This window comes from Clostridium sp. AM29-11AC, from assembly GCF_003480545.1.
In the GTDB taxonomy this organism is placed as follows: Bacteria; Bacillota; Clostridia; order Lachnospirales; family Lachnospiraceae; genus Otoolea; species Otoolea saccharolyticum_A.
On record NZ_QUJI01000020.1, the window covers coordinates 1 to 57671 of the forward strand.

Sequence of the window (57671 nt, forward strand, 5' to 3'; positions counted from 1 at the left end):
TATCGAATTCTTATCTGGAAGGTTTCATTCCCATAGACACAGAATATTTTACAGCCTCAGCTAAAGTATCCGTAATCAAAATTATTAGTAAGATTTTCTTTTACAACTCCATCTACATACGCTTTCGTGTTAAGTTGTACTCGGTAGCTGTATCCCTCATGGATGTAATATGTTTTTTCCATCATAACTGAACCAGGATCAACTTCATCTGAGGTTTCCGTCCAAGATTTAACGGTTTTCCAAGTAGAGCCCTCTAAACGTTGTAAGCGACATTCTACTTTAATCTCATCTACTTTGGTAGGATCTGCCACCACATCAGCGATCACTGTTGCTTTTCCGCTGCTTGTAACATCCATATCACCCATGATACTTATAAAGTAAGACCATTTGGGTTGAATGGTTTTCTGGGCAAATGAAGTAAATGTACATGCCATTACTGCAACAATTGCCATTACTACTAACATAATTCTTTTGCTCTTTTTCATAGTAGCCTCCTTTTTATTCTCTTTACTATATACACGAAATAATTTCTCTGTTTATTTCACACTTTCCAAAATTTTTATCATTTCATCCAATTCTAAATTCCCAATAACGGAATACTGATGAGAATCTCTATACAATATCACCTGTTTATAATTTCCCTTCTCGTAAACCATTACATCTCCTACTTTTGTTTCAATTTTTTTCATTGTTAATTTCTCTGTATCAATATACGTTGAATGTGGCATTACATAACATGCGAAATAGTACCAGTTATCAGACGAATTTACATAATATATCCTAAAGTCATTTTCTTCCTCTACCACTCTGGAGACATTAAACCCCTTAGGCACATACCTCGGCTCATACTCCTGGAAGTTTTTTGTCACATACGTTTTTGTTCCCTTGTCCACAACCAGCTCACTGTACTTCTCCTTTACATCTGTGAAAAAATTCATCACTGGAATGCGGAAGGCTGATGACGAGAATACCATGCAGGTGCTGACGCAGATGCAGGCCGCAAGGCCTGCGGCGGCCCTCTTAACGATGCGGCGGCGTTTTCTCCGCTTTTCGGCCCTGGCTGCAATTTTAAAAATCTCTTTCATTCTCTGGTTATGGCGTTCAGAAAAGACATGCGGCTTTGCTCCCTGGCCTGCTGTGCCGCTTTGTCCTGTTGTCTCATCCGCACAGGCATCAAATGCTTTCAGATCCTCGTCATTTTCCATCTGTTCCAGAAGGGCCAGGGTAAGAATCATTTCATCTTTTTTATCCCTAGTTTTCATGCCCCTTCCTCCTTCAGCATCTTAAAAAGCTTTTCTCTGGCTCTCTTTAACCGGGTGTTGACTGTCAGATGGTTAATATTCAAAATTTTCCCAATCTCTTTTGACGGCAGCTCATGAACATAGTAAAGTCTCAACACATCCTGATATATTCCGTCCAGACGGCCAATCGCCTCCGCCAGATTATTTACGGAAACCTTATCAAAATAGATCTTCTCTGCGCTTGGCGCAAGTCCATCCATTTCAACCTCTTCCACAGAAATCGGCTCCTTCTTCCTTTTTCTCCAAATATCAAGAGCAGTGTTCCTTGCAATGGTCAGCAGGAAACTCTTAGTCTTTATGTCGTGTATCTCCTCCATTTCCAGTCGGTTCAAATTTTTAATAATTTTCAGCGATGATATCTGAACAGCGTCCTCGGCATCGTCTGCATTCTCCAGTATATTAAACGCTGTCGTATACATGGCGCCGCTGTACAGAGAATACAGAGTTTGAAATTTTACCAGATCTCCCGGCTCGTCAATCATCGAAGCGAGAATAATCATTCGTACCTTCCTCTATCTCTCATATTTCGTTTTCTGTTATTTATTTTAACATCGGCTGCAATTTATATATGTTATCCAAAATTCGATTATATCCCAAAAAAGCAGACGGATTTGAAGTTTCTTTCCTGTACTCCAAATCCGTTAAAAAATCATCTCTGTTTTCCCTTTTATATCCTGAATCTCCGCCTTCTCATTTCCTGCATTCTGAGAGAGATAAGGAGGCTCGGCTTTTTGTGATGCAAAAGATCCCTGCCGGATCATACGGCTCCTGTTCCGTATTTCCAGCAGGGATCTTGTTCTCTTCTTTTCTCGCATCCGCGATTTTCTTCTTTTGCCGAATGCAGTATCCGGATCGGCCGCCGGTTTCCTACAGATCTCCTGTCTCCCTGAATCTTCTGTAATGGTGGTTTCTCTTCGCCTCATCGAGCTGAGTAAGCATGGACGGAATGTCCTCATTTAAGGTTCCCGCCAGCACCACATAGTTGGATGCGTGGTTTGTACGGAATACTGTTCCCGGTGAATCCACATTTTCCAGGAAAATTTTCATTTCATCCACAATCTCGTCGGCAGTTATCCTCTCAAACCGTCCCTCCACTACATCCTCATACATGGGAGTTCCCTCATAGAGCCGCAGCGTCAGGAAAGAGGCATACTCCGGATTCATAGCCGTAATCAGCTCCGCGCAGGCAAGGGCGTGTTCCTTTACCTTCTTTCTTCCTCCCAGCCCTGAAATCAGCGTCACAGATGTCTGAATGCCGCAGCGCTTCAATTTCTGTCCGGCTTCCTTGAGCTCACGGGCCGTTACTCCTTTGTTGATTTCCCTTAAGATTTCATCATCTCCGGACTCGGCTCCCACATACACAATGCCAAGCCCCGCCTCCTTCAGCTGCCTTAACTCCTCCTCAGATTTTCTGAGGATATCTTGGGCTGTGCCGTAGGATGCCACTCTCACGCAGTTGGGGAACAGCTCTCTCACTGCATCTAAAATGGCAAGGAGATTCTCTGTCTGAAGCACCAGCGCATCGCCGTCTGCCAGAAATACCTTCTGCACATACGCTCCGTAGCCGTCATGGGCCTCTCTCAGATCCTCCATAATCTCATCCATGCTTCTGACACGGAAATCCTTTGCCTTGTACATGTTGCAGAAGGTGCACGTATTGTGGGCACATCCGATGGTCACCTGCACAATCAGGCTTCTCGCCTCGCTGGGCGGACGGTAAACAATTCCCTCGTATTTCATTTTTCTGTTCTCCTTTAATCTATTTTCCAGTTCTGTCTGACCTTGGGCTCTCAGACCTTTACTGCTTAGTCTCTCCCGCGGGACCGGAGGCGTCATCTTTCTCTGGCGCCTCAGACTGGGGTTCTGGTTCCTCAGCTGCCTGCGCACCGGATATCTCCCCCTCTTCGCCCCCAGCCAGACTGCTGTCCTTCTCTTCCCTGTACTGATACGGGAAATCTGCTCCGGCTTTCAGGCTGAGGGAATTATTGTCCCGGCCTACATCCTTTAAAATGGCCTGCATCTGATCATACCATGCGCTCGTACCCAGGTACCTCTCCCAGTAGAAATACATCTGGTTTTCCTTCACGCCTCTCCTGTTTACGGGAGTCCCCGCGCAGTAGGCGCTGTTGAGCTGGCCGTACAGCTTGGCCATATGGAACTTTCTGTCATTGGGAATCCCTGAGAGCTGGCCGTAAACCTGGCTTTGAATGGTTTCCACCAGAAAGTCCTCGCTGTACTGCTTAAAATTGAGCAGGTTCTCATCCGTAATCCCGTGATCCCTGGCCCAGCTCTCCACATCGATCCGGCAGGTTCGATAGTCAAAGCTCCCGTCCTCCTGCCATCTCAGCTCCCCGTACTGGCAGGGAGGAATAGCCATAGAATCTGACACAATCTCATAGATTCCGTAAAGCGGTTCTGTCTGAGACGGGCCGCCGTTTATATTTTTTTTAATCCTCTGAAGGTGAAGATGACCGCTTATGTAAACGGGAAGCCCATAGCTCTCCAGGAGCTCTGCCGCCTGACTGGAATTTTCCAGCGTACAGTCCTCAGGATAGAGGGTGCTTTCCTTCAGCAGATTGTGGTGGGCAATGGGAATCACCAGGACATTCTCCTCCCTGGCCTTCTCAAGCCACCCGCTCATCCAGGCCAGCGTCTCCTTCCTTATCCTGCCCCCAATCTTATTCTCCGGATCATACTGACAGGAATCCAGCATCATCAGCCAGTACCTGTCATCCACCCGGTACATGTAGCTCAGAGAGGCCTCGTCCCGATCCATGGCCTCGTCATATCCGAATTCCCGGTAGATGGAATAAAAATCATCGGCGGTTATATTGTCAGCCTTCTTTCTCTCTGCCCCCTCAAAATAAGACGCCTCAGGGTGGTTAATGTCATGGTTTCCCGGTATCACAAGCACCGGGACCCCCTGTTCCTCCACTTTTCGCAGCTTTTCTGCCAGCTCCTCATGGTTCACAAGCTCCCCGTTCTGTGTCAGATCACCGCTTAGAATCAGAGCATCCGGCTGTTTTTCTGCCGCCTCTTCGAGAAATGCATCTGTGATTGTGTCCAGATACGGAATCACCTTTCCGTCGTCCCACCTGACAAACTGGCAGAAGGCCTCCCCGACAAAGTCTGTCATCTTCGGCGACTGGTAATGAATATCAGAAGCTACAATAAAAAACGGCGGTTCATAGGGAGGCTCGCCCGGTTCCTCCTCTGTCTGGTGGGCCGGTTTCCACTGTTCTTCCCAAAAAACCTCTTCTGTCCCGGGCTCCTGTACTTCCTCCGTCTCCTTCGGAAGCTCCCTATCCGTCTCTGCCGGCTCTGTCAGCTCTGTGAGAGGCCCTGTTTCCCCTGAAGCTTCTGTCCCGCCGTCATCTCCCCCTCCCTTTTGGCCCGGCAGAAACCGGACTGCGAGCGCTACCGCAGCAATGAGAATGGCAATCTCCCCCAGATAAATGAGCGCTCTCACAAACTGCTGCCTGTCTTTTCCTTCATTCATCGTATCATTTCCTATGTTTTTCTTACTGCAGAGGGAACTGCCTGCTCAGGCTGTCAAGCTGCTCCAGCAGGCTGTTCTCCTGGTTTTCGAACAGCAGCCGTCTGTTGTACTCGTAATATCTTTCACACTCATTTTCCTGCAGGAAGCGCACGCTGCTCTTTCCCGTAGTCAGCCCTGTGACGAAAATAACCATTTCCTGGCTGTCGCCGAATGCAGCCTCCAGAAAATCAAAGGCTCTCTCCAGCATTTCCAGCGTTTCCTGGCAGAAGGACTCATAACTGTCCCGCTCCTGCGAAAACAGCTCCCGCACACGCGAAAAGCCCTCATTTCTGCCGGTTAACTCCTCCTTCTCGAGTATGGAGCCGTAGAATCTCAGCCGGTCAGAGACCGAAAGCAGCGTGTACTCCTCCCGCCTGTCCAGAAAACCTGCCTTCTTCTTCCAGCCTGTATTTCGATCCAGTTCCTCTGAGAGAAATCCAAGCAGCTCGGATGCCCTTTTCTCTCCTCCTGCAGTCTGACTGTGGTTCTCTCTGCCTTTCTGTGTTTCCTCTTTGTCCTGCTCACTCTCCGGTACCTGGCCATCCCGGAATTTCTTCAGCTCTTCCAGGAGAACAGACAGATATGTCTCCCTGTCCTCTGCCTCCCTGAATCTTCCGTTCAGATATGCCAGAATCAGATTTACCACGCTTAACCTCTCGTCAAAGGCAGCCCTTGAAAGCTTTTCGTATACGCGCTCCGGCACCTTTCCCGACAGCAGCACGTCTATCTGATAATCCGTCCTGTACTTATAATACAGCTCCAGGTAGGCCGCAAAGTCCCTGGCAATCCCGGGATTTTCAATATACTGCACCACTGCCTCTCTGTCAACCTTCCTTCCCAGCTTCTCATAAACTTCCATCAGCCGGGCCAGATCCTCCCATCCTCTGGGAGTGGCAAACTGCTTTCCGGACACAGTTGACTCAATGCGGTAAAAGTTTTCCTTCCTGGCCTCCAGATAGGAGATCACCGCCGGGTGGACTGCCATATCTGCGGCATATTCCTTCCACACCTCAAAATCTGCCTCCACCTCGATCCGTCGGATACGGTCAAGAGTGGCTATGTCAAACTCCCGCACAGATTTATTGTACTCCGGCGGATTCCCTGCAGTTACAATAATAAAGCCCTCCGGAATCCTGTGGTTTCCAAAGGTCTTGCACTGTAAGAACTGAAGCATGGTGGGCGCCAGGGTTTCTGACACGCAGTTGATCTCATCGATAAAGAGGATTCCCTCCTTAAGCCCGGTCTCCTCGATCTGGTTGTAGATCGAGGCTACAATCTCGCTCATGGTGTACTCTGTCACCGCATACTCTCTGCCTCCGTACTGCTTTTTTTCAATAAACGGAAGACCGATGGCGCTCTGCCTGGTGTGGTGGGTGATGGTGTAGGACACAAGCCCCACCTGGCACTCCCTGGCCACCTGCTCCATGATCTGGGTTTTCCCGATTCCCGGCGGCCCAATCAAAAACAGAGGTCTCTGCCGGACAGCCGGAAGCACGTATTCCCCTCTCTCATTTTTCAGAAGGTAGGCCTCAATACAGTTCTTTATCTCCTGCTTTGCGCGTTTAATATTCATCGTTTCTGTCTGCTCCTTTTGAAGGTCATGCCTGTTTTCTGCTGCTCTTTCCGTGGATTTCCTCCACCGTAAGCCGCCAAACGGCCACTGCGTCCACGGAAGCCTCTTCAAAGGAAAAGCCCTGCTCATCCGGCTCGCTGTACTGTCCCATAATGGCATTCAGGCCCAGGCGTTTTTCCTCCCTGTCCTCAACCAGCTCGATGCTTCCCACACCGCACACGCTGCTGTACTTCATAGTGGAGCGGCAGGCAGGCTCTCCCTCTCCTGCAAGCTCCAGTGTGTGGGAAGCGTACATGGAAAACGCTGCCCTCCCTGTCTTTTCGGCGAGAGATGCCTTCCTCCCCTCCCTGGCCCCGTGAAAATAGAGGACAACCTTCGTCTCCCCGTCGCTCACATAGCCGAAATTTACCGGAACCACATACGGCTCTCCATTGTCCGCAAAGGCCAGATTCACCACGTCGCAGCGATCCATCAGCCGGAGGATCTCCCTTAAATCTGTAATTTCCCTGTCATTTCTTCTCATAGGCTGTACGCTCCTTCTATATCTCCTCAGACGCTTCTATCTCCTCCGGCCCCAGGATCACCTTGATCGCCCAGGGCGGCACATCCGCGTCGCTGTAGTCCTCCCTCATAAAGACAAAGGCCGTCTCATAGGCCGGCATCTTTACAGGAAACATTCCGTATCCGTCTGTAAAATAGATAAGCCCCTTCAGATTCGTAAACTGCTTTTCCGCAATGAGCTGATCCACATATTCAAAGGCAGGCCGGAAATCTGTCCCTCCCTGGCCCCGAAGCTCCATATGCTCCATATAGTCGGAAAGCTCCTTTCTGTCTGCAATCCGCTTATCGCTCTGTACCTTTTCATCGCACTGGATAATGTGGATATTCACGCTGGTAAAGAAGCTCTCTGCCTCCGACAGCACGCTGTAGGTCTCTGTCAGAAACCTGTGCACCAGCTCCCCGGAGCAGGACATAGAGGTGTCAATGACGATGGCAAACTCCTCTATCTTCTTGATTTCCTTTGTCTCAAGGGGCTCAATCAGGGGCATGTTCCCGTAGGTTCTCAGCCCGTAATCGTAATAAATATAGTCAAAAGCATCCGTATCCACCTGCATGGTTTCCCGCATGACGGAAAATTTTCTTAAAAATTCCCGGTAGTTCACCCGGCCTCTGTTCTCGATTTTTACCTGCTCAAGCAGGTCTCCCGCCTTGTCGGAGGCCAGCTTTGAGAAGGTTTCCATCTCTGTCTCCATGCTCTGTCGGATGTCATCCCACCTGTTTTTTCTCTCCTGGGCCCTGGGTTTCCTGTTTTTCTCATCCTCCCAGAGCGCGTGGCTGTCCACGTAAAATTCCCGGGCAAGGCTCAGATACCGCCCCTCCGTCAGCCCTTCCTTCTGAAGAAATGCGTAAACCGCCTGGGCCGTTATAACGGGAATCTTTCCCTGAATGCGCTGGTACAGCTCCCGCCTGGCCGGGGAAGGAGGAACTCTCAGGGCCCTGATCAGAAGTCCGTCAATCATGGATTCCACCGCAATGTCGCAGGCCAGATCCCAGTACGGCTTTGCTCTCCTTCCTCTGGTGTCCATATGGACAAACAGGCAGTGAAAAATCATATGAAGATAGGCACGGTTTACATAAACCCTCCCTTTTCTAAAAAGCTCTGAAAGCCTGTTTGGATTGTACCTGAGCACAAACCCGTCCGTTCCGATTCCCTCAGCCTTAAAGTCCGGTGAAAACAGAAGGGAGCTTAAGGCCACGTCCAGAAATCTCATGTTCAGGTACAGCTCATTTCTGGCATTCTTCAAAATATCGGTGCAGACGCCTGTCAGCGCCTCTGCCTTCTCCTGCTCCCAGACAATCGGGGATTTTTCCATCGCCGTCTCCTCCTGTGCCGTTTTCCTGCAACGTTTCTATCTGCCGGTCTCCCAGCCTGGCGTTTTGCGGCTTCCTGCCATTTATTCCTGCCGGGAGGCTCTTCCGGCTGCACCGCAGGGCTTTTCCGGCACGGGAACGGGCTTCAGCTCTCCGTCTCCTGCCGTCACCTTCAGAAACTCTTCCATGGCCTTTGTCATATATTTGTTGCGCTTTTTATAAAAATATACATTTCTGATGGCCAGATCGTCGTCCATCTTATAATAGCACAGAGGCACATCGTAGGGCACGCTGCTGACCAGGGCATCCGGGATAAAGGTGGCCCCCACGCCCTTGCTTGCCATGTTAAAGGCTGTGATGACCTGATCCGGCTTCAGGATAATATTGGGAGTAAAGTTCTGCCGGCTGCACATTTTTACTCCTCTCTTATAAATGCTGTTTTCTTCCTTCAGGAAGATAAACGGCGTTTTTTTCAGCAGGGGAAGAGGCAGCGCGGGCATTTCCTCTGACTGGTACGCTCTCGTCTCAATGGCATCTCTCGAGATCTGATACTGCCTGAGCTCTTCGTTGATCTCAAACCCGGCCGGAACAGCCAGAATAATCCGTTCCGTGCTGTAGTAATACTTTTCATAATTTTTGTCGTCCATCTCCGAATTGTCTATGAGAAGATCGATCTCCTCTGACAGCAGCTTGTCCGTCAGCTGGGAGGTGGTTCCCTCCACCAGTTCAATTTTAATCTGAGGATATTTCCTGGAAAACTCCGCCAGAAGGCCCGGCAGAATGTAGGAAGTCAAAAAAACCGTGCCGCCGATAGTGAGCTTTCCGGCCAGAAGGCCGTTCAGATTGTTGAGTTGGTTGATGGTGTTCTGCTCCAGAGCGAACAGCTTTTCAATGGCGTCAATATAGACCTCGCCGCTGGGCGTAAGACCGATGGGAGAGGTGCTCCTGTCAAAAATAGGGCTTCCAATCTTTTTCTCCACCTTTTTGATGGCGGTGCTCAAAGCCGGCTGAGTGATGTAGAGCTTCTGCGCGGCCTTGGAAAAGCTCTTTTCCTCATAAACCGCGTATACATATTCTTTTCCGTCAAACATGCTTTCTCCTATAATCAAAAATTAATAATAATTATTTTCCTATATGAATTTGATTATATACCAAGCCTGGTATATAATCAAGCCATAGAGCAAAAGTTCATCAAGATTTCATAAACTTCTGCCCTACAGTTCAAATTTTTTGCGCTTCGGTGGGAAGGCTCTGCGGCCTGCATCCATCAGAAAGCTTACCGCTTCCGTCTGACTGCGGCGGACGGCAGTATGAATCAGCTTATCAAATCCGGTTTTATCAAGAGCCGGTTCCTTTATATTTGAATATTCCTCGTGAGCACGCCCTGCCAAACCCTCATTCCCCAACCAACCCGCAGCGGCGTGCTCAACCTTTATTATCCCAAAACATTCATTTACAAGCCATCTCCATTCAGACACATCCTGAAGGGAGCAGATATATTCGGCCGTCTCTTCCAGATGTTCCAGAAGATACGCCCTGTAGCTGCACCTGGCTTTTTCTGACAGCTCCATGGGAAAGCGAAGTCTTCCCACCGCCAGCCTGACGGCTTCTTTTACGTTTTCCTGCGCCTTCATGTAGGGAAACAGGCTGTCATACTCTGCAAACTGGAACCTGGTATTTTGAAAGCAGTATCTGTACCGGTGTCCGCAGCCATGGACATGGGTTTCTGTAATTCTGGCAGGCGTATTTTCCACCGCCTCCTCGTAGAAGGCTGGAAACAGAAGCTCCGCCCGGTTTTCTTCCCCCACAGGAGCAGAGCCGGGCCTGTCTTTATCAGGTCCCGTCAACAGATAGTGTACAGCCACCGTCTCATTCAGCTCTGACAGGATCTCCTTCAGACAGGATTTTTCCTCCCTGTTTTCCGTCACCGTCAGCTCCTCAATCTTCCTGCACCCGTTAAAAGCACCTGCCCCTATGTCGCGGATCCCTGAGGAAAACTGAAGCCTGCGAAGCCCGTCGCAGTTGTAGAACGCATACCGTCCGATCCGCAAAAGCTCAGGCGGCAGGGAAATCTCCCGAACCCTGTCCCCGCAGAAGGCCGGACCAAGCTCTGAGGCGGCCGTCTTTCTGACCGGAAGCTTTTGGCAGCCCTCCTCCCACAGATATCCGAAGGGCTCCGTCCTCATGCCTGCCGAAAAGATATAATCTCCAATCTCAGTCACCGGACAGCCGTGCACAAAAGCAGGCAGGGAAATTTCCTCTGCCTCACCGAAACATCTCAGTATTTTCGCCGTACCGTTCTTTTGCTCATAGAGCAGCTTAAATCCCATCCTGTATCCTCCCCTCCCGGGCAGCAAAAAACTCAATCGCTGCATCGAGGCTTTCGTACCTGCCTGCCAGCAGCTTTTCAATCTCCCCGTCCGGCTGTGTAATGTCCGGGATCATGACAGGGATAAATCCGCCCGCCTTGGCCGCGCGGATTCCGTTAAAGCTGTCCTCCAGCACGGCGCAGCGCTCCGGCGCGCATCCCAAAAGTCTGGCGGCCAGGAGGAAGATTCCCGGATCAGGTTTTCCCTTCTCCACCATCTCCCCACAGGCGAAGGCGTCAAAATATCCCTTCACGCCGGCGTGTTCCAGGTACATAAGGGCCCTCCCGGACTCTGTGGATGTGCCGAGGGCGATCCGATACCCGTGCTTCTTTAAATAGAGCAGAAGCTTCTCTAACCCCGGCTTAACAGGCACTCCCCGCTCTCTTACCGCCTGTTTTGCCAGCTCCGTCCTTCTCTTCCTTACTTCCCAGAAATCCGGCTGTTCTCCGAAAAAGCGTCTGAATATTTCCCCTGCCTCCTTCGCCGAACTGCCTCTGACCTTACTCAGATATTCTTCCCCGATCTCCACTCCGAATTCCCTGCCGGCCTGAATCCAGCAGTCCGCATAGAGGCGCTCTGTGTCGAACATCAGCCCGTCCATGTCAAAAATGACAGCCTCTATCCTGTCTTCTTCTCTATGCCTGTCCATATGTTCTGCCATATAGCCTGACTCCTTTTCGTCTGTATCTTCTGTCGCTGCTTCTGCTGCTTCTCCTGTTTCTTTCTGCTGTTTCTGCTGCTTCCTTCTTCTGTATTCCTCTCCCGTCTGTCCTGAGCATCCTTCCGGAGCGCCCCTGAGCTGCCTGTCAGCCCAGTCCCAGAACTCCCGCAAGGAGGAACCAGAGGGGAGGAACCAGGAGGGACGGCAGCATATTCATGGTTTTACAGTCTTTTATATTTAAGATCGAGAGGCCGGAGGTGGCAATCAGGACTCCGCCCACGATGGAGATTTCCGCCATCAGCGGCTCTGAGAGAAAGCCTGCCAGAAAGCTGGCACCCATATAAATGGCCCCCTGCCAGCAAAACAGCACAGGAGCTGCCAGAGCAATCCCGATCCCATAGGTAGATGCCAGGACAATGGAAGAGACGAAATCCAGTGTAGCATTGGTGAAGAGATAGGTGTGGTTTCCATTTACCGCGCTCTCGATAGGCCCTACGATAGACATGGTTCCGATGCAGAACAGAAGGATTGCAGTGGAAAGGCCTTCCCCCAGATTGGAGGAGCCAAAGCGAAGCACTCCTGTCAGTTTCTTAAACCTGCCGTCCAGATCCAGGATCGTCCCCAGAAGGCTTCCTGCCGCCAGACTTGCGATAAACAGCACCGGATATCTGCTCTCCGGCATATGGCTCACCGCCGAGTTGACGCCCAGCATCACGGCGGCCAGACCCATAGCGTTGAACATGGCTCCCTGGTATTCGTCCTTAATCCCCCTGTTTACCACACTTCCTATCAGGCTTCCTGCCAAAATTGTGCCTGCATTTACAAAAGTTCCTATCATCCTTTTTTCCTCTCTCCGTCAAGACTCCATTCTGCCAGATGATCTCCCTCATACCTGAGCTTCAGTGAAAAAAACGGCCGTTCCTCTGCAAGGAGTCCGAAAAAGATCCTGTCTCCCTCCCAGAGATTGAGCTTATCAAGCTCCTCTTTCTTCACCCATTCCAGTGTTCCCTCGCTGCACTCTCTTAATTCTCCCTCGAATGCGTCGGCTGTGTACAGGCACATATATTCTGTGGGCCATCCATCAGCGATAAATGTCACAATGCCTCTGAACTGCCAGGACAGCAGCGTCAGGCCTGTCTCCTCCTTCGCCTCCCTGAGCAGACATTCCTCCGGGCTTTCACCTTCCTCGAAATGGCCTCCAATGCCAATCCACTTGTCCTTGTTGACATCCTTCTCCTTCTTTACCCGGTGAAGCATCAGATACTTCCCGTCCTTCTCTATATAGCAGAGCGTGGTAAGCTGTGATTTTTCTCTCATGGCGTTTCCTCCTGTCTCATTCTTTTGTCCCGCTGTTTGCCGGTTTCAGCCTGCAGTTCACTTCTACTCCTCCAGATACAGTCTCCCGAAGTCCTTCGCGTCATCCTCCAGGATCCTCTGAAGGAAATCACTCAGATCACTGGCGTACTGGTATCTGTCCCACAGCTCCCTGGCCGGATCGTGTTCCACCTCATCCCGGATCTCATACATCCGCCCGCCGTAATAATATACGCAGAGCTTTGCGTAAAACCGGGCCATCTCCTGAATCTCGTCTTCAGAGAGATTTAAAACTCCCTGTCTGTTCTGTTTTTCCAGATCTCTTACCGCATGACTGTAGGAGATCTCCCTCAGAAAATCTTCACTGTAGTCAAAGAAGTCAGCCAGATCTCTGTTTTTGTAGGAATTCTCCCTGGCCCACTTTTCCACATTAACCGGCTGGGTATGGTAGGTAATGGAGCCGTCCTCGTACAGCTCCACCACCCCGTATCCGCACGGCGCCATGACGAGGGAGCCAGTCACCACCTCTGTCACTCCATCCTCCTCCATATAATGCTGCAGGTGGAGATGGCCGCTCAGATGGAGCCTCACCTCATTGTCAGAGAGCATCTGCAGAAGCTCCTCATTGTGTTCAATAGTGCAGTCATCGTAAAAGGCATCGCTGACTCCGCTCTGCTCCAGCAGGTTGTGGTGGGTAACCGTTATTACCTCCGTGTCATTCTCCCACGCCTCATAGAGAATTGGCTCCATCCACCGGTAGGTTCCGTTCTGGATCATTCCCCCTGTCAGATTGGCCGGATCATACTGGCAGGAGTCCAGCATCAGAAGCCACAGGCTGTCATCCACCTTATAGAGATAGCTCAGAGAGGAGGGATCTCTGCTGTCGGCAGCCACATAGCCAAAGTCTGCGTAGATATCCGCAAATTCCTCCGGGCTGACACTTTCTACCAGATAGGACTGTGTGCCCGAAAACCGGCGGGCGTTGGGATTATTAATATCATGGTTTCCAGGGACGACCAGCACAGGAATGTCCCCCCTGTCCAGCTCCCTCAGAATGGACGCCAGCTCCTCATGACTGGCTCTCTCCCCGTTCAATGTCAGATCCCCGCTCAGAACCACCAGATCCGGACTTTTTTCCTTCATATCCTCCACAAAGGCGTCCATCACCTCCCAGCCATACAGAAGAACTCGGCCATCGCTTCCGTAGGTCATCTGGACGAAGCTCTGGCAGCGTTTTCCCGCCAGCTCCTCTGCAAGATAGTGGATGTCTGTGGCAACGACTATCTCATGGAGAGGTTCATCCTCCCCCTCTCCCTCTTCACCGTTTTCTGTTTCTGCCTCCTCCGTTTCATCCCGGCTCTCCTCCTGAGCTGTCTGGCTCTCCAGCGTCTCCTCACTGCCGTCCGTGCTCTCCTCCTCAGCCGGAACAGTACTCTCACTTCCACTCTCCGCCTCAGAAGACTGAACAGCCGCCGGCTTTGTCTGGTTCTGGCATCCGGCAGCAAACAGACAGAGCCCGGCTATTGCCGCAGCCAGCGCTGTTTTTCTTTTCCTCATATGTATATCCCTCTACTCTCTGCATCATCTCTCTGCCGTCTCAGCGAGCTGCCGGCTCATCCATAATATCCATAAAGCGGAAATTCCTGCCTAAACATAGGAATGATCCACATTGATCAGCGCCGCGCAGTTCTCCATGGTCCGGCTCACACTGTCCTGAATTCTGGCCTTCAGTTCCTCCTCAGGCATCTTCATCTCAAAGGGGACTACCACGTCAAACAGAATCTTTGTCACCCCTCCTCCATGTACCAGGCGGAAGTCATGGATAGTAAGCCGGCTGTCTATCTCCTTTACCAGAGCCTCCGTGGCAGCCCTCTTCTCCTTCATCTCAGGATCCTTCAGATTCACCGGATCCATGTGGATCACCGCCTCACAGCCAAGGCACTCATGAAGCTCCATCTCCGCGCTGTCAATGGCATCGTGAAGGGCGTAAATATCGCCGCTGCCGTCCACCTCCCCGTGGAGGGAAATCATTCTGTGACCCGGACCGTAGTCGTGCACCACCAGATCGTGGATTCCGATAATCTCAGGCCTGGAAAGCACGATTTTTTCGATCTCGTCAATAAACTCCGGCTCCGGCGCCTGGCCTAAAAGCGGGTTGAGAGTCTCCTTGGCTGCCCCATATCCGGCGCGCAGGATGAAAACCGCCACCAGCACGCCGCACCAGCCGTCCACGTTAATGCCCGTCGTGCGCAGGACAATCATGGATAAAAATACCACGAAGGTAGCCAGGGCGTCGCTCAGGCTGTCCGTCGCCGTTGCCTTCATGGCTGCCGAATCAATTTTTTTCCCGATTCTCCTGTTATAATAGCTCATGTACAGCTTCACAGCCACCGAAACCACAAGGATTCCCATTGCCAGAAATCCCGTGTCCACAGCCTCCGGGTGGAGAACTTTCTCTACCGAGGATCTCAGAAGTTCCACTCCCATGACAATGATTGCCAGGGATACGGCCAGGCCGGACAGGTACTCTATCCTTCCGTGGCCGAAGGGATGCTCCTCATCTGCCTGTCTTCCGGCAAACTGAAAGCCTAAAAGCGTGATAACGGAAGAGCCGGCATCGGACAGATTGTTGAAGGCGTCCGCCATAATGGCAATGGATCCGCTGATCACTCCTGCCAGGTACTTTCCGGCAAACAGAAGGATATTCAGGGTGATTCCCAGGGCTCCGCACAATATGCCGTAGGCCCGTCTCTCCTCAGCCCCCGTTTTTTTCTTTACAAAAAGCTTTTCCAGCAGCGTTACCATCTCTTGTCAGTCCTCCTTAAGAAATACATACTCGCAGTCCGTAGAGCGCTCCTCACAGAAGGAAAAGCCCATCTCGTTAAAAGCTCTCGCCTCCTCCGGCTCCGAGGCCTGAGTCCCTGCCAGGAAGCGCACCATCTCCCCCCGCGCCATCTTTGCCTCTGTAGCCTTTACCCTGACCTTTCCGTCCTTCAGTGTCCCGAACACGCAGGTGACAAACCGGTCGCCCGTCCTCAGATAAGGTTCCACCGCCCGGCTGTACTCTTTAGACGCCAGATTTAAAATCACGGCCGGCCCATCGGCGGCCAGTTCCCGGTAAATTTTATCGCCCCAGAATCCATACAGATCCTTATGTAAATCTGTTTTCAGCTTTGCCTGCATTTCCAGGCGGTAGGGCACAATCCCGTCATCTGCCCGCAGCACTCCATAAAAGCCGCTTAAGATCCTGAGGTGCCTGCACACATATTCCCACTCCTCTCCAGTAAAAATCTGAGGAGCCATATGCTGGTACTGGATCCCCACATAGGCCAGCACCGCCGGCGTCAGCCCTGTTTTCAGATCCATCTGCGCATACCTCAGATAATTTTCATGGGTAATAGCGGCATTGGCCTTAAACAGTTCTCCCAGTTCCTCCTCAGAAAAGCTCTGAAGCAGCTTAAGCAGCTCTTCCGCCTCCCTGCAGAACACCGGAGTCTCTCTCCATGGCATATCGTCATTTTTTATCTGCATCTTTTTCGCAGGTGAAATAATTATTTTCATGCTCACCGGCTCTTTTCTCCTTTTCCTTCCCTTTTTCAGACAAAAGGGGCAGGCCTGCTGCGGCTCCTGCCCTTCCCCGCCAGACTGGTTCTTCCGGCCGAATTGGTCGGCCAGCCTTTCCTTCTGGCTTTTTGTCATTCTCTTAATCGCGGCCTCCCGTTTCATGGCCTCGCTCTTTGTGGCATGCTCCTCAAAATAGGCCAGAGCCACCGGCCTTCTGGTTTTCGTATATTTCGCCCCTTTTCCGCTGTTGTGAGCCAGAATTCTCTCCTCCAGGCGGTTTGTCCACCCGCAGTAGAGAGACCCGTCCGCACAGCGCAGAAGATATGTATAATTCACCGTCTGCCGCTCCTCCCGCCAGATTCTCGCCGCTCCTTTGTCCTGTGAAATCCGGGCTATGTAAACGGCAGCAGCACCCTGCGCAGATGTGCCGTTGCCGCCCGGAGCCTCAGAACAGACAGAGCCTAAAACCCCGTATCTATCTAAAGCATCGGCCGGATGCGGAATGCCTCCTGGCCAGCCAAAGCGACGGAATTTCCTTCCGACTCTCCGGTTTATACTCTATTATATGAATTTTCTCCTGAAATGCAACTTTCATCCAGGCATTTTTTTCCGGCTGTCAAAATACAGGAACCGGTCAATAGCGTCCAATATGTCTGCAAACTCCTCCCTGTCAGCCAGCTCAATATAGCGGTTTAACAGCTCTGTCTCCTGCTTTTTATACTTCCCGTAAAAGATGTCAAACACATTGTGTCCCCTCATATGGATCTTGAATTCCTCCATATGCCCCCTCATATCCTCCGGCGAATCGAAGTCCCTTCCCATCACCTCCACCAGTTTCTTTCCCGATGCCAGCCTGTGAAGGTATTCTCTCCATTTTTCGTACAGAATCTGATAAAACTCCTCCTCCGACTCCACGATTCCAAGCTTTTCCATGATCTTTGGATTGAGGAAGTAATTCTCAAAGGAATAATACCTGAGAACCAGCACATTTTTCTCCGTCACCGGCGGAAGGCGGTCTGCGTCTTTCTTCCCCTGCTCGCTGTAATAGCGGCAGAGCTGCCGCTTCAGCTCCTCCCTGTCCTTTCCATCCCCGTCCCGTATCATCAGAAACTGGTCCCTGAACCTTACCTGGTTCATATATTTCAGGTTGGCATACGTCTTGATATTGGTACAGCTGTTAGTGGTGATAATGGAAATCCTGGACAGGGTTCCGTCCTCCCGGTATACCTCAGAATAATAATTTCTAAGAAGCAGAGGCAGTCTGCTCTTGTCCTGCTTTCCCTCCACGATAAACACGAAATCCACGTTCATGGCATCCCCTGCCCCATATCCCAGATCGTCCAGGATCTCCCCTATATCCACGTTCTCCCTGGCAGTGGAAAAGCACTCGCTGTCCAGAACCACCTGGCGGATCTGGCGGGAGGTAAAGTTCAGAAGAAGCTGGGGAGAATGGGTGTTAAAGATCACCTGGTTCTTCTTCGAGAGACGGTACAGGATCTCGCTGGCTGTCTTCTGAAGCCTTGGGTGCAGAAACAGCTCCGGGTACTCTGCCACAATAATGCACGGAAGCTGATGCTCCCCCTCCACATACGTTTCCAGAAGGGAGAGCATATAAATACACCTCATACCTCGGCTCATTCTGGAGACAGGGCTTATAGTTCCCCTCTCACTGCTGTAGACCTCTGCCTTTACTGAAAACAGCTCGTCCAGATTTCCCTTCAGGCTGTAGCGGATCTCGTCATACCCCCCGTTCTTTTCGAAATTTTCATTGATGCGCCGGGCCATCTTCCCCAGGTTGAGCTGATAGAGCTTATACTCAAACAGCTTCTGAGCCTCCAGAGCATTCAGCTCCTCCGGCTTTTTCTGGTTAATCAGGCCGATGCACTGGAAACAATGGGAGCACTTTCTTCCTGCGTCAAACAGACAGGCTCCCTCCCTCATCTGGTTCATCAGAAGGCTTTCTCCAAGGAGAAACAGGTCGCTCTGGAACACATCGAGCTCTCTGTCTGTGTCAATGTAGAGCAGTCTGGGAAGCACCTCCTCGATATAGGGGTTGTGCTTTCTCACCCCGTCTGAAAAACGCATCCTCCCTTCCCGGTTCACCATACAGGTAAAGGAGAGGGTCCCCTTCTGAAAGGAGGGCAGCTTTTTCTGAAAATCCCTCTCCCAGACCTCATACCTCCTGTAGGCGCTGACCACTGCCAGCTCGTGAAACAGTCTCAGATCCTCTTTTTCGATCTGAAGCCTTGTCTCAATTTCAATGTTCTGTCCGCTCTCCAGAAAATCGCTCTCCTGCACCTTCCGCCCGCCCGTCATCAGCCGGACAGCATCCAGCACAGAAGTTTTTCCCGTATTGTTCTTTCCCACCAGAATCAGGGCACTGTCAATTTCTGACAGCTCCATATCCCGGATGGATTTAAAATTTCTGATGCGGATATACGTAAAACGCATGGCGCGCCTCCTCTCTATCCGTCTTTTCACAGCAGCTCAGGGTTTTTCAGACCTGTTTCAAACGTATGGATTTATTATAGACGATATGCAAAGAAAGTCAAAGTCTTCGCCGGCACGGGGTGTTATTTCCTTTCAGCCAGCTTTTCCTTTAGCGCTACAGCCCCCTCAGCTCCCCCCGAAATCTGGCCATCCAGTCCTCTCCTGAAAACTCTTCCTGCATCTGCGAAAGCTCTTCTGCGCTGCAGGGACTCCAGTCTCCCTTCTTTAAAACATATCCTCTCGCATTCCCTGAGTGCGCTCTCCCTGCTTCCTCCTGCTTCACTCCCCGGTTTTCCTTCTCTGCGCCGGCATATGCCAGCGCCATTCCCCCCGTCTCCATGGCTTCAGCCAGACGATTCTGCAGGGCAAGCTGACCGATCTGGCGCTCCTTCTCTCTGTCTTCCTGCATTTCATAAACTAGTCCCATTCCCCTGCTGCCCCTGAAAAAGATTCTGACCGTCCTGTCTTCTCCGGCCTTCTCCATATCCCTGCACAGCTCCAGAAGGCGGTTTCTGCCCTCTTCCCCCAGACGCTTCACAATGCTGCCATTCAGAAGGCAGTGGTACATCTGATCAATCTTCCTGACTGTATGCAGAAGCTCCATCTCCTCCCCCTTCTCTCCTGCGAACAGACTGGAAAATTCCCGAAATACCTCCCAGAAATCCATCAGCTCCCAGAACTGAGCCGTCGGCCTCACTTCTCCGTTTTCCTCATAAAAAAACAGCGTTCTCGCATCCCGTTCCCAGTCCATCTCTCTGTATCTGTTTAAAAATTCCCTGCTGCATATCCGAACTGCCTGACGAATTGATTCCATGGAAAAATCGCTTCCCACCTTATCCAAAAATTGCTCCGATAAATACATATTTTCACCTCTTTTGACACAATTTTGAAATTTTATGGACTTAATTTAAGTTCTTTTTTACCATTTTACCATAAATATGACTAAAATGTATTTACTTGAAACCCGTATAGCCTTTCTTTAGTGGAGAAGAATAAAAGTATGGAAAGTCAAAAACATCTGGGTCTGCGGCTTGACAAGGCAACGCACGAAAAGCTGAAGCTCCTGTCCGACTTCGAGGGACGTTCGATTAACCGAGAGGTCATCTACCTGATCCGACAGGCCATCAGGGAACATGAGTCAAAATACGGAGAGCTGAAATAGGACGCTGCTTTATCCGCCGCAGAAAAACGGGAGAAACCGGCAGCTCCGGTTTCTCCCGTTTTTCCATTATTGTCCCATAATTCTCCGTTTTCCTTGCCTTTATTATTTTAAACTCTTTCTTTTCCTGCTGCCTCTCTCATACCTTCCATGCTCTTTGGGTGTCTGTCGTCGTTTCTTTTATGCCAGGGCTGAATTCCATCTGCTTTCAGCATAGTTTACTGGGCAATCTCTTTTACAAGTACCAGACGTTCTCCAGGCTTTACATCGTTCTGGGCCAGGCCGTTAGCCTCAGCCACATGATCCACAGTTGTGTGAAATTTCTTCGCGATTTTCCACAGCGTATCCCCAGGCTGTACAATATACCCCACGATTCCCGGCATCTCCTGCAGTTTTTTCATGTCAAGAGGCTCAACCCTCACCCCTGTAATTACCTGCTCACACACTGGCTGCAGCACCAGAAGGTCTGCTGTGATAACCGCTTTCACCTCCACGCTCTCCGACCCCAGCATCACCGCCGTAAGCTGCTCCAGTCCCAGATTCAGCTGGTAAACACTCTCCTCATTCATTCCCTTGGCCTCCGCTACACAGTGGAAAGGCACCAACTCTGTCGTGTATCCCACCGGCTCCCCATCATCGTCTGTCAGGTACAGAAGCCCCACCTCCAGAACGCCTTCCATGTGAAGGCCGTCCTCCTTCGCCTCAGCCGCATCCAGCTTCACGGTACCGGCGCTGTGGCAGATCTGGAGGATCCGCTCCGGCCTGTTGAGGGAGATCTTCTCCGCAACCCTGCATTTGCAGGTATTCCTGGTGAGGAGACGGTCAAAGCAGGCATTTCCCGTGTCCAGAACCAGCTCACAGCCTGTAGAATACATATCACTTAAAAGCTCCACATTCTTTTCCTCATAGAGCTTCATGTCAAGCTCCAGAACGGCATCCACCGACAGTTCCCTCATCTCTCCGTCCCGGTCCGGCTTCATCTCTATTTCCTGGTGGAGCAGTCTTACAGACACAAAGGGGATCATCTGCTCTGACGCCTCCGGAAGTTCCACCTCGCCGGAAAAGGGAATACTCTCCTCCACCCACTGAACCGGAGTATTCTCCCCCTCCCCTCCATAAATCACAAAGATCATAAGCTCTCCGTCCAGATGCATACTCCCCTCACCGGAGCGGCAGGCCGTTCCCCTAAGCTTCATCTCCCGCCACAGAATCGTTTCCATGTTGGGCTTATTGGCAGAAAGAGACAGCTCCTCCCGTATCCGGTATGTATCTTTCCTCCTGACCGCGATGGCAGCCACATCGATATTTCTCCTGCACAGCTCCACCTGCCCGTCATCTGTCTGGACATCCACAGCGGCCTCCGCATCGTAAAGGCTTTCCACCCGCACTTCCAGCACGACTACCGCCTTGATGTTCAGCTTTCTGGAGTTAATCATCCCCGTGCTCAGATCCTCCAGGTTCCAGGAAACCTGTGTGTAATCCCTCTCCTCCAAATCCGGCACATTGACCGTCTCCTCAAACGGGATCTCCCCCTTAAGCGCCTGCAGTCCCCCCGACTCCCTCCGGTAGAGCACACAGAACATCAGCTTCCCCCTTATCAGCACCTTATCTCCCTGTATCTTTGAAGATTCTATCTGAATGTCCCCGCTTCCAAGAAGCACAGACGACACATCATCCATCGTATCAGGCACAATAAAGTCGTCATCCAGTGTAATCTGCGAAACGGCTGTCCCCTTCTGCCGGTTCATATGAATATTATTCTTAACCAATTCCATCATCTCTGCCACCACGCCTTTCCTTCACAACTGCTTTGTGAAAGTCTATGCACAGAAAATGCGGGATATGCCCTCTTTCCAGAGCATATCCCGCATCTTTCCATTCTTCCTCCGCTCTCTCCCTTTCTTCCACTACCTTCCCAAAGGGAAACCTGGAAGATTTACCGTGACTTCGCTGGAACTGTAAATCTTCCTCCACTCTCCCCAAAGGGAAACCTGGAAGATTACTACGACTTCGCTGGAACTGTAAATCTTCCTCTACTCTCCCCAAAGGGAAACCTGGAAGATTTACTGCGACTTCGCTGGAACTGTAAATCTTCCAGGTTTCCCTCCACCTCCTCCCCTTAATACTCCTCCAGAAAATGATGCCTCTCCCCGCCCTTCACATACCCGATGCAGGCGTCCAGGTTCACGTTCTCGACACTCTTAAAAATATTCGTCTCAATATGAGGATTGATGGTCCTGAACTTTGAAATCAGCTCCTTCATCTCCTGGCGCTTTGACAGGTGGGCCTCCTCCTCCCTGGAAATGGCCTCCGTAAAGCGGCAGGCGCACTGCAGGAAGCGAAGCTGATTAAAATCTCTCCACGCCTGTATGTCGGCCTCCTTCACCAGATAGAGCGGCCGTATCAGCTCCATGCCCTCAAAGTTTGTGCTGTGGAGCTTTGGCATCATGGTATTCACCTGCGCTCCGTAGAGCATGCTCATGAGGATCGTCTCAATTACATCGTCAAAATGGTGTCCCAGGGCAATCTTGTTGCACCCCAGCTTCTTAGCGTTTGCATAGAGGTAGCCTCTTCTCATGCGGGCGCACAGATAACAGGGCGACTGGTCCACATCTACCACCACATTGAAAATATCGCTTTCAAACACGGTGATGGGAATGCCCATGATCCTGGCATTCTCCTCTATCATCCTCCTGTTTTCCGGGTTGTAGCCCGGATCCATTACCAGAAAGTGAAGACCAAATTCCATTTTCCCGTGGCGCAGAATCTCCTGCATGCACTTGGCCAGCAGCATAGAATCCTTTCCGCCGGAGATGCAGACGGCAATATTGTCTCCCTCCTGAATCATGTCGTACTCATTGAGCGCCTTCACGAAGGGCCGCCAGATCTCTTTTCGGAATTTCTTGATAATGCTTCTCTCAATCTCTCTGCACCGATCCTCTGCAGCCGTCCCGCTGCAGTCTCCTGCCTGAGCAGCCGCTTCCTTATGCTCCCTCTTTTCCACACTTTCTGCCCTCAGGCCGTCCATATTCACACTTGTATTTTCCATAAATTTCCGTCCAATCCGTATTTGATGCCGCTGTACAGCGGATTTCCCATCCCCGGGATGTGTCCTGTCCTAAGCCTTTGCCTGCCCCCTTCTCGGCCATCCCCTCCGAAAGCTCCCGGCCTCATTGAAGCCTTTTTCAGGCTCTGTTTCAGCCAACCTTTTTTTCGCCTCTCTTCTCAGCTTCCTCTCTGTCCTGAAGCTCTTTCTCCATACGGCAGAGCTCCCGCTTCAGCTGACTTACCTCATCCTGCAAAGCCTCTATCTGCTCTACCAGCTTTTTATCATGCTCTCCGAGAACCACCTTCTCCTTCTTCTGAAGCTTTACCCCGTCCTTTTTCACCGGGCGGGCCGGGATTCCCACTGCCGTGATATTTTCCTCGAGAGGCTGAAGAAGAACTGCATTGGCGGCAATGGAGCAGTTGTCTCCCACCTCAAAGGAACCTAAAATTTTAGCTCCCGAGCCCACTGTCACATTGTTGCCGAGGGTAGGGTGGCGCTTGCCCTTCTTCGTTCCCACGCCCCCTAACGTCACTCCCTGGTAGATGGTGCAGTTATCTCCCACCACCGCCGTTTCCCCTATCACGACGCCTGCGCCGTGGTCAATGAGGATGCCATGTCCAAGCTCTGCGCCCGGGTGGATCTCGATCAGTGTAAAAAACCGGGCTATCTGGGAAATCAGCCTGGCAATGAAAAACATTCTCTTTTTATAAAACCAGTGAGCGATCCTGTGCCAGATCAGTGCATGGACGCCCTGATACAGAAGAAGGACCTCCAGCGAGTTCCTGGCTGCCGGGTCTCTCTCCTTCACTGCCTTTACGTCAAGCCAAATATCTTTTAAAATCATACCTCTTCTCCTTTTTCTGCTGAAAAAACTCTGTGCCTGATTGCTATACATTATATAAGTATTCTTTTTGTCCTGTCAATGCCCCAGCCAAATGCTCTGCCATACCGGATTCTGCAGACTATGTTTTGCCAGAATATTCGCAAAAATAAAAACCGCCGCATATCTCCGGCCACATTCTTCCGGGAATATGCGGCGGCTGTCCAAAGCCGCTGTCACCTCAGTTTTCCTGTTCTTTGTTCATCTTCTTAAGTATTCCTTCATATACCTGCCTGTGCTTATCCGAATACCATATGGCACAGTCTTACAAACTCCCGATATTCCGGGAACTGCTTAAGCTCCCAGAATCCTTCAATCAGAGAGGTGTAATACCAGCCCTGCCACCTTTTTTCCTTCATGTTAAACCGCTCGAACACCTGATCTCCCATCAGAAGGTAATCCCTGGCTGTACTCCGCAGATTGCTCAGCTTATCGCCCAGAGCCAGAATCCTCGCATCTGTGTCAGCCTGTTTCAGATGGTCGATGGTAGCCTGCTTTCTCTCTTTCCATGGGCGGCTTTTGTCCTCTGTCTCCCCTGCCACCAGCCAGGCCACACGGGAGCCAAATTCCCTCTCCAGTTCCTCAAAAGTGACTCCCGCATCCTCCATAGTATCGTGCAGAATCGCTGCCGCAATCAGCTCTTCATCCTCTGTAATAGATGAAACGATCAGAGCTGCGTCCAGAGGGTGTGTGATGTAGGGAATCACTCCGCCCTTTCTCACTGCCCCTGCATGAACTCTGTCCGCAAAGGCTGCAGCCTTTTGAATCAGCCTGACAGTCCCGGCTGTCCTTGTGCCGTCTGGCGTCTCTTCCGCATCCATCTCGATCCCTCCTCCATTCTTTGGCAGTTCCTCTTCCTGCATCTCTCCGTCATCCAGTGCTGAATTTCGCCCGCAGAGCTTCCTTACAGCCTGGGCTTCTGTTCCTTTTCATCCCCGTCAAACCCGGCAGCCCGCAGATGCATCTGCTCTTGTCCCGCCGTCTCCTCCCGGGGGAAGGTGCTGATGTGGATATCCATCTGTTTAAAAGGAATCTGGATACCTGCCCGGTCAAATTCCAGCTTCATCTGCTCGGTAATATCCCATCTGGTCTTCCAGTAGTCCTCCGATTTTGTCCAGCCTCTTGCGCCAAGCACCACGCTGTCCTCGGCCAGAGAGTCCACATAGACTAATATCTCCTCCTCCTTGAGAATCGACGGATGTCTCGTATAGATCTGCTTCAAAATCTCCTTTGCCTGTTTCAGATCGGAATTATATCCGATGCCCACCGTCAGGTCGAGGCGTCTCCTGTCCATAGCCGTCACATTGGTGACAACAGAGTTGGAAAGAGTTCCGTTTGGGATAGAGATCGTCTTGTTGTCAATGGTGACAAGGGTGGTGTATACGAGCCCAATCAGGGCAACCGTTCCCTCAGCCTGAGGCGACAGGATATAATCCCCCACCCGGAATGGCTTCATTATCAGGATGACAATGCCTCCGGCAAGATTTTTAAGACTCTCCTGAAGGGCCAGGCCCAGGGCCAGACCGGCAGAACCAAGAATAGCCACAATAGATGCCGAGTCAATCCCCATCTGCCCTGCTATTATGAATATGAGAAGGGCATTCAGGCAGAAGCCTATCAGGGAATTAAGAAATTTCATGACGCTGATTTCCATTCCCGCCCGCTCAAAGGAGTGTTTGGCCATCCTCAGTATCAGACCGATAATTTTGCGCCCAACCAGAAAAATAACCAGGGCTATCAGGAGTTTAATCCCAAGAGAGGTCAAATCGGGAATCCATCCCTTCACCATATCAAGAAGCACGTCCGGCTGGCTCAGCTCCTTTAATTCCTGCAGCTCTGTCCCCAGCTCTGCCAAACCTTCTGTCTCTGCTGTATATAAAATGTTCATTCTGTTTTTTCCTGTCTGTTTTTTCTCTTTCTACGATATCTCAGGAGCGGCCGGAGGAACCATTCTGCCTTATTCTTTCTTAGGCTGCTCTGCTTTTCCGTCAGGATGCTTTGGCTTTTCTCTCTTGTCCGGCTCCTGAACACTCTCTATCTTCTCTCTGGCTGCCCTCTTTACCCCATTTACAGTTGCAATCAGGGTATCTGCCGCCTCCTGGGCTTTCTTTCTGGCCGCCTTCTGAGCCTTCTGAGCCTTCTTCACTACACTCTCGGACTGCTTTTCTGATTCCGTCCGGCTGCCCTCCATCTCTTTTTTGAGCTTCTCCCTGGCCTCCTCGTCATCCTTCAAATCTGCCAGGGCGCCGTACAGGCTCTTTTCTGCCTTAAATGTAATCACCTGTCCCCTGGAAGGCTCCTTTTCGTCACCGGAATCCCCTCTGCCTTCAGAAGCGCTCTCTTCATTTACAGAGAAGGCCGTCTCTGGTGTTTTGGAACCCTTTTTCCGTCCTGCCGTTTTCTTCGAGTTCTCTGCTCCTGCCCTGCTCTTTGCAGATTTCGCCTTTCTGCCTGCCGCAGATGTCTTCGCGCTCTTTTTCTCATCCGGTGTGCACGAGAACACACTGACACCCAGAGGAGCGACGCGCACAGTGATCGAATTCTCCCTTCCGTCGTGTTCCTCCTCCTTTGAGGTCTTCACCCGCGGGTTAACCACTCCTGAACCGCCGAATTCCTGGGACTCACTGTTGAAAATCTCCTTGTACTTTCCTGCAAACGGCACGCCGATCTGGTATTTCTGATGCTCTACAGGCGCAAAGTTGCAGACAAAGAGCAGCGTTTCCTCCGGCTTTCCCGTCTTTCTGAGAAAGACTACAATATTATTTGCTGAATCCATGCAGTTAATCCACTCGAAGCCGTCCGGCGTGTAATCCTCTTTGTAAAGGGCCGGATGCTCTCTGTAGAAGTGATTGAGGGCTTTTACATAGGTCTGCATGTTTCTGTGAATCGGATACTGCAGAAGCTCCCACTCAAGGCTCTTATTTTCATTCCACTCGTCAATCTGGCCGAACTCCTGTCCCATAAACAGGAGCTTCTTGCCCGGATGACCTATCATAAAGCCGTAGGCAGCCCGAAGGTTCGCAAACTTCGCCTCAAAGGTATCTCCCGGCATCTTTCCCGCCATGGAGCCCTTGCCGTGGACCACCTCGTCGTGGGAGAATACCAGGATGAAATCCTCGCTGTAGGCATAAATCATGCTGAAGGTCAGCTCCCCGTAATGGTGGCAGCGGAAGTAGGGATCGCACTTCATGTATCCGAGGAAGTCGTTCATCCACCCCATATTCCACTTATAGTCAAAGCCAAGGCCGTCCTCCTTCACAGGACCTGTCACCTTCGGCCAGGCTGTGGATTCCTCGGCAATCAGCACAGCGCCGTCCTTCCTTCCCTTGAACACAGAGTTTAAGTGTTTTAAAAATTCCACAGCCTCCAGATTCTCATGGCCTCCGTAAATATTTGCCACCCACTCCCCCGGGTTCTTTCCATAGTCCAGATAGAGCATGGATGCCACCGCATCGAAGCGGATTCCGTCAGCGTGATACTTGTCTGCCCAGAACATGGCATTGGCAATCAGGAAATTGGATACCCCGGGACGGCCGTAATTGTAGATCAGAGTTCCCCAGTGTGGGTGAGAGCCCTGCCTCGGATCCTGGTGCTCATAGACGCAGGTGCCGTCAAACTGGGCCATTCCCCAGGCATCCCGCGGAAAATGGGCCGGAACCCAGTCCAGAATCACGCCGATCCCCTGGCTGTGCATGTAATCCATAAAATACATAAAATCATCCGGGGTGCCGTAGCGGCTGGTAGGCGCATAATAGCCAGTCACCTGGTATCCCCAGGACGCATCCAGCGGGTGCTCCATCACCGGCATCAGCTCCACATGAGTATAGCCCATGTCCTTCACATAGGCCGCCAGTTCCGGTGCAATCTCGCGGTAATTATAGAACTCAGAGCCTGGTATCTCATCGCCATGCTCGTCCAGAGAGAACTCCTTTCTCTTCCAGGAGCCCAGATGCACCTCGTAGACAGACATAGGCCTGTCCTTGCTGTCGGCGGCTGCCCTCTGCTTCATCCAGTCCCCGTCATTCCACTCATATTTTCCCAGATCCCATACAATAGACGCAGTATTCGGGCGAAGCTCTGCATAGTTTGCATATGGGTCCGCCTTCAGAGCCGGATCCCCGTTTCTGAATTTGATCTCATACTTATAAATGGTTCCCTTCTTAAGGCCCGGGATAAAGAGTTCAAAGATGCCGGAATCCCCCAGCTTTCTCATCTGGTGGCGGCGCCCATCCCAGAAGTTAAAATCCCCAACCACGCTGACGCGCATGGCACAGGGCGCCCACACGGCGAAGTAAACTCCCTCCACGCCTTTTACTGTCATCGGGTGCGCTCCCATTTTTTCATAGATGGAATAGTGGATTCCTGCTTCGAATTTCTTTAAATCATTTTCTGTGAACTGAGGCGCAAAGGAATATGGATCGCGGATCTCCCCCAGCGTCCCATTGTCATAGAACACCTGCAGCGTATAGTCGGCCAGTGTCTTTCTCGGAATCAGCACGGCGAAAAAACCAGCCTCATCTGCCATCTCCATGGGATAGGTTTTTCCCGTGGCTGAGAGCTTTACTGTAATGTCTCTGGCTGTGGGTATAAACGCCTGCACCAGCATCCCCTGCTCTGTCAGATGCGCCCCCAGCATCCGGTGAGGATCGGAAGATTCAGAGTACACCAGCTCCTCAATGCCTGCCCAGTCCATAAGATCGTATAATACTTTGTCCATAAATGCGCCCCCTTGTAATTCCTTCTGTGGTAGTTCCTATTCTATCATTTCACCCTGAATAATACAATATATTTTACATCCAGCTGATGAAAGGTCTGTTTTCAGGAAATATTCCATAATTTTACAAATTTCGCCTCAGCCGCTCCAATATTTTTCATTCTTCGGCGCTCTGACTCCCATTTTAACTGTACTTTCCGCAGAATCCCCCAGTTCATCTGTCAAAAGACGAGGTTTCCCTGATATGAAAAATCCATGTTTTTTTAGGCATAATACTTGCTAAATCAAAAAAACTCAGATAAACTAAAGGACATGTAATTCATTGTTAAAAGCAATTCGGGCAGAGGACAGCAGATTCGGCGGTGAGCTGCCGTTCTCCTCCTCGTCCAGAAACCATGAAAAGAGGAAGCTGAAATATGGAAAATAAAGAAAAGCGTCTTGGAAGCATAAGACATGACGAGCCTCCCAAAAGCAGGAAACGCGATGAGGAAAACCAGCCTTTCAGCTGGAAACGGGAAATTTTAAGCTGGATTCAGATTTTAGTCATCGCCGGGATCATAGCCCTCGTTCTCAACAGCTGTATTATCGCAAACAGTACCGTTCCCACTGGTTCCATGGAAAATACCATTATGGCTCACAGCCGCGTGCTGGGTTCCCGGCTTACCTACAAATTCAGCGAGCCTGAGCGGGGCGATATCGCCATATTCATCTACCCGGATGACAAGGCTGAAGGCAAGAAAACCTATTATGTAAAGCGTATTATCGGTCTTCCCGGTGAAACGGTTGACATCGTAGACGGAAAGATCTATATTGATGGTTCAGATACGCCCCTCGACGAGCCTTACCTGCATGAGCCTATGGACATGTACGGAAAGGATCACCTTCACTATGAAGTGCCTGAGGGCCATTACTTCATGCTGGGCGACAACAGGAATAATTCCAATGATGCCCGGTTCTGGGAGCACAAATATGTGCCAAAAGAGGATCTGGTGGCCAAGGTTTATCTGGAATACTTCCCGAATCCTCAGATTCTCCATTAAGCCCTGTCAGCCAGGCCTGAAACGGAAAATGACGGCACAGGCCATGATTTGAATGTGCTTTGATCACAGGCTGCATACAGGAAATGGGAAAGCAGCCGCCAGACTGACTGGAAAGATAAAATTCTCCGGCGAGGAAACGCCGGTGAGAGGAGAAAGAAAGATATGAAAAAGGTTGTGAAATTCGGCGGAAGCTCTCTCGCCAGCGCAAAACAGTTTAAAAAGGTAAAAGATATTATCACTGCTGACAAGTCCAGATGCTATGTTATCCCATCGGCCCCCGGAAAGCGGAGCAGCAAAGACGATAAGGTGACGGATCTTCTCTACGCCTGCTATGACGCGGCCTCCTCCGGCGGGAGCTATAAAAAAATTTTTTCCGCCATCACAGAGCGGTATGAGCAGATTATCGAGGGTCTGTCCCTGAATGTGAATCTCGACTATGAGTTTAAGACTATCGAAGAAAATTTCCTGGCGGGAAAGGGCCGCGACTACGCAGCCTCCAGAGGCGAATACCTGAACGGAATTCTTATGGCCGCCTATCTGGGCTATGAATTTATAGACGCCGCAGAGGTGGTGCTCTTCGATGAGAACGGCGTATTTCTGCCGGAAAAAACCAACGCAGAGCTCTCCGCCCGCCTCGCGAAGTCTCCCCGCGCCGTAATTCCAGGCTTCTACGGTTCCATGCCTGACGGCACGGTAAAGACCTTTTCCCGGGGAGGCTCCGACATCACAGGCTCCATCGTGGCCAGGGCCGTTCACGCGGATCTCTATGAGAACTGGACGGATGTATCGGGCTTTCTGGTTACGGATCCCAGGATCGTGGACAACCCAAAGACCATCGAGACCATTACATACAGGGAGCTTCGCGAGCTCTCCTACATGGGCGCCAGCGTACTCCACGAGGAGGCCATCTTCCCGGTGAGAAAGGAAGGCATTCCGATCAATATCCGAAACACCAACCGGCCGGACGATCCGGGCACCATGATTGTGGAGAGCACTCTGAAGAAGCCCCGCTACACCATCACAGGAATTGCCGGAAAGAAGGGCTTCTGCGCCATTAATATTGAAAAGGCCATGATGAACACGGAGATCGGCTTCGGCAGAAAGGTGCTGGACGTGTTTGAGCGAAACGGCATCTCCTTTGAACATATGCCGTCCGGCATTGACACCATGAGCATCTTCCTTCACCAATCTGAGTTCGAGAAGCAGGAGCAGTCTGTCATCGCCGGAATCCACAGGGCCGTGGCCCCGGATCACCTGGAGCTTGACTCGGATCTGGCCCTCATCGCCGTGGTAGGCCGGGGGATGAAGTCGGCCCGCGGCACAGCCGGAAGGATCTTTTCCGCCCTGGCCCATGCGAGAGTCAATGTAAAGATGATCGATCAGGGCTCCAGCGAGCTGAATATTATCATTGGGGTCAAGAATGAAGATTTTGAGACAGCCGTTAAGGCGATCTATGATATCTTTGTGACGGTAGCGCTCTAAGGTGGAAGACGGGAACAGATTTTTGTAGGATATGGCATTTATAGCCTGGGGGCTGCCGGAAAACCGGCAGCCCCCCCTTTAAGATTCCGGGATACTCCCTGAAAATAAATCACATATCGCTACAGATAAGCATGAATCAAAATGGCGGCAGCAAAAAGAACCAGCCCTGCCCTGTATACCAGGCTGCTGAATCTGTTCTCCTCCTTCTGCGAAATGCTTTTTTCCGGGGGATTTCTCAAAGCCTCTATCAGACTGAGTGTTTGAAGAACAAGAATAGCCCCTGTAAAAAAATATATCAGGAGGCGGCTGTCCGTATATATGGCCAGCGCGTCAATCAGATAGAGAATACCCAGGAAATAATTTTGTGTTTTTTCGTTGATGAAAAAGCTCATTGACATCACCTACAGAATTTCATATTCAAAGTACCCAGGTGTCCATCCCAGAACTCCATCATTTGTATACCCATATGTATAGTTTACTGTAACTCTGACAGTATTTCCTAATACATTAGAACCAACGCTAAGGATCGCGCTGGCAATTGTCAAAGCCTTTGCTAGAGTTATATATTTTGATCCAGATACAATGGCAGCAGCTAATGCTGCAACAGATGCATCTAGTGCAACATGAACAGTAAAAGATTCTTTATGAACGTCTCCAATTTCAGGATTTGATGGGAAGGTTCTTGTCTGCACATTTCCCATCATTTGATAGTTTGCCAATAACGTAGCTTCTTCCGGCGTAGCGCCAAACTCTTCCATCAGCACTGTTCTTAATTCTTCATATGTCATTTCATTCAATCTACGTTCTAAATCATCAGCTTCATGAGGAATCTCTAATACCCCCGTGACACCGGCCTTAACATTATCAGCAGCAAACACAGAAGTCCCAATACTGACACACATTAAAGATGCAATTAATAAACTGCAAATAAATCTTTTCATCATATTTTTCATATGCTACCTCCTGCAATTTTTATTAACAATAATTACATTGAATCACATCCCATTGGAAACACCTCCTGTAAAAATAATTTTAAATTACATTTCGTTTTAGATTTTTATATTGGTAAACAGAGCTGGTCTTCGAGCCAGAAACACCATCATTAATAAGCAAGCAGGCTAAGCATGACATCTGTGCCTTTAATCCATGCATCCAAAGTCTTTTCCGCATCTGTAATGAGGCTGTTCCATCTATAAGGCCTGAACTTTATAAATCTGATAATGGAATTTCAGGAGCTGTTATGACATACTCCTGTCTCTTATCTGAATCTGAGGGAAATATATTTGCAGCATGTGATTATACTGTATATTTTTGCAAAATTTAGTTTTTTTCAAGTTATATTGCTATGTTATTTCATTTTTACCAATAACATTGTCATCTTACTATTATTCAACATTTTTTATGTATTTTGTAATTTAATCCTTTCTTTATTTAATAAATCTGTTATATTTTAATTCTATTTTATTTCGCTTTCAAAATTATGCAACTTTTTTTATTTAATATCATAAAGACCAAATTATGATAACTCGTCCTTATCATCAGCATTGACAGCTGATACCCCCGCCATTTGGGGATTGTTTCCAGATAGCCCTCGTATCCCGATGGCCATCCGCCTTCCCCCCCCCATCCCCTCTTCCACAAAAAAGTGCAAAAAAACAGCCGCGCATTTTGTTCCAGCAAAAGTCACAAAATGCGCGGCTGTTTTCTACCATTTCCCGGCCGTTTCCGAACCGCTTTCAGGTGTTCCCGATATTGAGCGTCCTCTGTCTTACCTGTTCTCGATGTCCATGATCAGATCCACCCGTCTCTGGTGTCTTCCGCCCTCAAACTTGGCGTCCAGCCACTCCTCGGTGATCATCTTGGCCATCTCGCTTCCCACTACCCTTGCTCCGAAGGCCAGCACGTTTGTATTGTTGTGCATTCTGGACAGCCTTGCCGTGTACGGCTCGCTGCAGACGCAGGCGCGCACGCCCTTCACCTTGTTGGCTGCCAGGGAGATTCCCACACCGGTGCCGCAGATGGTGATCCCCAGATCTGCCTCGCCGGAGGCCACTGCACGGCCTACTTTCTCACCGTAGACCGGATAATCACAGCTCTCGCTGGAATTGGTTCCCATGTCAATGACCTCATATCCCTTGGACTCCACAAACTCTTTGATAATATTTTTAAGCTCTACCGCTGTGTGATCGTTTCCAATCGCAATTTTCATTTCTGTTCTCCTTTGCCAACTTAATCTAACTTTCAGATGTTCCTGTACTCTGTTCTCCGCTTACAGCTCCGTGGTCTTTCTCACATTGGACTCAAAGAGCCTGTTGTAGCCCAGCCAGCCGCTGTTGTCGCCTGCGCCGGTGAGCACCTCGTTCATGGTTTCCAGCTTCGCGTCCGCATTGTCCGCCAGGCTTAAGGCCAGAGCTTCAAAAAGCGCCGGCTTTTTCGGCGAGCCGTATTCCAGCTCCCCGTGGTGGGACAGGATACAGTGTTTCAGCTCTGCGGCTGTCCGCTCCGGAAATCCCGGAATTTCCCTGATCCGCTCAGACACCATCTCTGTCCCGATTATAATATGTCCCAGAAGCTGCCCGTCATCCGTATAGTCATTCTCCGGGAAGGCAGACAGCTCCCTGGTCTTTCCGATGTCATGAAACAGGGCCGCTGTCAGCAGCAGATCCCTGTTCAGCCGCGGATAGACGGCTGCAAAGTAATCACACAGTTTCATCACGCTCAGGGTGTGCTCCAGAAGCCCTCCCACAAAGCCGTGGTGCACGCTCTTGGCTGCGGAGTGGAAGCAGAAGCGGCGCACAAAGTCCTTGTCCTCTATGAAATAGCTGCCCGCCAGCTTTCTCAGGAATGGATTCTTCATGGAATCAATCAGCCCTCTCAGTTCCCCGTACATGGTCTTAATGTCCTTGGAGCTGACGGGAAGATAGTCACTCTCCACATATTCTCCTGCGTCTGCCTTTCTGATCCGGCGTATATTGACCTGGTTGGCGCCCTGGAATACGGTCACATCTCCATCTATATACACATAGTCCAGCACCTCGAAGCTGCCGATTCCCGGAGAGCCCAGATCCCAGATCTTGGCGTCCACGGTTCCGGTCTTATCCTGAAGGGTAAGGGCCCCGTATTCCTTGCCGTTCTTCGTCAGTGCAATCTGCTTTTTCTTACAAAGATACACGTCTGAAACATGCATTCCGTCATAAAACTGTCCGATATACTTCATTTTCTATCCTCTTTCATCTTCATTCTCATCACTGCTCCCCTGCCGCGCCCGGCAGTTCTTTCATCTCCCGCCTCATATCAGCCGGCCAAAAGGCTCCGCCATGCCTGGCTTTCCGCACCTGCACAGCCGCGCCTTTCCGCAGAAACACTTTCCACAGAAACAGAGAGTCCCCTATGCGGAACTCTCCGTCTTTTCAGGCAGCCTTAAGCGGCAGACGCCTGCCCTATCTTCCTCTGATTACCACCTCATAGTCCAGAGGGGTGTAGCCCTCGCGTCCTCTTCGCATAACCGTCACCTTGACGGCGGTTCCCACCTGGGAGCCTGCTATCTGGGTGCTGAGCTCCTTCAGCGTAGCCACCTTGTGTTCCTCAAAGCTCACAATGATGTCCCCGTTCTGCAGTCCTGCCTCGTAAGCAGGGCTTCCGGCAATCACATCCGACACATAGACGCCGGCCGGCATTCCCTCTTCCAGCATAGAGTCGTTTACCTCCTGGCCCTTTACGCCGAAATAGGAAACCTCCTCGCCATTTGTCATCTTTTCAAGGATTCCCTTATAATCGGAAATACTCGTAACGGAACTGCCGAAGATCTGACTCTCTCCCTTCAGCGTTTCATCCCGCCAGCCGATCATCTCCCCATCTGTGTTTAAAAGGAAGGTTCCCTTCCCGTCACTGCAGCTTAAGTCCGTGAACAGAATGCGCGACAAGCCGTCTGTCACCGGAATATTTCTGGCCACATAGGTGATCGTTCCATAAACGGAGGAATGGACGATTCCCGCAGGCGCCCCCACGCCAATGACAAAATCTCCCTCTTTTACGGAATAGGAATTTCCCAGAGGGATTACGTGAATCTCCTTCCTGGTTTCAGCATCCACCAGGGACGCATCCACACTGATCACAGCCACCCCCATCACCTCGTCAGTCTGGAGTATGGTCCCCGCAGCCTCAGTACCGTCAAAAAACACCACATGGATGGAGTCTGCCTGCTCTGCAGCCTCAGCCCTGGTAAGGATTACATAGGAGCCGCTTGTCCTGGCAATCACGGCGCCGGCATAGTAGCCGCTCATCTCAATGGGATTTCCAAAGAGATCGGTCTGCTGCTTACCCGTATTGATGGTGACAATTCCCTTGTCCGCCTGCTGCTCCACCTGTCTGATGCCCTCATACATGGATGTTAAATCTTCAGCGGAAAACTTATATGTCTCCATATAGGATTTCACCACATCCTCCACAGGCTGTGTCTGGCTCTCGGCAGTTTCCGCCGCTGATGCAGCGGTTTCCTCCGGCAGGGCATCCGGATCATCTCTGTCGAACTGTATAGACGGGCTCTCATTCTCTGTATTTTTCCCCCATCGCCTCTCCGCCCACGGCTTTACCGCCGCAAAGCTCAGGGCTGCCACAGCCCCAAATGCAGCTGCCGACAGGAGGAGAACAGCCGCCCGCGCCGCTATCTGTTTTTTCGTCAGCGGGCGTTTTACTATCTTCTCCCTCATGAACTCGCGCTCGCGGGGAACCTTTTTATCAGGTCCTTCCGTATCTGGCATAATTCTTCTCCTTCATTCCATCTATCTCCTGCACAGAGAGGACAGGAGAATCCAATCTGGTTTCAGTATCCGTCTGTCCGCCCTGTCTGCGGCGGACAACATATATGTATTATACGTTTCTTCCCTGGTGATTGCAAGAATATTGTTATAAAATCAGACGCAAAACGCAGCCGTCCAGGAAAGAGAGAACTGAATCTAGCAATTTCTGTGGCCTTTGTGTTATAATCATCATGGGATTTTGCAACCGCCCGTCTAAATTTTTTAACAGGTGAATGAATATGAATCAGAAAGCATTAAAAACTCTGGAATATTATAAAATAATTGACATCCTGACGGAGTATGCCTCCACTGAGCCGGGAAAGAAGCTCTGCCGTGAGCTTCTGCCGTCCTGCGATTACAGTGAGATTGTGCAGAACCAGCAGGAAACCACCGACGCCGTCACCAGGGTGCGGCAGAAGGGCAGCCTTTCCTTCGGTGGTTTGAAGGACATTACAGACTCCCTAAAGCGCCTGGAAATCGGCAGCTCCTTAAACATCGTGGAACTTCTGGCTGTCAGCTCTGTTCTCACGGTGGCCGCCAGGGCCAAGTCCTACGGCCGCCGGGAGGAATCTGAGCTTCCCGACGACTCCCTGGATGAGATGTTCCGGCTCTTAGAGCCTCTCACCCCCGTCAATACGGAGATCAAGCGCTGTATTCTCTCCGAGGATGAGGTGAGCGACGACGCAAGCCCGGGCCTTCGCCAGGTGCGCCGCCAGATGAAGGTGATCAACGACCGGATCCACACCCAGCTGAACTCTGTGCTCAACTCCAGCCGTACCTACCTGCAGGACGCCGTGATTACCATGCGGGACGGAAGATACTGCCTCCCTGTGAAGGCAGAGCATAAAAACCAGGTTCCCGGCATGGTTCACGATCAGTCAGCCACAGGCTCCACTGTATTTATCGAGCCCATGGCCGTGATCCGTCTGAATAATGAGATGAGGGAGCTGGAAATCCAGGAAAAGCGGGAGATTGAGTTCGTCCTCATGGCCTTGAGCTCCCAGCTTGTCCCCTACACGGAGACTCTCGCAGAAAACCTCTCCATTCTGGCCAGACTGGATTTCATCTTCGCGAAAGCCTCCCTGTCCAGGCACTTTAACTGTACGGAGCCGAAGTTTAATAACAGACGCTACATCAACATCAAGGACGGTCGCCATCCCCTTCTGGATCCGAAGAAGGTAGTGCCCATCAACATCTACCTGGGCGATTCCTTTGATCTTCTCATCGTCACAGGCCCCAACACAGGCGGAAAGACGGTTTCCTTAAAGACCGTGGGCCTCTTCACTCTCATGGGCCAGGCAGGGCTTCACATTCCGGCCTTTGACGGCTCGGAGCTTGCAGTCTTTGACAATGTGTTCGCGGACATCGGAGATGAGCAGAGCATTGAGCAGAGCCTCAGTACCTTCTCCGCCCATATGACGAACATTGTCTCGATCCTGAATGAGGCAGACTCCAACTCCCTGTGCCTGTTCGACGAGCTGGGAGCCGGAACGGATCCCACAGAGGGCGCTGCCCTGGCTGTGGCCGTCCTGACCTTCCTCCACAACATGCAGTGCCGCACCATGGCCACCACCCACTACAGTGAATTAAAGGTCTTCGCCCTGACTGAGCCCGGAGTGGAAAACGCCTGCTGTGAGTTCAGCGTGGAAACCCTGCGCCCCACCTACCGCCTCCTCATCGGTATTCCGGGCAAGAGCAATGCCTTTGCCATCTCGAAGAAGCTGGGACTTCCCGACTATATTATCGAGGATGCCAAGCGGCATATCGAGAAGGAAGACGCGGCCTTTGAAGATCTGCTGGCGAACCTGGAGGAGAGCCGCATAACCATTGAAAAGGAGAGGGAGGAGCTGAGCGCCTACAAGGCAGAGATCGCCCAGCTCAAGCAGAGGCTTACCCAGAAGGAGGAGCGGTTCCAGGATCAGAAGGAGCGGCTTCTCGAGAAGGCCAGAGAGGAGGCCCAGAAGATCCTTCAGGATGCCAAGGACACCGCTGATTCCACGATCCGGAATATCAACAAGCTGGCCAACCAGCCCGGAGCTGGAAAGGAGCTGGAGGAACAGCGCTCAAAACTCAGGAATAAAATCAAGGATGTGGACAAAAAGCTGGCTCCCAAGAAGCCTCAGGCTCCCAGAAAGACCATTTCTCCCAAGTCTCTGAAAATCGGCGACAGCGTGAAGGTGCTCTCCATGAACCTGAAGGGGACCGTCAGCTCCCTTCCCAATGCCAAGGGGGATCTGTACGTGCAGATGGGAATTCTCCGCTCCCTTGTGAACATCCGGGATCTGGAGCTCTTAAACGAATCTTCCATCTCCGGCCCCGGCCTGGAAATCCATGGCGGCTTAAACGGAGCGGGAAAGAAAGCCGGCTCCTCCATGCGCACGCCGGGAGCCTTCGGAAAGAAGGGCGGCTCCTCCCAGAGCGGAATCAAGATGTCCAAATCCTTCTCCGTTTCCCCGGAGATCAATCTGATCGGACTTACTGTGGACGAGGCCGTTCCGGAGCTTGATAAATATCTGGACGACGCCTATCTGGCCCATCTTCCCCAGGTGCGTGTGGTGCACGGCCGCGGAACGGGAGCGCTGAGAGCCGGCGTCCACCAGCATTTAAGGGGTCTTAAATATGTGAAGGAATTCCATCTGGGCGAGTTCGGCGAGGGGGATTCCGGCGTGACCATTGTTACCTTTAAATAGGACAGAAAGGAATATTATGGCAGAAAAACAGAAAATCCTCATTGTGGATGACGACGAAAATATTGCGGAGCTTATCTCCCTGTATCTGACCAAGGAGTGCTATGAGACAAAGATTGTAGGCGACGGCGAGGAGGCCCTGAAGGTGTTCCCGGTCTTTAAGCCAAACCTCATTCTCCTTGACCTGATGCTTCCCGGCATGGACGGCTACCAGGTGTGCCGGGAGCTGCGCTCCTCCTCCCAGGTTCCCATTATCATGCTCTCCGCCAAGGGAGAGATTTTTGACAAGGTTCTGGGACTGGAGCTGGGCGCCGACGACTATATGATCAAGCCCTTTGACTCCAAGGAGCTGGTGGCCAGGGTGAAGGCTGTTCTCAGGCGCTACCAGGCGGCCCCCCACCCCCAGGAACCGGCAGGTCCCGATCAGAAGGGACAGTATGTGGAGTTTCCGGATCTCATTGTAAACCTGACCAACTACTCTGTCATTTACAACGGCCATTCCATCGAGATGCCGCCCAAGGAGCTGGAGCTTTTATACTTCCTGGCCTCCTCCCCGAACCAGGTGTTCACAAGAGAGCAGCTTCTCGACCATATCTGGGGATATGAGTATATCGGTGATACAAGAACGGTGGATGTGCATATCAAGCGCCTGCGCGAAAAGATCAAAGATCACGAAAAATGGGCCTTAACCACGGTCTGGGGCATCGGATATAAATTTGAAGTAAAGCGGTAGGACGGTGTGAATGCCGGGGCGCAGATATGCCCCTGAATTTTGGCGGAAGGGAACAGCCCCGTTTTTTTCTATGGGGCTCTCCCCTTCCGCCGTAATGAAATCTGAATATTACTTTTCATCCGGCAGACAGCCCTCCCGGCTGCCGGACTGAGAATTTAAGAGGTGAAATTCCCATGATCCACTCCCTGTACTATAAATTTATTCTCGGCTATCTCATTTTCGGTTTCCTGGGCTTTGTGACCATCGCCACCTTCTCATCAGACATAACCCATGACTATCTGGTGGAACAGAAGGCGGAGGCGCTGTACGATGAGGCCAACCTGATTGCAGAAAACTGCAGCAATGTCTACACAGGAAAACAGCTGAATCTGGAGGCGGCAAAACCCCAGCTTGAAGCTATGGCATCCTACCTCTCCTCCGACATCTGGATTGTAAACCACGAGGGCACCATCATCATGGACAGCAGCCGCCGACTGACCGGAAGCTCCATTGAAGATTTCGACCCGACGGCTGGAGGCAATAAGCCCTTTGCGATTGGAATGTACTACGGAATGTTTTCTGATGAGGTGCTGTCCGTGTCGTCTCCCATAACGGGAAATTTCAACACATACGGCTATATTGTGATCCACATGCCCATGAGCCTGGTGACAGAGGAACAGAACAGTATTCTGAATATTATATACATTACAGCGGGAATTATCTTTGCCATCTCGCTGATCCTCCTGCTCTTCTTCACCAAGACCGTGTATTTCCCGCTGAAAAAAATTACCCGGGCGGCCACGGAGTACGCGGCAGGAAACCTGTCCTACAGTATAGAGCTCCACACTCAGGACGAGATGGGCTATCTGGCCAATACCCTGAACTACATGGCCATGGAGCTGAACAAGATGGAGGAATATCAGCACAAGTTCATTGCCAATGTGTCCCACGACTTCCGCTCACCTCTGACCTCCATCAAGGGGTATCTGGAAGCCATCATCGACGGCACTATCCCGCCGGAGCTGTACGAAAAATATCTGAATATCATCATTGCAGAAACGGAGAGGCTCAACAAACTGACCCAGGGAATGCTGACCTTAAACTCCCTTGACAGCAAGGGCTTTCTGACCCGCACCAACTTTGATATCAACCGGGTCATCAAGGATACGGCGGCCGCCTTTGAGGGCACCTGCAATGCCAGGGGCATCACCTTTGATCTGACGTTCAGTGACTCCATCCAGATGGTTTTCGCGGACCTGGGAAAAATCCAGCAGGTGCTGTACAATCTGATCGACAATGCCATCAAATTCAGCCACGAGGATTCTGTGATCTATATCCAGGTTGCAGAAAAGCACGAGAAGATCTTCGTCTCCGTCAAAGATACGGGAGTGGGGATACCAAAGGACAGCATCAAAAAAATCTGGGAGCGGTTTTACAAGTCCGACCCTTCCCGCGGAAAAGACAAAAAGGGGACCGGCCTGGGCCTTGCCATCGTAAAGGAGATTATTCAGGCCCACGACGAAAATATCGATGTAGTCAGCACCGAGGGGGTTGGAACAGAGTTTATTTTCAGCCTGCCAAAGGCGAATCTGGGGTAAGGCTCGGGTACTCTGTATTATGAGAAAGCCGTCTCTTCTCTCTCCCCGCCTTTTTTCCACATCAGCGTCACCTTGAACAGATCTGCCTCTGTCTCCAGTTCAAATCTTCCTCCCTGGAGCTCCACAAAGCTCCTGGCGATCGCAAGGCCCAGTCCGGAGCCTTCTGTGTTTCTGGACTGGTCTCCCCTCACAAAACGGTCTGTGAGATCACGTCCGTCATCAGACAGCTCCGCGGCAGAGATATTCTTCATGGCAACGTGAACCTCGCCTGGCTTTTCCTGGCCTTCCTCCTCCCGTTCCGTTATCTCGATATACGCCCTGGTTCCCGGCATTCCGTATTTGACAATGTTTATCAGCAGATTTTCAAATACCCGGTAGGTCTTTTCGCTGTCCAGAAGGAGCTTTATCTTTCTGTCCGGCAGCTGAAACCGGAAATCGATCCCGCTCGTTCTCATCCTGTCGTCCAGCTCCAGCCTTACCTGCTTCATCAGGCTTACCACGTCCACCTCCACCAGGTTCAGGGCAATGCTTCCGCTGTTGGCCTTGCTGACCTCAAACAGATCCTCTATGAGCGCTTTCAGCCGCATGGACTTCTGATCCAGGATCTGAATATACGCCTCCCGCTCCTCCTTCGTGAGCTGGGGCTGCTTTAAAAGGTTTACATAAGTAATAATCGCCGTCAGAGGCGTTTTCAGATCATGGGAGACATTGGTTATCAGCTCCGTCTTCATCCGCTGGCTCTTTACCTCCTCCTCCACTGCTTTTTTAAAGCCTGTCCGGATCTTCTGTATCTCATCCCGAAACGGCTCGAACACGCCCAGATCCTCTGTGATCTCCACATCCAGATTTCCCTCCGCCAGCTCATTCGTCGCTCTGAGCAGGATTTTATATTTTTCCTGCATCCGGTCATACAGCCTTCTGAGAATCAGGTACAGGACTGCAGAGTATACGATCAGCCCGAAAATCCCAAAGAACCAGAGACTGCAGAATACAGTAAGAAGGACAAAATTGATTCCCACGATCCTGATAAGCGTCTTTGTGGAGCGCTCCCTCAAATCTATTTTCTCCACCTGTCTGTAGCTGTTCACGGCAAACCTTTTTAAAAACCGCAGAAATGCTCCGGTGAGCGTCCTCTCCCTGAACCATCTGGCCGGTCCCAGGGTAAAGAAGGAGGCAGCCGTCTCCGCCATCCAGAACAGCGTCAGGGCCATGAAAAACCAGGATGCATAATTGACTGCTGCCAGCACGGTTTCAGCGCTCTCATGGCTCATCTGGTAATATCCGCCGCTCATGAGAGCCATGCTCTCTCCGCTCAGGGCGGCGCAGGCCATCTGGGGGCCCATCCCGCTTCCCATAGAAATCCCGAAGATCAGAAATCCAGTGAGAACCATCAGCTCAAAGGGCATTTTAAAAATCAGGATGTCCGTCATCTGGAAATACCGGACTGCTGCCAGAAAGAAGGCCAGGAGCACCACCAGCACTGCAGCCCCCAGAGTAATGGCCTCCAGGGCATCCTCCACTCTGATATAGCCAGGCAGAACCCATACCTCATCCTCCATATAGATTACATAGCCTTCGTATGAGGAGCTGTCCCGGCTTTCCACATAGTAATCATAGCCGGGATAGACGTATGTCTCCTCCCCATAGAGGCTCTCCGCACTGCCTGCGTATTCTTCCGGCCCGCTCTCCCATTCCTCTGCAGGCACAATGGTCTTTCCGGCCTGCATCTCCTTTGACAGCCAGGGATAAAAGGCCATCACTCCTCCCGCTACGGCGGCCGCCAGGAAAAGAGCCAGGAAAAGCCCCATAATTCTGCCCTTCAGGTTCCGTCCACAGTTTCTGCCTTCATCCTTTAAAATCTGTTTCTCACTGCTGCTTCTCAATTTTATAGCCAACGCCCCACACCACCTTTAAATATTTTGGATTTCTGGGATTGATCTCGATCTTTTCCCTGATATTTCTCACATGGACCATCACCGTGTCAGTATTGACGGCCCGCTCGTTCCATACGCGCTCATAGATCTCCTCCGCCGAGAACACATGTCCCGGATTCTTCATGAGAAGGAGGAGGATCTTAAACTCCATGGGCGTCACCTTCACCGGTGAGCCATCCACAAAGAGCTCCACCGTGTCCTCATTTAACTCCAGTCCGCCGATGCGGTAGACATTTTTATCCTGTTCTTCCTGTCCGCCTGCTTCCTTCTCTTCCAGAAGCTTCATAAACCGGCGGTAGCGGCGAAGCTGGGAATTGACCCGGGCCAGAAGCTCCATGGGAGTGAACGGCTTAGTCACATAGTCGTCAGCTCCCATGTTGAGTCCCATAATCTTGTCGACCTCCTCTGACTTGGCTGACAGGAAGATAACCGGAAAATCATACTGCTCTCTGAGTTTTATGACCATTGTGATTCCGTCCATTCTGGGCATCATAATGTCTACAATAGCCAGATGGATCTTCTCCTTCTCAATCACTCTGAGCCCCTCTATTCCGTCTGCTGCCTGAAATACCCTGTATCCCTGGCCTCTCAGAAAAATTTCGATGCCCTGCCTGATCTCTCTGTCATCCTCCACAATCAGAATGTGCCCTGCATCCGCGCCTGTCTGCTTTTCCATATCCCTTTTCATCTCCGTCTTTTATATTTTCTGCCCCGCGGGACATACTGGCTGCCTGGCCGCCTGCCTTGCCTGTCCCCTCTGCCCGTTCAGGGCCGCAGCTGCCGGAAGCTCTGTATCACAAGTACAGCCGCCCGTTTTACCCTGACGGTACCCCGATAAGCTGCCGCAAAATTTCACCTTTTTTATGTTTTTCGGCTCTGTTCTGATTATACTACATTTTTTCCTCTCCTCTGCCGCAAATTGAAAAAACTGAATCACAAGGTTCACTGCCGTTATGCCGGCAAATACAAAAAGCACTGCCGTTATAAGCCCGTCATAATTCATCTCTTCCCCCTCCTCTCTGTCAGTGACAGTATAGCGGGGAAATCTAAACACAGCCTGCATAAAAAACGAAAGAAATTCTAAAGAAAACGAGGCGCGCGCCGCCGGATCCACGCGAGAAAAGCCGGAAGCTGCAGGTGCCTCTCCCCGGCGTCTGCAGCTTCCGGCCTTTTTATTGCGTCTTTTTATTTCCGCTTTTTATTTTTGCTTTCTGTTTTCGCTATCTATTTCCGCTTTTTACTTTGTCTTTCCGTTTTCTCTTTCAGGTTCTGCCTTGTTATTTCTGCTTGTTTATTTCTTTTTATCTCCTTTTGCCTTCTCGATATGGATGTTTTTGCCCTTGATCCGCGCATCCTTCATGGCCTGAAGCACAATGTCCGCCTGCTCTCTCGGAACTTCCACAAAGGTATACTTATCATACATGTCAATGCTTCCCACCATCTTGCCAGGCATTCCGGACTCTCCCGCGATAGCGCCCAGGATGTCTCCCGGCTTCACGTTCTGATTCTTTCCGATGTTGATAAACAGTCTTGCCATGTCGTCCCCGCCGGAACGGTTTCCCCGTCCGCCTGATCTGGAGCCTCTGCCGCGGCCGTAATTTCTGTCTCTCCAGTCACCCAGGTCATCCAGGGAGCGCAGAGGACGGGAATCCTCGATAATATCCTCATTATCCTCACCCATGATTATCCGGAGAAGCCCTGCCGCCAGATCAAGGGTGGTATAGTCCTCCTCGAGAACCTTCCTCTCAATAATGTCGATCAGACGGTCCATGTCATTGTCCTGGAGGATCTCCTCCGCCTGGCAGAGAATCTTGTCCGCCTTGATCTCTGTCACATCGTCAATGGACGGAATCGGCTGAGGGACAATCTTGGTCTTGCAGTAGCGCTGAATATCCCTGAGCTTGTAGACCTCCTTGCCCACCACAAGGCTGAAGGCCTTTCCCTCTCTTCCTGCCCGGCCGGTACGGCCGATGCGGTGAACGTAATACTCCTCGTCCTGGGGGATGTCATAGTTAAACACAGCCTCCACGTCGTCCACATCGATTCCTCTGGCAGCCACATCCGTTGCCACCAGAATGTCCGTGCGGCCCTTCCTGAAGCCGTTCATGACCCGGTCACGCTGCACCTGCTTTAAATCCCCGTGAAGTCCCTCTGCAAAGTAGCCGCGGCCCTGAAGGGCAAGCACCAGCTCATCCACCTGCTTTTTCGTATTGCAGAAGACGACAGACAGCTTGGGAGCGTACATATCGAGAAGGCGGCACATAACCTCCAGCTTGTTCTTCGGCTTTACATCGTAGTAATACTGGGTTACCTTGGGAACTGTCAGGTCCTTTTTTACTACCTTCACGATTTCCGGATCCTTCTGGAACTTCTTCGCAATCTCGGCAATAGCCTGCGGCATGGTGGCGGAGAACATCACCGTCTGCCGTTCCTCGGGCAGTTCGCTTAAGATGGTTTCCATATCCTCCAGAAAGCCCATATTGAGCATCTCATCCGCCTCGTCCAGGACAACGGTGTGTACCTGGCCAAACTTGATGGTCTTTCTCCGCATGTGATCCATCACCCGGCCCGGCGTTCCTATAATCACCTGCACGCCATCCTTTAATGAGCGGATCTGCTTTACAATTTCCTGACCTCCGTAAATGGGAAGTACCTTGATCCCATGCATGTATTTTGCAAGATTTCGGATCTCCTCAGCCACCTGGATTGCCAGCTCTCTGGTAGGGCAGAGCACAACTGCCTGCAGCTTTTTATTTTTCGGATCGATCTTTTCCAGAAGGGGGATACCAAAGGCGGCAGTCTTTCCTGTTCCCGTCTGGGCCTGCCCGATAATATCCTTTCCCTCCAGCTCCAGTGGAATCGCCTTCGCCTGAATCGGGGACGCCGCCTCAAACCCCATGTCCGTCACTGCCCGCAGAATCTTTGCGTCCAGGTTTAATTCTTCAAATCTGATTGTTTCCATTCTGTTCCTTTCTAAAGCTACCGTCTGGGGGCTGCCCTTCCTGCCGGACAGCCTCCCCTCTTATTTTTACCTGTCTAAAAGTTTCGGAAAACTTTTGTAAAGCATACTGTCCTTAATCGAACAAAGAATCCTGCTCTGCAGGATTCTCCGCCTGCGGCGGGGCTGCAAAGCAGCCGTATTCCTTTCCACCGCAGTGCGTTCCCGCCCGGCGGGCTTTTTATTTAACAGGAAATTCAACAGAATTTCCTGTTAAATAAAAAAAGATTCAAGACCGTTTCAGTTCTTGAACCTTCCCGCTTTTACGTCCAGTTTACTATATCAGAAAATCTTATTTCTGTCAATCACTGGACGAACGCGTCAACTGTGCTATAATAACAGTATCACCATCGTTCGGTTTCCTGAAGCAGACAGCAGAAAGCCAGGACTTCAATCGTCTGTCTGCCAGGATTCTATCTTCCAAGGAGGTGTTTTTATGTCTGTTGGAGCAGTAAAAAAATGTCTGATCTCCGGGGTTTTCTGCCTGCTGGCTGCCGGGACTTTTGCCGTCCCTGCCTACGCCCACCATGGCAGAGGAGCCTGCTGTGGGGAAGAGCAGAGAGCATTATGTCCGGCGGTCTGCAGCTTTGAGGACTGTGAGGAAACGGGACTTCACTGGCACGGCGATTCCGTTTACTGCACAGGTGCCCATGAGAACGGATACTGCGACGGTTCCTGTGATGGGGCAGGAGGCGGCACATACTGCCGTCCCGGACAGAACAGTCCCGGCGCAAACGGACATCACAGACATTGCCGAAACTGAATTCAGAACAGGTCCAAAATAAGTTTCCGGCTGTGTTCAGAGGATAAATACGAGGCCTGAGCGGCAGAAAGACAGCCTGCTTCCCAACAGAAGAGAAGGGAAGCAGGCTGTCGTCTTATTTTTCTTTATAGGCCTGTCGTCTCTACTCTTTCGGCAGCGCACTCCTGTCCGTCACCCGGCCTATGGCCAGTCCTGCAATTCCCGGCAGGATCCATCCGAGTCCCAGGCTGTAGCCGGGCAGAAGAACCATCATATCATTTACTCCCGGGATAGCGATCCCGGCGCCCCAAGCGGCATAGAACACGCTCACGATTCCCGTAAACAGGACGCCCAGGCGGTACATTCCTCTCGTTGCAGTTTTTAAGAAGGAGAGGAAAATAAGCATAATGGCCACCGGATAGATGGCGTTCAACACCGGGGTAGACAGGGCAAGGATTCTGGTCAGGCCTGCATTGGCCACCACAACGCTCACCGCTGCAAAGAGAAGCACCCACATCCTGTATTTCAGCACCGGGATAAGCTGACAGAAAAATTCGCTGCAGCAGCTCAGGAGCCCGACGCAGGTATTCAGGCAGGCGATAAAAAAGATCACACCCAGGATCGCCTCCCCTGCGCTTCCGAACATGGTTCCGGCTGCAAAGGTCAGCACCTTGGCCCCATTGTCAAGGCTCTGGGCAGAAGGCCCTGCCTTGATTCCGGTGTAGGCAAGGGCAATGTATACAACCGCAAGCAGAACGCCGGCAATCAGTCCGCTCCTGATTGTGGAACTCATCACTGCTTTCTCGCTTTTCACCCCAATCTCCCTGATATTCAGAGAAATGACAATGCCAAAGTTCAGAGCGGCAATGGTATCCATTGTCTGATATCCCTCCAGAAATCCACTTACAGGTGCAGCCCCGCTGTAAGCGGCCGCAGGCTCAGGCGCTGTCTGACCGGCTGTAAAAAGGCTTCCTGCAAAAAGAAAAAAAATCAGGCATAAGAGTACCGGACAGAGAATCTTTCCAAGCCTCTGGGTCAGTCTCTCCGGATTGAGAGCCAGAAGTGCGGCTATGAAAAAGAATCCGACAGAATATATGAGCTGCCACACTGCCGTCCCCTGCCCGTCTCTGAGAACCGGAAGCACTGTCATCTCAAATGAAGTGCTGGCCGTTCTGGGAATTGCCAGACACGGACCGATAGACAAATAAATCAGGATAGTAAATACTCTGGCAAAGGCCGGATGAACCCTCCCCGCCAGCCTGTCAAGACCTCCTGAACGTGATACGGCAATCACTCCCAGCACAGGAAGTCCCACCGCGCTGACCAGAAAACCCAGAAGGGCCGGCCACACTGCCGTCCCCGCCTGGGCTGCCAGAAACGGCGGAAATATCAGGTTTCCTGCTCCAAAAAACATAGAGAACAGAGTAAGCCCCACGATCAGGAGCTTTCTTCCCCTCAGTGCTTCATTCATATCATTCTCCCCTTTTCCTTTGTTTCAGTCTTAACTTATTCTATTTCCTTTTGCCTCTCCATGCCCTTATTTCCTGGACGGCTCTCGGGCATGCAGGCACATATAACCTACATTATAGGCGTACTCTCTTTCCTTTGCAAGCAGTTTTCTTCCTTCACGCTTTTCTGCCTTTCGCCCTGTCTCCCAGCTGCTCATTAACCCAGGCAATCCATCCTCCAAACCCGCTCCAGGCATAGGGGAGCAGCATAAGAAAATAACAGACCGTGTACTGCCCTTTCGCCTCCCAGAACAGGTGGAACAAAAATCCCCCGATAAAAATCACCGCAAAGATAAGCCCTTCAAATCTCACTCTGCCCCTCTTAAAGATTACGAACAGAAGCGCTCCCCCGTAGATCAGGCTCTGCAGCGCGTTGCACAGCTCCCAGTAGATTTCGTTCGCCCATCCTCCTTCCCTGAACAGTGAGCGGGTAAACGACGGAAACAGCCACCCCGGCCCCTTCACCTCCTGAATCCAGAGACTCTGGAAGGTGGGCTCTGCCCAGACAGACTGAATCTTTTTCTCAAAAAAATCGGCCGTATAATCAGGGTGTTCCAGAAAATACTGGACAGTCATAGCCAGATCCCGCTCCACGGCAGCCTGAGTCAGCTCCGGATCCTCATGGTTGTCGAGATAAATATATACATTATAATTGTTGAACCAGCCGGGGGCGCGGCTGCCATCCTGAAGTCCCATCTCCAGCCAGGTTATCATAGGGGGCCCTCCCTCCACCGGATGTCCGGCTGCCGCAGAGAGCCCAAAGAGCACGGCGCTGTGGCTGATAACATAAAAAGATACCGCCAGGACAGCCCTCAGCAGGGAGGCGGCCCTCCGCTTAAATACTGCATCTGCCGCAAAGAAGATTACCATAGCCGTCAGCACGATCAGGTAATTGGATTTAAGCAGAATAGCTGCCGCGATAGAGAGGGCCGAGAGGAGCAGATTTTTTCTTCCTCCGCCCCTCAGAAAACATCTCTGGTACCAGAGAGCTGCCGCAGAACAGGCAAATCCCGGAACTGTACTGTAAGCAAATGTAAAATAGAAGGAAAACGGAAGGAAGGCAGACAGGAAAAGCGTCAGTCCATATCTGCGCCTGAGCGGGAGAACTTCCTTTGCCAGCATTCCCGTATAATACATTCCGGCCGCCAGAAAAGCTACATTTAAAATCTGCCAGAGAAAAGCCGTGTTTTCCCCCGCTATCAGCGCCAGCAAAGCCGCGTACAGAATCTGCCCGTTCTGGTGGGGATAGGTGTAGGCATACCCCTCACATCTGTAACCGCTGTACTTAAAACCGATGGGATTCCACGGCGACATATCGCCTTCAGCCAGGGCCTTTCCAGAATCCACTACCAGCCTCTGATCTGACGCGGGGGCAAAGAGCATCCCCATAATCCAGATCAGGTACAGCCCGGATAGAATCGTCATCCAGCGTTTATACTGAATCCTGTTAAGTGCAGGACAGAGGCGGCTTCCGTTTTCCTGCTCCCTGGTCAGAATCACTCCCGCAGCGGTGACGACTGCGAATACGAACAGGTGAAACAGCGGTGAATCTGTATAAAACCTCACCTTCTCCGCCCCGCCGTAGACGGTTGCGCTTCTCGTCACACTGAAAAAAAGAAGCAGCAGCAGAATCAGCGAAAATATAAAAAGTACTACAATTACCGCTGCATCCTCCAGGCAGGTTCTCTGCTCCCGGATATTTTCAGACTGTCTCCGCCTGCAGCTGCCGCGCATTTTTCCTGAAAATGTACCTTTCTCCATCTCCGTTCTTCAAATCCTCCTCTGCGCCTTTCTCTTCTCTCTCGCCGTCTCTGCTCTCACACCAAAACAGGGACAGGGATAAGCTCTTTATCCCTGTCCCCCATACGTTTCAGCCTGCAGCCGTCGGCTTTTCTGCCGCTTTTTCCGCTCCATCCTACATCTTGAAGCGGTAGCCGACTCCCCATATCGTCTCGATATACTGAGGCTTTGCCGTATTAAACTCGATCTTCTCCCTGATCTTCTTAATATGCACGGTCACTGTCGCAATATCCCCCAGAGATTCCATATCCCAGATACGGCTGAACAGCTCTTCCTTAGTGAATACATGGTTCGGATTCTGCGCGAGGAATGTGAGCAGGTCAAATTCCTTTGTGGTAAAGTTTTTCTCCTCCCCATTTACATAGACTCTTCTGGCTGTCTTGTCAATTTTAAGTCCGCGTATCTCAATAATCTCATTCTCCGGCATCCCGCTTCCGATCAGCCTCTCGTATCTGGCCATGTGGGCCTTGACTCTGGCGACCATCTCGCTTGGGCTGAAGGGTTTTGTAATATAGTCGTCCGCTCCCAGCCCCAGTCCCCGGATTTTGTCAATGTCATCCTTCTTTGCGGAAACCATGATAATGGGCGTATTTTTCGCCTCCCTGACTTTCCGGCAAATCTCAAATCCATCTACTCCCGGAAGCATCAAGTCTAAAATCAGGAGATCAAAATCCTCCTCCAGCGCTCTTTTCAGGCCGGTTTCCCCATTGTCTTCGATTTCCACTTCAAAGCCGGAAAGCTCGAGATAATCCTTCTCCAGCTCTGCGATAGCTTCCTCATCCTCAACAATTAAAATTCTGCTCATTCCTGAATAACCTCCTGATATTTTCTAAGCACAAAGTGAATCTCTGTGCCGATTCCTTCCTTGCTGGTGGCCCAGATGCGTCCCCCGTGATCCTCGATAATCTTCTTCACAATGGAGAGACCGATTCCGCTGCCTCCCTTGGAGGAGTTTCGCGAAGAGTCTGTCCGGTAGAACCGGTCGAAAATATAGGGCAGATCCTTCGCCGCTATGCCCTTCCCGTTATCCTCTATGACAATCTGGACAAAATCGCCGTCATCCTTAATTCTGATATTGATAATGCCCTTTTTCTTGTCGAGATATTTGAGAGAATTTCCGATAATATTGTTGATTACGCGCTTCATCTGTTCCGCATCCGCGATAATCAGCACATCCTCGTCCACATAGTTGAAATAGCCAAGCTCGATTCCCCTGGTCTCCATATCCAGGCCGACCTCTTCCACGCAGTCCCAGAAATACTCAGCCACATTGATTTTGGAAAACGTGTATGGAATCCTGTTTGTGTCAATCTTAGAGTAAAAGGTCAGCTCGTCGATCAGGCGGTCCATATCGTTTGCCTTGTTGTAAATCGTGCGGATATATTTGCTCAGCTTTTCCGGAGAGGAGGCCACGCCATCCTGAATCCCTTCCACATATCCTTTAATGGCCGTGATGGGCGTTTTCAGATCGTGGGAAATATTGCTGATCAGCTCCTTGCTCTCCTTGTCATACTGAACCTTCTCCTCCGCTGACTCCTTTAATCTGAGGCGCATCTCCTCAAAGTCCTGGCATAAAAGTCCGATCTCATCGTCATCTCCCACGTCCAGCGTGAAATCCAGATTTCCGTCCCGTATCTTCTGTGTCGCCTCTCTGAGCCTGTGGAGCGGCGATAAAATCGATCGGTACACCCACATCACCAGGAGGCCGCCTGTCAGACAGATGATGGCGATTCCAGCCAGGAGCATCTCCATGAGCATGGATTTAATCTCCGGCATATACTCGCCTACATTTGTGACAATGAATGCGCTTCCCTCACTGCCGTCGTCAAACCGGAAATCAATCTGTTTTAGCAGATGCTGCTCTTCACCGTCCAGGTAAACTCCTCCCGACAGCCCGTTTCCATTATAATCGCCGTAGGCGGGAAGACCGTCGACCAGATCCTCCCCGTCCAAAGCTCCCTGATAGATAATGCGGTCTCCCTTGCGCACCATGAGAAAGGAATACTTGTCCTCCAGAACCTTGTTCACTCTGTCCAAATATTCTGGCGTTTCCAGCTTCTCCGGCTCCGTCCCCGCCACCTCCCGGATTTTTTTCTCCGTATTTATGGTGAGGCGATTGAACACCTGCATGGAATTTCCCGACAGCAGATCTACCTGCTCGCTCAGGCCGTAGGTTTTCTGGAAAGAACGAATCTGATAATTGCTCAGAGCCGTAATCGCCGCATAGATGAGGAAAATCGGCACCACTGTAATTGTGATAAAGGCAATAGCCAGACGCGTTTTGATCTTCATACTTTCTCCTTTACAAAAATATGAGAAAACCGGATGCCCCTGCTCCACACGGTTTTCTCATACTCTTTTAAGCTCTTTTAAGTATACCATATTTTAAGACTTCCGTTTCTAAAAGTTATCTAAACTTTTTCCCGACAGATACTTTTCCTCAGACCTCCTCACTTTCCTCATCTATCAGGCCTTTCATCACCCTGTTCCTGTACTCCCCCGCTGATATGCCGATCTGACGTTTAAAGACGTGGCAGAAATGGGCGCTGTCTGAAAAGCCCACCTCCACGGCGATATCCCCAACCCGCCTCTTTGGATCTTTCAGCAGCTTTCTGGCCTCCTCAATCCTCACCTGATTCAGGAGCTCCGAAAAGCTGTTTCCCGTATACCGGTTGATCAGCTTGCTCAAATGCCACTGGCTCACAAAGAGCTGCTCCGCCACCACCGCTAGTGTCAGACGATTTCTGTAGTTCTCCTGAATATATTTTACCGCTTTCCTGACAATATAGGTGCCCGCAGAATTTTTTCTGCCTGTTCCGGACGTTACTGCTTCTCCTGGGGCCGGCATCCTGCCGATTGTTTTTTCAATCATCTTAAAACCCCGCTTTCATCTTTCGCAAAAGTCCTTCTTCTGTCTTATCCTCTGCTGCTTATATAAAGAGCATATACCTTTCACGCCAAAAATTCAAGATATTTTCAAAATTTTTCGAAAATAATTGGTTTAATTTTATATCTAAAATAATTGATCAGAAAATTATGAAATATTTAACCGCAGGGTACCCCTGCCTGGGCGAGGTTTTCTATTGCACAGACTGTCTGAGCGATATTCTGGGAGAATAAAAAGGGCGGCAGCCCGTCCAGTCACAAGGGAAATTCCCTATGATCCAAACGGCTGCCGCCAAAGTCTGTCCATGGCGTTTATGGTCAGGGTCAGAATTTCAAGCGGGCAATGAGCTTTCTGCTATTTCGGAAGGTACTCCTTCAGCATATCCGCCTTGTCTAACTTCTCCCACGGCAAGTCCAGATCATTTCTTCCGAAATGTCCGTAAGCCGCTGTCTGCTTGTAAATCGGACGGCGCAGATCCAGCATCTTGATGATGCCTGCCGGGCGCAGGTCAAAATGCTTTCTGATAATCTCCACCAGCTCATTGTCGGAGAGCTTTCCCGTTCCGAATGTATCCGCCATGATGGAGGTAGGATGAGCCACGCCGATGGCGTAGGAGAGCTGAATCTCGCACTTGTCAGCCAGCCCTGCAGCCACAATGTTCTTTGCCACATAGCGGGCTGCGTAAGCTGCAGAGCGATCCACCTTTGTGCAGTCCTTTCCGGAGAATGCTCCGCCGCCGTGACGGGCATATCCGCCGTAGGTGTCCACGATGATCTTTCTTCCGGTCAGTCCGCTGTCTCCGTGGGGGCCTCCGATAACGAAGCGGCCTGTAGGGTTGATGAAGAACTTGGTATTTGTGTCGATCATACCGGCCGGAAGCACCGGATCAAAGACATAGCGCTTCACATCCTTATGGATCTGTTCCTGGGTCACCTTCTCATCGTGCTGTGTGGAGAGGACAACCGCATCCAGGCGGAACGGTTTTCCTGCCTCATCGTACTCCACCGTAACCTGTGTCTTTCCGTCAGGACGCAGATACGGCATGGTGCCGTTCTTTCTGACCTCTGTCAGACGGCGTGCCAGCTTGTGAGCCAGAGAGATAGGGTATGGCATATACTCCTCTGTCTCGTTTGTGGCAAAGCCGAACATCATTCCCTGGTCGCCTGCTCCGATGGCATCGATCTCCTCCTCAGACATTCTGTGCTCCTTGGCCTCCAGAGCCTTGTCAACTCCCAGAGCAATGTCGGCAGACTGCTCGTCAATGGCAGTCAGCACACCGCAGGTATCACAGTCGAAGCCGTACTTGGCACGGTCATAGCCAATCTCGCGCACGGTCTCCCTGACAATTTTCTGAATATCTACGTAGGCATTTGTTGTAATCTCACCCATTACCATCACAAGGCCTGTGGTCACTGCCGTCTCGCAGGCCACGCGGCTCATAGGATCCTTCTCTATGAGAGCGTCCAGAATCGCATCGGAGATCTGATCGCACATTTTGTCCGGATGGCCTTCTGTAACTGACTCGGATGTAAAAAGTAATTTCTCCACGTTGTTCCTCCTTCTTTGATTTCCCAGGGCGTATCTCCCATCTCCTGTTATGCCTGCTCTCTGCACCGCCCTGTCTCCATGCTCTTTCTGGGACAGGAAACCGCTTTGGCCTCTTTGCAGGCAAAGAAAAAAGTCCGTAGCAATACGGACTTGATCTCATTTCTATCAATTCCTCTTATTGCTCGATTTGCCGCTCATGCGGTTCCTCGCTCAGGCTGGCACCTTCCGTTTCTGCGGGGTTGCCGTGACTTCTCAGATCCTTTGTATCTCCATCACTCTGAATAAGGGATATTACGCACTCTATGAATTTGCTGCGATATGTATGATAGCCTACTCTCTCTCTGCTGTCAAGAGAATTTATGAAATTTTCATGTTTTTCCGCTGTCTGAATCTTCAGGTACCCTCCTCTTTAAGAAGTTGGCGCCTTCCTCCATCAGCCCACCTTGAGTCTGAATTTCTGGGCTTCCTTCTCGGAGTCGACCTTCTCAATCATAGCTCCCAGGCCTCTCAGCTTCTCCTCGAAGTTCTCATAGCCTCTCTGGATGTAGCCGATCTCGTCTACCACCGTGTAGCCCTCGGCAGCCAGGCCTGCGATAACGAGGGCGGCTCCTGCTCTCAGATCCGGCGCATTGACCGTAGCTCCCGTAAAGCCCTTCACGCCGTCGATAATGGCCACATTTCCCTCTACCTTGATATTTCCGCCCATGCGGGACAGCTCATCCACATATTTAAACCTGTTTTCAAAAATACTCTCTGTCACCACACTGGTTCCCTCTGCAAGGGCCAGAGTCACTGTAATCTGCGGCTGCATGTCAGTGGGAAATCCCGGATAGGGCAGGGTCTTAATATCCATATGCTTCTGGCGGGGCTTTCCAACCACCCGCACAGCCTCGTCAAACTCTGTCACCTCGCAGCCCATCTCGATCAGCTTGGCTGTGATGGCCTCCAGATGCTTGGGGATCACATTCTGTACCATAATGTCGCCGCGGGTAATAGCAGCTGCGCACATAAATGTACCAGCCTCAATCTGATCCGGAATAATGGAATACTCAGTTCCGTGAAGCTTCCTGACTCCTCTGATTCGGATAATATCCGTACCTGCTCCCTTGACATTGGCTCCCATGCTGTTTAAGAAGTTGGCCACATCCACCACGTGAGGCTCCTTGGCCGCGTTCTCGATAATCGTCTCTCCCTCTGCCAGAGTAGCGGCCATCATCACATTGATAGTCGCCCCTACGCTGACTACGTCGAGATAGATATGGCTTCCCACCAGATCAATGGCGTGAGCCACAACGGCTCCCCTCTTTACCTCCACCTCGGCGCCCAGAGCCCGAAAGCCCTTGATGTGCTGGTCAATGGGACGGCTTCCGATATTGCAGCCGCCCGGCAGGGGAACCTCGGCGCTCTTGTACTTTCCGAGGAGCGCCCCGATAAAATAGTAGGAAGCGCGGATCTTTCTTATGTACTCATCGTCCACGCTGACTTCCTTAATGTGTCTGGCATTAATCCTCGCCGTGTGGCGGTCAATGCGGTCCACCCTCGCCCCGATCTCCTCGATGGCCTCCAAGAGTACATTGATATCCCGCACATCCGGCAGGTTTTCTATGATCACTTCTTCGTCGGTCATTATTGATGCAGCTAATATTCCCAGGGCGGCATTTTTCGCTCCGCTGATGGTGACCTCACCGACCAGGGGATTGCCGCCTTTCATGATATACTGTTCCATCTTGCACCTCTATCTATAATTGAAAAACACAAATGCCAGGTCTCTGACCTCTGCTGATTCTTACATTTTCTTGACTTTTTATTAACTGATTATAACATATCAGCAGAATTTGTAAAGGTTAATGCCCATTTATTTCGCAAAGCCCCCCGAAAACAGCCAGTAAGGCGCCGCCGGATCTGCCCCCTACAAATCTGTCAGAAAGGCTACAAAATCATTGCCTCCATTGGAATCAAACCAGGCAGCCCCATCGTTAAGCCCCATTTTGTCTGTATAGGCGTTTTCCGTTCCGGGGTTCCAGAGACAGGAAATATTATACGGATCATACCCGTAAATCAGCATATATGAGCCGTCTCCCGTGTAGGCCGCCACCGGATAGCCTCTTCCCACAAAGTAGAGAACCTGGTTCAGGCTCAGCCCTCCTGCATCAATAATCGCCCCTCCGTCTGAGGTCTCCAGCTCTCCGTCTGCAAATTCCCTGAGGTATCGCTCAATATCCGTCACCAGACTCTGGGGATCCCGGATTGTCCTGATGTCCGGCCTGTCCGCTCTGGCCCAGAACACGCGGCCTGCCTCATCTGTGACAATTCCCATACCGTCGTAAGCCGCTGTCACCGCATCCGCAAAATGCACAAACCTTCCCCGCAGCCTTCCCTCGCTGTAGGCATAATACTGCTTTTTCTCAAGAGGCGTGCTTTCTGTGACGGATACCGTATTGTTTTCCTCCGCCATCACCTTTTCCGGCACCTTAAGACGGATTTCGGAACCGGAAACAGATTCATCCAGCTGGACAAAATACACCCTGCCCTTTTCCTCCGATGCCAGATACCCGATTCCCGCCAGCGTGTCCTCCTCCATCTCCTCATTGCACACAAGGGTGTCGTTTCCGGCTGACGTATAGCTGTCCCCTGCGCGGGAGAGCTTTTCCAGATGCACGCGGCTGTCCCGGATCTCCACGTCTGTGATATAGATGCCCTCCTTCTCATACCGGGTCTGAATCTGCATATCCTCCCCGGCGATTTCCAGAGCGTACATGGGCACCTGCGCCGTCCTTCCATTGATGACGGCACCTGTGTTTTCCTCCGCAAGGCCGTAGACGAGATCGCTTCCCACAAAGCCCAGAATCCTGATATTTTTTCCCTCCGGCGCATGGATCTGATCGCTTCTTCCGGTCTTCAGATCCATCACATGCACGGTAGATGCGTCGTAGGCATCCGTGCCGTCCTGCCAGGCGATCCTGGACTGCCCTGCTCCCACTGCAAAATTCTCCTCCGTCAGTCCCTCAGCCAGAATACGGGACTCCCTTGTTTCCATGTTGACAGAGTAGACAGAATTTCCCATCATTAGATAGAGGATTCCATTTTCTCCCAGGTAGCTGAGCCTGTCAATGCCAAGCTGAAGCTCCTCGCTCCCCTCGTCCGCAGGCAGATAGAGCCTCTCTGTCAGGGAATTGCCCTCCATCCTGTATCTCCACAGGGCAACGCCAACACTTCCCTCGTGGCTGCCTCTGCTCATATAGCCGTTTACCAGAAAATCCACTTCCCCCTCATCGCTCACCGAAAGAATTTTCAGGCCGTATCCTGTCACATCGATGAGCGGATCGGTTTCACTCTGTCTGAACGAGAATACCCTTGTATTTACCTGGCTTTCCCCGTCATACAGCCACAGCTCTCCGTTCGTCACGAATCCGTGAAATCTTCCATTTGGGGAGGTTATCTCCTGAAGGCCC

47 protein-coding genes and 1 riboswitch (1 of these 48 running past the window's edge) are annotated in these 57671 nt (G+C 51.1%); of the genes, 7 read left to right on the forward strand and 40 right to left on the reverse strand.

The window, feature by feature from the left end; all coding sequences use genetic code 11:
- Positions 1-56 precede the first annotated feature (56 nt).
- The 18 genes from DW757_RS13445 to DW757_RS13530 all read right to left on the reverse strand — a co-directional run bounded on the left by DW757_RS13445 (position 57) and on the right by DW757_RS13530 (position 19544).
- Positions 57-485: a hypothetical protein gene (locus tag DW757_RS13445; protein ID WP_087382729.1), complete on the reverse strand. Its 429-nt coding sequence runs from the start codon at positions 483-485 to the stop codon at positions 57-59.
- A gap of 51 nt (positions 486-536) precedes the next feature.
- On the reverse strand, positions 537-1262 hold the full coding sequence (locus DW757_RS13450) for a DUF4367 domain-containing protein (protein WP_118751954.1): 726 nt from the start codon (positions 1260-1262) through the stop codon (positions 537-539).
- A complete protein-coding gene (locus DW757_RS13455) occupies positions 1259-1801 on the reverse strand; it encodes an RNA polymerase sigma factor (RefSeq protein WP_118751955.1) in 543 nt (180 codons plus the stop codon). The genes DW757_RS13450 and DW757_RS13455 overlap by 4 nt, the downstream gene beginning before the upstream one ends.
- Before the next feature lie 367 nt (positions 1802-2168).
- Positions 2169-3041: a radical SAM protein gene (locus DW757_RS13460; protein WP_118751956.1), complete on the reverse strand. Its 873-nt coding sequence runs from the start codon at positions 3039-3041 to the stop codon at positions 2169-2171.
- 58 nt (positions 3042-3099) lie between these two features.
- Positions 3100-4800: a metallophosphoesterase gene (locus DW757_RS13465; protein ID WP_118751957.1), complete on the reverse strand. Its 1701-nt coding sequence runs from the start codon at positions 4798-4800 to the stop codon at positions 3100-3102.
- A gap of 22 nt (positions 4801-4822) precedes the next feature.
- On the reverse strand, positions 4823-6412 hold the full coding sequence (locus DW757_RS13470; protein ID WP_118751958.1) for an AAA family ATPase: 1590 nt from the start codon (positions 6410-6412) through the stop codon (positions 4823-4825).
- A gap of 25 nt (positions 6413-6437) precedes the next feature.
- The gene (locus DW757_RS13475; protein WP_118751959.1) at positions 6438-6935 is read right to left on the reverse strand and encodes a pyridoxamine 5'-phosphate oxidase family protein; all 498 of its coding nucleotides are present in this window, start codon (positions 6933-6935) and stop codon (positions 6438-6440) included.
- Between the two features lie 16 nt (positions 6936-6951).
- Positions 6952-8286, reverse strand: a complete 1335-nt coding sequence (locus DW757_RS13480; protein ID WP_015544243.1) for a VWA-like domain-containing protein — start codon at positions 8284-8286, stop codon at positions 6952-6954.
- A gap of 81 nt (positions 8287-8367) precedes the next feature.
- On the reverse strand, positions 8368-9375 hold the full coding sequence (locus DW757_RS13485) for a LysR family transcriptional regulator (RefSeq protein ID WP_015573393.1): 1008 nt from the start codon (positions 9373-9375) through the stop codon (positions 8368-8370).
- Between the two features lie 123 nt (positions 9376-9498).
- Positions 9499-10614 (reverse strand): leucine-rich repeat domain-containing protein, encoded by a 1116-nt coding sequence (locus tag DW757_RS13490; protein WP_118751960.1) that lies wholly within the window; start codon positions 10612-10614, stop codon positions 9499-9501.
- Positions 10604-11314, reverse strand: a complete 711-nt coding sequence (locus tag DW757_RS13495; RefSeq protein WP_147355642.1) for an HAD family phosphatase — start codon at positions 11312-11314, stop codon at positions 10604-10606. The genes DW757_RS13490 and DW757_RS13495 overlap by 11 nt, the downstream gene beginning before the upstream one ends.
- A gap of 145 nt (positions 11315-11459) precedes the next feature.
- The gene (locus DW757_RS13500; RefSeq protein WP_118751962.1) at positions 11460-12152 is read right to left on the reverse strand and encodes a DUF554 domain-containing protein; all 693 of its coding nucleotides are present in this window, start codon (positions 12150-12152) and stop codon (positions 11460-11462) included.
- The gene (locus tag DW757_RS13505; protein WP_015573390.1) at positions 12149-12631 is read right to left on the reverse strand and encodes an 8-oxo-dGTP diphosphatase; all 483 of its coding nucleotides are present in this window, start codon (positions 12629-12631) and stop codon (positions 12149-12151) included. The genes DW757_RS13500 and DW757_RS13505 overlap by 4 nt, the downstream gene beginning before the upstream one ends.
- Positions 12632-12694: 63 nt before the next feature.
- Positions 12695-14185: a metallophosphoesterase gene (locus tag DW757_RS13510; protein WP_118751963.1), complete on the reverse strand. Its 1491-nt coding sequence runs from the start codon at positions 14183-14185 to the stop codon at positions 12695-12697.
- 90 nt (positions 14186-14275) lie between these two features.
- Complete coding sequence (locus DW757_RS13515; RefSeq protein WP_118751964.1) at positions 14276-15433, reverse strand: cation diffusion facilitator family transporter; 1158 nt, start codon at positions 15431-15433, stop codon at positions 14276-14278.
- A 6-nt stretch (positions 15434-15439) separates the two neighbouring features.
- A complete protein-coding gene (yaaA, locus tag DW757_RS13520; protein ID WP_118751965.1) occupies positions 15440-16528 on the reverse strand; it encodes a peroxide stress protein YaaA in 1089 nt (362 codons plus the stop codon).
- Positions 16529-16783: 255 nt separating this feature from the next.
- Positions 16784-18643 carry an AAA family ATPase gene (locus DW757_RS13525; RefSeq protein WP_008399172.1) on the reverse strand — a complete coding sequence of 620 codons (1860 nt, stop codon included), beginning with the start codon at positions 18641-18643 and terminating at the stop codon, positions 16784-16786.
- Between the two features lie 154 nt (positions 18644-18797).
- Positions 18798-19544, reverse strand: coding sequence for a hypothetical protein (locus DW757_RS13530; protein WP_118751966.1), 747 nt, complete (start codon positions 19542-19544; stop codon positions 18798-18800).
- Between the two features lie 138 nt (positions 19545-19682).
- Here DW757_RS13530 and DW757_RS17435 point away from each other — a divergent pair, with 138 nt between their 5' ends.
- Positions 19683-19844, forward strand: coding sequence for a hypothetical protein (locus DW757_RS17435; protein ID WP_015544825.1), 162 nt, complete (start codon positions 19683-19685; stop codon positions 19842-19844).
- Positions 19845-20059: 215 nt separating this feature from the next.
- Here the strand turns inward: DW757_RS17435 and DW757_RS13535 are convergent, their stop codons facing one another.
- The 7 genes from DW757_RS13535 to glgB form a co-directional block, all read right to left on the reverse strand.
- Positions 20060-21619, reverse strand: a complete 1560-nt coding sequence (locus DW757_RS13535) for an SPOCS domain-containing protein (RefSeq protein WP_008399169.1) — start codon at positions 21617-21619, stop codon at positions 20060-20062.
- Positions 21603-21815, reverse strand: a complete 213-nt coding sequence (locus DW757_RS17440) for a hypothetical protein (protein WP_118751967.1) — start codon at positions 21813-21815, stop codon at positions 21603-21605. Before DW757_RS17440 ends, DW757_RS13535 begins: the two co-directional genes overlap by 17 nt.
- Positions 21816-21960: 145 nt before the next feature.
- Positions 21961-22890 carry an ATP-binding protein gene (locus tag DW757_RS13545; protein WP_015573388.1) on the reverse strand — a complete coding sequence of 310 codons (930 nt, stop codon included), beginning with the start codon at positions 22888-22890 and terminating at the stop codon, positions 21961-21963.
- 148 nt (positions 22891-23038) lie between these two features.
- Entirely contained in the window at positions 23039-23734 is a 696-nt protein-coding gene (cysE, locus tag DW757_RS13550) for a serine O-acetyltransferase (protein ID WP_015573387.1), read from the reverse strand.
- 275 nt (positions 23735-24009) lie between these two features.
- Positions 24010-24633, reverse strand: a complete 624-nt coding sequence (locus tag DW757_RS13555) for an HD domain-containing protein (RefSeq protein ID WP_118751968.1) — start codon at positions 24631-24633, stop codon at positions 24010-24012.
- A 41-nt stretch (positions 24634-24674) separates the two neighbouring features.
- The gene (locus DW757_RS13560; RefSeq protein ID WP_008399161.1) at positions 24675-25658 is read right to left on the reverse strand and encodes a mechanosensitive ion channel family protein; all 984 of its coding nucleotides are present in this window, start codon (positions 25656-25658) and stop codon (positions 24675-24677) included.
- A gap of 69 nt (positions 25659-25727) precedes the next feature.
- The gene (gene glgB / locus DW757_RS13565) at positions 25728-28487 is read right to left on the reverse strand and encodes a 1,4-alpha-glucan branching protein GlgB (protein WP_118751969.1); all 2760 of its coding nucleotides are present in this window, start codon (positions 28485-28487) and stop codon (positions 25728-25730) included.
- A 413-nt stretch (positions 28488-28900) separates the two neighbouring features.
- Between glgB and lepB the strand changes: the two genes are divergently transcribed.
- Positions 28901-29524, forward strand: a complete 624-nt coding sequence (lepB, locus tag DW757_RS13570) for a signal peptidase I (protein WP_008399157.1) — start codon at positions 28901-28903, stop codon at positions 29522-29524.
- Positions 29525-29686: 162 nt separating this feature from the next.
- Entirely contained in the window at positions 29687-31006 is a 1320-nt protein-coding gene (locus DW757_RS13575; protein WP_118751970.1) for an aspartate kinase, read from the forward strand.
- 401 nt (positions 31007-31407) lie between these two features.
- On the opposite strand, the gene DW757_RS13585 is transcribed toward DW757_RS13575, so the two are convergent.
- The 4 genes from DW757_RS13585 to DW757_RS13600 all read right to left on the reverse strand — a co-directional run bounded on the left by DW757_RS13585 (position 31408) and on the right by DW757_RS13600 (position 35766).
- A complete protein-coding gene (locus DW757_RS13585) occupies positions 31408-31959 on the reverse strand; it encodes a hypothetical protein (RefSeq protein WP_008399149.1) in 552 nt (183 codons plus the stop codon).
- Between the two features lie 815 nt (positions 31960-32774).
- Positions 32775-33215 (reverse strand): ribose 5-phosphate isomerase B, encoded by a 441-nt coding sequence (gene rpiB / locus DW757_RS13590; RefSeq protein ID WP_015573381.1) that lies wholly within the window; start codon positions 33213-33215, stop codon positions 32775-32777.
- Positions 33216-33275: 60 nt separating this feature from the next.
- On the reverse strand, positions 33276-34223 hold the full coding sequence (locus DW757_RS13595; RefSeq protein WP_118751971.1) for an HD domain-containing protein: 948 nt from the start codon (positions 34221-34223) through the stop codon (positions 33276-33278).
- A 223-nt stretch (positions 34224-34446) separates the two neighbouring features.
- Positions 34447-35766 (reverse strand): PDZ domain-containing protein, encoded by a 1320-nt coding sequence (locus DW757_RS13600; RefSeq protein WP_118751972.1) that lies wholly within the window; start codon positions 35764-35766, stop codon positions 34447-34449.
- Positions 35767-36044: 278 nt separating this feature from the next.
- Between DW757_RS13600 and DW757_RS13605 the strand changes: the two genes are divergently transcribed.
- The 3 genes from DW757_RS13605 (at position 36045) to DW757_RS13615 (ending at position 40802) form a co-directional block, all read left to right on the forward strand.
- Positions 36045-38495, forward strand: coding sequence for an endonuclease MutS2 (locus DW757_RS13605; protein WP_118751973.1), 2451 nt, complete (start codon positions 36045-36047; stop codon positions 38493-38495).
- 16 nt (positions 38496-38511) lie between these two features.
- Complete coding sequence (locus DW757_RS13610) at positions 38512-39225, forward strand: response regulator transcription factor (protein WP_118751974.1); 714 nt, start codon at positions 38512-38514, stop codon at positions 39223-39225.
- A gap of 173 nt (positions 39226-39398) precedes the next feature.
- Entirely contained in the window at positions 39399-40802 is a 1404-nt protein-coding gene (locus DW757_RS13615; RefSeq protein WP_118751975.1) for a HAMP domain-containing sensor histidine kinase, read from the forward strand.
- Positions 40803-40819: 17 nt separating this feature from the next.
- On the opposite strand, the gene DW757_RS13620 is transcribed toward DW757_RS13615, so the two are convergent.
- The 3 genes from DW757_RS13620 to DW757_RS13635 all read right to left on the reverse strand — a co-directional run bounded on the left by DW757_RS13620 (position 40820) and on the right by DW757_RS13635 (position 45698).
- Positions 40820-42697 carry a HAMP domain-containing sensor histidine kinase gene (locus tag DW757_RS13620; protein ID WP_243033692.1) on the reverse strand — a complete coding sequence of 626 codons (1878 nt, stop codon included), beginning with the start codon at positions 42695-42697 and terminating at the stop codon, positions 40820-40822.
- Positions 42669-43412: a response regulator transcription factor gene (locus DW757_RS13625; protein WP_118751976.1), complete on the reverse strand. Its 744-nt coding sequence runs from the start codon at positions 43410-43412 to the stop codon at positions 42669-42671. Before DW757_RS13625 ends, DW757_RS13620 begins: the two co-directional genes overlap by 29 nt.
- 615 nt (positions 43413-44027) lie before the next feature.
- Positions 44028-45698, reverse strand: coding sequence for a DEAD/DEAH box helicase (locus DW757_RS13635; RefSeq protein WP_118751977.1), 1671 nt, complete (start codon positions 45696-45698; stop codon positions 44028-44030).
- A 472-nt stretch (positions 45699-46170) separates the two neighbouring features.
- On the opposite strand from DW757_RS13635, the gene DW757_RS13640 reads away from it, so the two are divergent.
- Positions 46171-46497, forward strand: a complete 327-nt coding sequence (locus DW757_RS13640) for a chitinase (RefSeq protein ID WP_118751978.1) — start codon at positions 46171-46173, stop codon at positions 46495-46497.
- A 142-nt stretch (positions 46498-46639) separates the two neighbouring features.
- Here DW757_RS13640 and brnQ read toward each other — a convergent pair whose 3' ends face one another.
- The 8 genes from brnQ to DW757_RS13680 all read right to left on the reverse strand — a co-directional run.
- Positions 46640-47947, reverse strand: coding sequence for a branched-chain amino acid transport system II carrier protein (gene brnQ, locus DW757_RS13645; protein WP_118751979.1), 1308 nt, complete (start codon positions 47945-47947; stop codon positions 46640-46642).
- Between the two features lie 154 nt (positions 47948-48101).
- Positions 48102-49745 (reverse strand): hypothetical protein, encoded by a 1644-nt coding sequence (locus DW757_RS13650; protein ID WP_118751980.1) that lies wholly within the window; start codon positions 49743-49745, stop codon positions 48102-48104.
- A 154-nt stretch (positions 49746-49899) separates the two neighbouring features.
- A complete protein-coding gene (locus tag DW757_RS13655) occupies positions 49900-50589 on the reverse strand; it encodes a response regulator transcription factor (RefSeq protein ID WP_008399116.1) in 690 nt (229 codons plus the stop codon).
- Positions 50586-52076: a HAMP domain-containing sensor histidine kinase gene (locus DW757_RS13660; RefSeq protein WP_008399114.1), complete on the reverse strand. Its 1491-nt coding sequence runs from the start codon at positions 52074-52076 to the stop codon at positions 50586-50588. The genes DW757_RS13655 and DW757_RS13660 overlap by 4 nt, the downstream gene beginning before the upstream one ends.
- Before the next feature lie 148 nt (positions 52077-52224).
- Positions 52225-52656 carry an AraC family transcriptional regulator gene (locus DW757_RS13665; protein ID WP_008399112.1) on the reverse strand — a complete coding sequence of 144 codons (432 nt, stop codon included), beginning with the start codon at positions 52654-52656 and terminating at the stop codon, positions 52225-52227.
- 369 nt (positions 52657-53025) lie between these two features.
- Positions 53026-54219 (reverse strand): methionine adenosyltransferase, encoded by a 1194-nt coding sequence (gene metK, locus DW757_RS13670; RefSeq protein ID WP_021965489.1) that lies wholly within the window; start codon positions 54217-54219, stop codon positions 53026-53028.
- 172 nt (positions 54220-54391) lie between these two features.
- A riboswitch (SAM riboswitch) is annotated at positions 54392-54507 on the reverse strand.
- A 145-nt stretch (positions 54508-54652) separates the two neighbouring features.
- Positions 54653-55945, reverse strand: coding sequence for a UDP-N-acetylglucosamine 1-carboxyvinyltransferase (locus DW757_RS13675; protein ID WP_008399108.1), 1293 nt, complete (start codon positions 55943-55945; stop codon positions 54653-54655).
- A gap of 183 nt (positions 55946-56128) precedes the next feature.
- On the reverse strand, positions 56129-57671 hold the 3' portion of the coding sequence (locus tag DW757_RS13680) for a hypothetical protein (protein ID WP_118751981.1). Its footprint extends 956 nt past the window's final position; 1543 of the gene's 2499 nt are visible here — the last part of the coding sequence; its start codon lies off the right edge, out of view — the gene reads right to left on this strand; its stop codon occupies positions 56129-56131.

Excerpts from the sequence above, each read along its gene's own strand:
- DW757_RS13525 (WP_008399172.1), bottom strand. The coding sequence starts at position 18,643 with ATGCGTTTTACGTATATCCGCATCAGAAATTTTAAATCCATCCGGGAT.
- DW757_RS13665 (WP_008399112.1), bottom strand. The coding sequence starts at position 52,656 with ATGATTGAAAAAACAATCGGCAGGATGCCGGCCCCAGGAGAAGCAGTA.
- DW757_RS13460 (WP_118751956.1), bottom strand. The coding sequence starts at position 3,041 with ATGAAATACGAGGGAATTGTTTACCGTCCGCCCAGCGAGGCGAGAAGC.
- DW757_RS13465 (WP_118751957.1), bottom strand. The coding sequence starts at position 4,800 with ATGAATGAAGGAAAAGACAGGCAGCAGTTTGTGAGAGCGCTCATTTAT.
- DW757_RS13545 (WP_015573388.1), bottom strand. The coding sequence starts at position 22,890 with ATGGAAAATACAAGTGTGAATATGGACGGCCTGAGGGCAGAAAGTGTG.
- DW757_RS13625 (WP_118751976.1), bottom strand. The coding sequence starts at position 43,412 with ATGGAAAAGCAGACAGGCGCGGATGCAGGGCACATTCTGATTGTGGAG.
- cysE (WP_015573387.1), bottom strand. The coding sequence starts at position 23,734 with ATGATTTTAAAAGATATTTGGCTTGACGTAAAGGCAGTGAAGGAGAGA.
- DW757_RS13610 (WP_118751974.1), top strand. The coding sequence starts at position 38,512 with ATGGCAGAAAAACAGAAAATCCTCATTGTGGATGACGACGAAAATATT.
- DW757_RS13530 (WP_118751966.1), bottom strand. The coding sequence starts at position 19,544 with ATGTATTTATCGGAGCAATTTTTGGATAAGGTGGGAAGCGATTTTTCC.
- DW757_RS13515 (WP_118751964.1), bottom strand. The coding sequence starts at position 15,433 with ATGGTAACGCTGCTGGAAAAGCTTTTTGTAAAGAAAAAAACGGGGGCT.
- DW757_RS13480 (WP_015544243.1), bottom strand. The coding sequence starts at position 8,286 with ATGGAAAAATCCCCGATTGTCTGGGAGCAGGAGAAGGCAGAGGCGCTG.
- DW757_RS13445 (WP_087382729.1), bottom strand. The coding sequence starts at position 485 with ATGAAAAAGAGCAAAAGAATTATGTTAGTAGTAATGGCAATTGTTGCA.
- DW757_RS13495 (WP_147355642.1), bottom strand. The coding sequence starts at position 11,314 with ATGGCAGAACATATGGACAGGCATAGAGAAGAAGACAGGATAGAGGCT.
- DW757_RS13560 (WP_008399161.1), bottom strand. The coding sequence starts at position 25,658 with ATGAACATTTTATATACAGCAGAGACAGAAGGTTTGGCAGAGCTGGGG.
- DW757_RS13485 (WP_015573393.1), bottom strand. The coding sequence starts at position 9,375 with ATGTTTGACGGAAAAGAATATGTATACGCGGTTTATGAGGAAAAGAGC.
- DW757_RS13615 (WP_118751975.1), top strand. The coding sequence starts at position 39,399 with ATGATCCACTCCCTGTACTATAAATTTATTCTCGGCTATCTCATTTTC.
- DW757_RS13640 (WP_118751978.1), top strand. The coding sequence starts at position 46,171 with ATGTCTGTTGGAGCAGTAAAAAAATGTCTGATCTCCGGGGTTTTCTGC.
- DW757_RS13455 (WP_118751955.1), bottom strand. The coding sequence starts at position 1,801 with ATGATTATTCTCGCTTCGATGATTGACGAGCCGGGAGATCTGGTAAAA.
- DW757_RS13505 (WP_015573390.1), bottom strand. The coding sequence starts at position 12,631 with ATGAGAGAAAAATCACAGCTTACCACGCTCTGCTATATAGAGAAGGAC.
- DW757_RS13655 (WP_008399116.1), bottom strand. The coding sequence starts at position 50,589 with ATGAGCAGAATTTTAATTGTTGAGGATGAGGAAGCTATCGCAGAGCTG.
- DW757_RS13585 (WP_008399149.1), bottom strand. The coding sequence starts at position 31,959 with ATGAAAAATATGATGAAAAGATTTATTTGCAGTTTATTAATTGCATCT.
- DW757_RS13450 (WP_118751954.1), bottom strand. The coding sequence starts at position 1,262 with ATGAAAACTAGGGATAAAAAAGATGAAATGATTCTTACCCTGGCCCTT.
- DW757_RS13555 (WP_118751968.1), bottom strand. The coding sequence starts at position 24,633 with ATGCAGGAAGAGGAACTGCCAAAGAATGGAGGAGGGATCGAGATGGAT.
- DW757_RS13490 (WP_118751960.1), bottom strand. The coding sequence starts at position 10,614 with ATGGGATTTAAGCTGCTCTATGAGCAAAAGAACGGTACGGCGAAAATA.
- brnQ (WP_118751979.1), bottom strand. The coding sequence starts at position 47,947 with ATGAATGAAGCACTGAGGGGAAGAAAGCTCCTGATCGTGGGGCTTACT.
- DW757_RS13605 (WP_118751973.1), top strand. The coding sequence starts at position 36,045 with ATGAATCAGAAAGCATTAAAAACTCTGGAATATTATAAAATAATTGAC.
- glgB (WP_118751969.1), bottom strand. The coding sequence starts at position 28,487 with ATGGACAAAGTATTATACGATCTTATGGACTGGGCAGGCATTGAGGAG.
- DW757_RS13500 (WP_118751962.1), bottom strand. The coding sequence starts at position 12,152 with ATGATAGGAACTTTTGTAAATGCAGGCACAATTTTGGCAGGAAGCCTG.
- DW757_RS13595 (WP_118751971.1), bottom strand. The coding sequence starts at position 34,223 with ATGAAGTATATCGGACAGTTTTATGACGGAATGCATGTTTCAGACGTG.
- DW757_RS13535 (WP_008399169.1), bottom strand. The coding sequence starts at position 21,619 with ATGATGGAATTGGTTAAGAATAATATTCATATGAACCGGCAGAAGGGG.
- DW757_RS13510 (WP_118751963.1), bottom strand. The coding sequence starts at position 14,185 with ATGAGGAAAAGAAAAACAGCGCTGGCTGCGGCAATAGCCGGGCTCTGT.
- DW757_RS13675 (WP_008399108.1), bottom strand. The coding sequence starts at position 55,945 with ATGGAACAGTATATCATGAAAGGCGGCAATCCCCTGGTCGGTGAGGTC.
- DW757_RS13475 (WP_118751959.1), bottom strand. The coding sequence starts at position 6,935 with ATGAGAAGAAATGACAGGGAAATTACAGATTTAAGGGAGATCCTCCGG.
- DW757_RS13575 (WP_118751970.1), top strand. The coding sequence starts at position 29,687 with ATGAAAAAGGTTGTGAAATTCGGCGGAAGCTCTCTCGCCAGCGCAAAA.
- DW757_RS13470 (WP_118751958.1), bottom strand. The coding sequence starts at position 6,412 with ATGAATATTAAACGCGCAAAGCAGGAGATAAAGAACTGTATTGAGGCC.
- DW757_RS13635 (WP_118751977.1), bottom strand. The coding sequence starts at position 45,698 with ATGGAAACAATCAGATTTGAAGAATTAAACCTGGACGCAAAGATTCTG.
- DW757_RS13650 (WP_118751980.1), bottom strand. The coding sequence starts at position 49,745 with ATGGAGAAAGGTACATTTTCAGGAAAAATGCGCGGCAGCTGCAGGCGG.
- rpiB (WP_015573381.1), bottom strand. The coding sequence starts at position 33,215 with ATGAAAATTGCGATTGGAAACGATCACACAGCGGTAGAGCTTAAAAAT.
- DW757_RS13600 (WP_118751972.1), bottom strand. The coding sequence starts at position 35,766 with ATGCCAGATACGGAAGGACCTGATAAAAAGGTTCCCCGCGAGCGCGAG.
- lepB (WP_008399157.1), top strand. The coding sequence starts at position 28,901 with ATGGAAAATAAAGAAAAGCGTCTTGGAAGCATAAGACATGACGAGCCT.
- DW757_RS17435 (WP_015544825.1), top strand. The coding sequence starts at position 19,683 with ATGGAAAGTCAAAAACATCTGGGTCTGCGGCTTGACAAGGCAACGCAC.
- DW757_RS13660 (WP_008399114.1), bottom strand. The coding sequence starts at position 52,076 with ATGAAGATCAAAACGCGTCTGGCTATTGCCTTTATCACAATTACAGTG.